General features: G+C 60.3%; 52 protein-coding genes and 1 pseudogene. 2 read left to right on the forward strand and 51 right to left on the reverse strand.

All coding sequences use genetic code 11. The annotated features are described in order from the left end of the window. Positions 1 to 194: pseudogene (locus D8U71_RS27675) on the forward strand (hypothetical protein); the annotation flags it as partial. Positions 195 to 343: 149 nt separating this feature from the next. On the opposite strand, the gene D8U71_RS27680 reads toward D8U71_RS27675, so the two are convergent. Further along, entirely contained in the window at positions 344 to 1,009 is a 666-nt protein-coding gene (locus D8U71_RS27680; protein ID WP_130889172.1) for a hypothetical protein, read from the reverse strand. A 262-nt stretch (positions 1,010 to 1,271) separates the two neighbouring features. On the opposite strand from D8U71_RS27680, the gene D8U71_RS28450 reads away from it, so the two are divergent. Beyond that, positions 1,272 to 2,378: a hypothetical protein gene (locus D8U71_RS28450; protein ID WP_177434950.1), complete on the forward strand. Its 1,107-nt coding sequence runs from the start codon at positions 1,272 to 1,274 to the stop codon at positions 2,376 to 2,378. Between the two features lie 38 nt (positions 2,379 to 2,416). On the opposite strand, the gene flhB is transcribed toward D8U71_RS28450, so the two are convergent. The 50 genes from flhB to flgG form a co-directional block, all read right to left on the reverse strand. Continuing rightward, positions 2,417 to 3,556, reverse strand: a complete 1,140-nt coding sequence (flhB, locus tag D8U71_RS27690) for a flagellar biosynthesis protein FlhB (RefSeq protein ID WP_024012110.1) — start codon at positions 3,554 to 3,556, stop codon at positions 2,417 to 2,419. A gap of 3 nt (positions 3,557 to 3,559) precedes the next feature. Further along, on the reverse strand, positions 3,560 to 4,345 hold the full coding sequence (gene fliR / locus D8U71_RS27695; protein WP_016771066.1) for a flagellar biosynthetic protein FliR: 786 nt from the start codon (positions 4,343 to 4,345) through the stop codon (positions 3,560 to 3,562). A 3-nt stretch (positions 4,346 to 4,348) separates the two neighbouring features. After that, positions 4,349 to 4,618: a flagellar biosynthesis protein FliQ gene (fliQ, locus tag D8U71_RS27700; protein ID WP_016771067.1), complete on the reverse strand. Its 270-nt coding sequence runs from the start codon at positions 4,616 to 4,618 to the stop codon at positions 4,349 to 4,351. Beyond that, a complete protein-coding gene (gene fliP, locus D8U71_RS27705; protein ID WP_071171446.1) occupies positions 4,615 to 5,373 on the reverse strand; it encodes a flagellar type III secretion system pore protein FliP in 759 nt (252 codons plus the stop codon). Before fliP ends, fliQ begins: the two co-directional genes overlap by 4 nt. Next, on the reverse strand, positions 5,373 to 5,825 hold the full coding sequence (fliO, locus tag D8U71_RS27710) for a flagellar biosynthetic protein FliO (protein WP_041479025.1): 453 nt from the start codon (positions 5,823 to 5,825) through the stop codon (positions 5,373 to 5,375). Before fliO ends, fliP begins: the two co-directional genes overlap by 1 nt. Beyond that, entirely contained in the window at positions 5,826 to 6,287 is a 462-nt protein-coding gene (gene fliN, locus D8U71_RS27715; RefSeq protein ID WP_162999812.1) for a flagellar motor switch protein FliN, read from the reverse strand. A 52-nt stretch (positions 6,288 to 6,339) separates the two neighbouring features. Next, entirely contained in the window at positions 6,340 to 7,308 is a 969-nt protein-coding gene (gene fliM, locus D8U71_RS27720) for a flagellar motor switch protein FliM (RefSeq protein ID WP_003222890.1), read from the reverse strand. 9 nt (positions 7,309 to 7,317) lie between these two features. Then, positions 7,318 to 7,821 (reverse strand): flagellar basal body-associated protein FliL, encoded by a 504-nt coding sequence (gene fliL / locus D8U71_RS27725; RefSeq protein ID WP_016771071.1) that lies wholly within the window; start codon positions 7,819 to 7,821, stop codon positions 7,318 to 7,320. Between the two features lie 338 nt (positions 7,822 to 8,159). Further along, positions 8,160 to 9,527 carry a flagellar hook-length control protein FliK gene (locus tag D8U71_RS27730; RefSeq protein ID WP_130889173.1) on the reverse strand — a complete coding sequence of 456 codons (1,368 nt, stop codon included), beginning with the start codon at positions 9,525 to 9,527 and terminating at the stop codon, positions 8,160 to 8,162. Between the two features lie 105 nt (positions 9,528 to 9,632). Continuing rightward, positions 9,633 to 9,980, reverse strand: a complete 348-nt coding sequence (locus D8U71_RS27735) for an Hpt domain-containing protein (RefSeq protein ID WP_123442841.1) — start codon at positions 9,978 to 9,980, stop codon at positions 9,633 to 9,635. Positions 9,981 to 10,010: 30 nt separating this feature from the next. Beyond that, a complete protein-coding gene (locus D8U71_RS27740; protein WP_130889174.1) occupies positions 10,011 to 11,714 on the reverse strand; it encodes a fused response regulator/phosphatase in 1,704 nt (567 codons plus the stop codon). 5 nt (positions 11,715 to 11,719) lie between these two features. Then, positions 11,720 to 12,025: an STAS domain-containing protein gene (locus D8U71_RS27745; protein WP_016771075.1), complete on the reverse strand. Its 306-nt coding sequence runs from the start codon at positions 12,023 to 12,025 to the stop codon at positions 11,720 to 11,722. Between the two features lie 190 nt (positions 12,026 to 12,215). Continuing rightward, complete coding sequence (gene fliJ / locus D8U71_RS27755; protein ID WP_016771076.1) at positions 12,216 to 12,665, reverse strand: flagellar export protein FliJ; 450 nt, start codon at positions 12,663 to 12,665, stop codon at positions 12,216 to 12,218. 6 nt (positions 12,666 to 12,671) lie between these two features. Beyond that, complete coding sequence (gene fliI, locus D8U71_RS27760) at positions 12,672 to 14,030, reverse strand: flagellar protein export ATPase FliI (protein WP_016771077.1); 1,359 nt, start codon at positions 14,028 to 14,030, stop codon at positions 12,672 to 12,674. Continuing rightward, the gene (fliH, locus tag D8U71_RS27765; protein ID WP_125925360.1) at positions 14,020 to 14,826 is read right to left on the reverse strand and encodes a flagellar assembly protein FliH; all 807 of its coding nucleotides are present in this window, start codon (positions 14,824 to 14,826) and stop codon (positions 14,020 to 14,022) included. Before fliH ends, fliI begins: the two co-directional genes overlap by 11 nt. 4 nt (positions 14,827 to 14,830) lie before the next feature. Then, positions 14,831 to 15,850, reverse strand: a complete 1,020-nt coding sequence (fliG, locus tag D8U71_RS27770; RefSeq protein WP_016771079.1) for a flagellar motor switch protein FliG — start codon at positions 15,848 to 15,850, stop codon at positions 14,831 to 14,833. Beyond that, the gene (gene fliF, locus D8U71_RS27775) at positions 15,843 to 17,630 is read right to left on the reverse strand and encodes a flagellar basal-body MS-ring/collar protein FliF (RefSeq protein WP_016771080.1); all 1,788 of its coding nucleotides are present in this window, start codon (positions 17,628 to 17,630) and stop codon (positions 15,843 to 15,845) included. The genes fliG and fliF overlap by 8 nt, the downstream gene beginning before the upstream one ends. Before the next feature lie 14 nt (positions 17,631 to 17,644). Continuing rightward, positions 17,645 to 17,974, reverse strand: coding sequence for a flagellar hook-basal body complex protein FliE (gene fliE / locus D8U71_RS27780; RefSeq protein WP_016771081.1), 330 nt, complete (start codon positions 17,972 to 17,974; stop codon positions 17,645 to 17,647). Between the two features lie 128 nt (positions 17,975 to 18,102). Continuing rightward, positions 18,103 to 19,485 (reverse strand): sigma-54 dependent transcriptional regulator, encoded by a 1,383-nt coding sequence (locus D8U71_RS27785; RefSeq protein ID WP_122880896.1) that lies wholly within the window; start codon positions 19,483 to 19,485, stop codon positions 18,103 to 18,105. Positions 19,486 to 19,490: 5 nt separating this feature from the next. Then, a complete protein-coding gene (locus D8U71_RS27790; RefSeq protein ID WP_130889176.1) occupies positions 19,491 to 20,702 on the reverse strand; it encodes an ATP-binding protein in 1,212 nt (403 codons plus the stop codon). A 111-nt stretch (positions 20,703 to 20,813) separates the two neighbouring features. Then, a complete protein-coding gene (locus tag D8U71_RS27795; RefSeq protein WP_016771084.1) occupies positions 20,814 to 22,289 on the reverse strand; it encodes a sigma-54 dependent transcriptional regulator in 1,476 nt (491 codons plus the stop codon). A 172-nt stretch (positions 22,290 to 22,461) separates the two neighbouring features. Continuing rightward, complete coding sequence (locus D8U71_RS27800; RefSeq protein WP_016771085.1) at positions 22,462 to 22,758, reverse strand: hypothetical protein; 297 nt, start codon at positions 22,756 to 22,758, stop codon at positions 22,462 to 22,464. An 11-nt stretch (positions 22,759 to 22,769) separates the two neighbouring features. Then, positions 22,770 to 23,168, reverse strand: coding sequence for a flagellar export chaperone FliS (gene fliS, locus D8U71_RS27805; protein WP_024012101.1), 399 nt, complete (start codon positions 23,166 to 23,168; stop codon positions 22,770 to 22,772). A 129-nt stretch (positions 23,169 to 23,297) separates the two neighbouring features. Next, a complete protein-coding gene (gene fliD, locus D8U71_RS27810) occupies positions 23,298 to 24,746 on the reverse strand; it encodes a flagellar filament capping protein FliD (RefSeq protein ID WP_130889177.1) in 1,449 nt (482 codons plus the stop codon). Positions 24,747 to 24,828: 82 nt separating this feature from the next. Then, a complete protein-coding gene (locus D8U71_RS27815) occupies positions 24,829 to 25,185 on the reverse strand; it encodes a flagellar protein FlaG (RefSeq protein ID WP_024012099.1) in 357 nt (118 codons plus the stop codon). 73 nt (positions 25,186 to 25,258) lie between these two features. Then, positions 25,259 to 26,110 (reverse strand): flagellin domain-containing protein, encoded by an 852-nt coding sequence (locus tag D8U71_RS27820; RefSeq protein ID WP_073472782.1) that lies wholly within the window; start codon positions 26,108 to 26,110, stop codon positions 25,259 to 25,261. Between the two features lie 242 nt (positions 26,111 to 26,352). After that, on the reverse strand, positions 26,353 to 26,619 hold the full coding sequence (locus tag D8U71_RS27825; RefSeq protein ID WP_122611582.1) for a hypothetical protein: 267 nt from the start codon (positions 26,617 to 26,619) through the stop codon (positions 26,353 to 26,355). Further along, positions 26,616 to 27,905, reverse strand: a complete 1,290-nt coding sequence (locus tag D8U71_RS27830; RefSeq protein WP_125925358.1) for a 6-hydroxymethylpterin diphosphokinase MptE-like protein — start codon at positions 27,903 to 27,905, stop codon at positions 26,616 to 26,618. The genes D8U71_RS27825 and D8U71_RS27830 overlap by 4 nt, the downstream gene beginning before the upstream one ends. A gap of 86 nt (positions 27,906 to 27,991) precedes the next feature. Continuing rightward, positions 27,992 to 28,918 carry a ketoacyl-ACP synthase III gene (locus D8U71_RS27835; protein ID WP_016771093.1) on the reverse strand — a complete coding sequence of 309 codons (927 nt, stop codon included), beginning with the start codon at positions 28,916 to 28,918 and terminating at the stop codon, positions 27,992 to 27,994. A gap of 227 nt (positions 28,919 to 29,145) precedes the next feature. Then, positions 29,146 to 30,198, reverse strand: a complete 1,053-nt coding sequence (pseI, locus tag D8U71_RS27840; RefSeq protein ID WP_130889178.1) for a pseudaminic acid synthase — start codon at positions 30,196 to 30,198, stop codon at positions 29,146 to 29,148. Further along, a complete protein-coding gene (gene pseG, locus D8U71_RS27845; RefSeq protein ID WP_125925357.1) occupies positions 30,191 to 31,696 on the reverse strand; it encodes a UDP-2,4-diacetamido-2,4,6-trideoxy-beta-L-altropyranose hydrolase in 1,506 nt (501 codons plus the stop codon). The genes pseI and pseG overlap by 8 nt, the downstream gene beginning before the upstream one ends. After that, a complete protein-coding gene (gene pseF, locus D8U71_RS27850; protein ID WP_125925356.1) occupies positions 31,693 to 32,388 on the reverse strand; it encodes a pseudaminic acid cytidylyltransferase in 696 nt (231 codons plus the stop codon). The genes pseG and pseF overlap by 4 nt, the downstream gene beginning before the upstream one ends. Then, positions 32,385 to 33,005, reverse strand: a complete 621-nt coding sequence (locus tag D8U71_RS27855; RefSeq protein ID WP_125917834.1) for a pseudaminic acid biosynthesis-associated methylase — start codon at positions 33,003 to 33,005, stop codon at positions 32,385 to 32,387. Before D8U71_RS27855 ends, pseF begins: the two co-directional genes overlap by 4 nt. A gap of 27 nt (positions 33,006 to 33,032) precedes the next feature. Continuing rightward, on the reverse strand, positions 33,033 to 34,193 hold the full coding sequence (pseC, locus tag D8U71_RS27860) for a UDP-4-amino-4,6-dideoxy-N-acetyl-beta-L-altrosamine transaminase (protein ID WP_125925355.1): 1,161 nt from the start codon (positions 34,191 to 34,193) through the stop codon (positions 33,033 to 33,035). Then, positions 34,190 to 35,191 (reverse strand): UDP-N-acetylglucosamine 4,6-dehydratase (inverting), encoded by a 1,002-nt coding sequence (pseB, locus tag D8U71_RS27865; RefSeq protein ID WP_125925354.1) that lies wholly within the window; start codon positions 35,189 to 35,191, stop codon positions 34,190 to 34,192. The genes pseC and pseB overlap by 4 nt, the downstream gene beginning before the upstream one ends. 22 nt (positions 35,192 to 35,213) lie before the next feature. Beyond that, positions 35,214 to 38,129: a TIGR00180 family glycosyltransferase gene (locus D8U71_RS27870; protein ID WP_125925353.1), complete on the reverse strand. Its 2,916-nt coding sequence runs from the start codon at positions 38,127 to 38,129 to the stop codon at positions 35,214 to 35,216. Between the two features lie 54 nt (positions 38,130 to 38,183). Beyond that, a complete protein-coding gene (locus D8U71_RS27875) occupies positions 38,184 to 38,921 on the reverse strand; it encodes a cephalosporin hydroxylase family protein (RefSeq protein WP_125925352.1) in 738 nt (245 codons plus the stop codon). A gap of 17 nt (positions 38,922 to 38,938) precedes the next feature. Then, the gene (locus D8U71_RS27880) at positions 38,939 to 40,009 is read right to left on the reverse strand and encodes a class I SAM-dependent methyltransferase (RefSeq protein ID WP_125925351.1); all 1,071 of its coding nucleotides are present in this window, start codon (positions 40,007 to 40,009) and stop codon (positions 38,939 to 38,941) included. Further along, on the reverse strand, positions 39,999 to 40,871 hold the full coding sequence (locus D8U71_RS27885; protein WP_241664264.1) for an NAD(P)-dependent oxidoreductase: 873 nt from the start codon (positions 40,869 to 40,871) through the stop codon (positions 39,999 to 40,001). The genes D8U71_RS27880 and D8U71_RS27885 overlap by 11 nt, the downstream gene beginning before the upstream one ends. Further along, a complete protein-coding gene (gene rfbC, locus D8U71_RS27890) occupies positions 40,868 to 41,428 on the reverse strand; it encodes a dTDP-4-dehydrorhamnose 3,5-epimerase (protein WP_130889180.1) in 561 nt (186 codons plus the stop codon). The genes D8U71_RS27885 and rfbC overlap by 4 nt, the downstream gene beginning before the upstream one ends. Continuing rightward, positions 41,425 to 42,507, reverse strand: a complete 1,083-nt coding sequence (rfbG, locus tag D8U71_RS27895) for a CDP-glucose 4,6-dehydratase (protein WP_130889181.1) — start codon at positions 42,505 to 42,507, stop codon at positions 41,425 to 41,427. The genes rfbC and rfbG overlap by 4 nt, the downstream gene beginning before the upstream one ends. Further along, positions 42,489 to 43,262, reverse strand: coding sequence for a glucose-1-phosphate cytidylyltransferase (rfbF, locus tag D8U71_RS27900; RefSeq protein WP_039761130.1), 774 nt, complete (start codon positions 43,260 to 43,262; stop codon positions 42,489 to 42,491). The genes rfbG and rfbF overlap by 19 nt, the downstream gene beginning before the upstream one ends. 378 nt (positions 43,263 to 43,640) lie before the next feature. Then, positions 43,641 to 45,575, reverse strand: coding sequence for a calcium-binding protein (locus tag D8U71_RS27905; RefSeq protein ID WP_125925349.1), 1,935 nt, complete (start codon positions 45,573 to 45,575; stop codon positions 43,641 to 43,643). 155 nt (positions 45,576 to 45,730) lie between these two features. After that, complete coding sequence (locus tag D8U71_RS27910; RefSeq protein ID WP_125925348.1) at positions 45,731 to 49,318, reverse strand: glycosyltransferase; 3,588 nt, start codon at positions 49,316 to 49,318, stop codon at positions 45,731 to 45,733. A gap of 109 nt (positions 49,319 to 49,427) precedes the next feature. Next, entirely contained in the window at positions 49,428 to 50,996 is a 1,569-nt protein-coding gene (locus D8U71_RS27915) for a flagellar hook-associated protein 3 (RefSeq protein WP_076566553.1), read from the reverse strand. Between the two features lie 13 nt (positions 50,997 to 51,009). Then, positions 51,010 to 53,055 carry a flagellar hook-associated protein FlgK gene (gene flgK / locus D8U71_RS27920; RefSeq protein ID WP_130889182.1) on the reverse strand — a complete coding sequence of 682 codons (2,046 nt, stop codon included), beginning with the start codon at positions 53,053 to 53,055 and terminating at the stop codon, positions 51,010 to 51,012. Between the two features lie 25 nt (positions 53,056 to 53,080). Beyond that, positions 53,081 to 54,397 carry a flagellar assembly peptidoglycan hydrolase FlgJ gene (flgJ, locus tag D8U71_RS27925; RefSeq protein WP_122602227.1) on the reverse strand — a complete coding sequence of 439 codons (1,317 nt, stop codon included), beginning with the start codon at positions 54,395 to 54,397 and terminating at the stop codon, positions 53,081 to 53,083. Between the two features lie 11 nt (positions 54,398 to 54,408). Then, on the reverse strand, positions 54,409 to 55,497 hold the full coding sequence (locus tag D8U71_RS27930) for a flagellar basal body P-ring protein FlgI (RefSeq protein WP_024012083.1): 1,089 nt from the start codon (positions 55,495 to 55,497) through the stop codon (positions 54,409 to 54,411). Positions 55,498 to 55,524: 27 nt separating this feature from the next. Further along, a complete protein-coding gene (gene flgH, locus D8U71_RS27935) occupies positions 55,525 to 56,220 on the reverse strand; it encodes a flagellar basal body L-ring protein FlgH (protein WP_016771110.1) in 696 nt (231 codons plus the stop codon). Positions 56,221 to 56,271: 51 nt separating this feature from the next. Next, positions 56,272 to 56,868, reverse strand: a 597-nt coding sequence (gene flgG / locus D8U71_RS27940; RefSeq protein ID WP_130889183.1) for a flagellar basal-body rod protein FlgG, incomplete at its 5' end; no start/stop codon positions are given.

The raw sequence follows: 56,868 nt of genomic DNA on the forward strand, positions 1-56,868 counted from the left end.
CCGCCGACACCAAAAACGAAGACCTGCTGGCCAACGCCTGCGAAACCCTCGCCTCAGCGAAAACCATCGCCCAGGAATTCGCCGGACTGGTCAAGCCATCGCAACGCCGGACGCTGATGGGGATTGCGCAACTGATCATGCTCGGGGAATTGGCAGTGAATCGGGTGCTGGATAATCTGGAGTTGCCGCAGTAGCAGAGATTTGTGACAAGCCTTGAATGAGGCGATCTGGATGTTGACGTCTTCGCTGGCAAGTCCGCGAAGGCGACGTCACAGCCAAAACAAGTCTTCAGGCTAAAAAACGCCGCACCGCGCAATCGGGACGGCGTTTTTAATGCCGGTTACTACGCAGTTAATATCTGCTTGGGCGCAATATTGCCGAAGCCCAGTTGCTTGCCATTGACGTAGCGCGTACCCCGCAAAATCTGCTCACCTTCGACCTCAACGAAGTCCTCATCCATGTACATCAACACGACCTTGGTCACTGGCGCAATGATTCCCGGGACCGTCAGATCACTTTGCAGCAGATTGAGCGCCCAATGAAACTGGATGACCGGCAAATCTCCGATTTCGATCTGACCCGTGTCATCCAGGGATCTGAAGTCTCTGCTTGCAGTCACTCGGAGCTTTCGCCCGACCTGCTCAAACTCCGGTTTGCCATAACGCACCTGCCGATGAGGGCCGGTCGCCCATTGATCGTTGTAATAACTGGGCGAGGTAAAGAGTTCGAACAGCGCCTGATTATCGCGGATGTTTCCCGCTGCACTGAACAGGTAGTTGTAGGAATAGTGGTTAGCCAGGCCGTCCAGTTCAGGCCTGATCGCGTTGATCGGGTTGTCGAGATAATCCGGGATATAAGCATTGGCCATCTGTTTGAAATGGGTGAAATCCAAATCCATGTCGAAAGTGACGGTGTAACGGATGGCCCGCTCTTTCGGGTTATGTTCCAGTCGCCCTGACACATATTCCAGGCCCATGCCCTCGAGTTTTCGGTAAATGCGCTCTGCCATGATAGTACTCTCCTGGTTCGGTAAACTTGCGCCCCTATCTCGAGGTCATGGACAGGGGTCCGTCTACTGTAAGAGTTGACAGGTGGACGGCATTTCCAGACCAACGGTCTCTGGACGACGTAGCCAACCAAAAGATATCTGCAAAGCCACCGCTCATCGGAAATACTCGATCACCTGTCAGATCTGACAGTGGCAAGAATTCCTGCTTCCTGCATCAAATGGAGCCTCCCGAGGCAATCACTCGAACGCAGGAGACATCCCCATGAACTCAGTTTCAGCAGTCACCGATCCAGCGGCGCCAAAAGTACTCGAAGCACATGGCTCTGCGGGGGATCAACTTGACTTCGATCATGTCTATTTCGCCCAATACGTCACTGCTCAAGTTCCGCACTTCACCGGCATGGCCCGCGGCCATACGGTTCGCATCACTTGGGAAAACCCTCGGCACACCTACCACTCGCAGGTGATCACCGTGGGAACCCCTGGCACTATCGACATCCGCATTCCACGCATGGAGGTGATCGATAGCATTGGCCACACGGTGAAGGTCTTTTACACGGTGCGTACGGCCCCGGGCACGACCTTGATTCCTTCGCGCTATTTGCTGCTGCACATTCTCCCTCAGCCATTCGATCTCTTGGCACCGACCCTGTCGAGTGATCAGAAAACTGTTAGCGTCAACTACTCAGGCATGACGACTGGCTATACGGTACGTGTGCGCGCTACCGCCAACACGCTATGGGAAAGTGATACGCGACCTGTTCAGGCAGGTGTCACACCAGTCTTTACACTTCCTTCTGACTGGCGAACAAACAATCGCGGCGCCGATGCCCTGATCAATTACACCGTGTACAAATCGGGAAGTGGTGAGCGGTTGATGTTTTCGAAGGTGTTGAGAACGCGAATAGGCGAAGTCACACCTGCTATCAGTGAGAACTTCGATGACATACCCACTCAACTTATAACGGTTGGCCAGCGCATCGCACTTTCGAGCATGACCATTACGTTTCTTTCAGGTAACGGACAAATGGGAATTTCCAACTCGCTAACCTATCCGCCAATCCCCGGGAAGCGCAGCGGGCAACTACTGCATCTTTGCTATCAAGCGTTGACAGCCCCACAGCGTTGCAGAATTGATCTCAAATCAGCCTGTTCAAGAGTCAGGTTTTGGCAAACCTGGACAGACAAAGCAACCACCACCGCTTTTTTTTACAACACTGCGGGTCAACTACTGGGAGAAAGAACATTTACTCGATCGGTTGCTGACGCCCATCTCGTCGAATTCACCTCAAATGGAATAACCAGAATTGAAATACTGTGCAGTACACCCGATTGGATTGGGCTGGATTACTTTTCATTCACCCCCTGAGCTGGGCAATGAGGGGTTTTCATGCAGGCAGCCCCGCATCAAGAATCCCGACGCAAATCCGGCGGAATCGGCAAATCATCCTTCAACGGATCCGGCCGCTTGCCCTTGCCCGCCTGGTGTTGGCGGATCTGGTAGACGTAGGCCAATACCTGCGCCACTGCCAGATACAGCCCGCCGGGAATTTCCTGCTCAAGCTCAGTTGAGTAATAGATCGAGCGCGCCAGCGCAGGCGACTCGAGCAGCATGACGTTGTTGGCCACTGCGATTTCGCGGATTTTCAGGGCGATGAAGTCGCTGCCCTTGGCCAGCAGCACCGGCGCGCCGCCCTTCTCCGAGTCGTATTTGAGCGCGACGGCGTAGTGGGTCGGGTTGGTGATGACCACGTCGGCTTCGGGAATCGCTGCCATCATGCGCCGCTGGGACATTTCGCGCTGGGTCTGGCGAATGCGTTGCTTGACCTCGGGGCGGCCTTCCTGGTCCTTGTGTTCGTCGCGCACTTCCTGCTTGGTCATCTTGAGCTTCTTCATGCTCTCCCAGATCTGCACCGGCACGTCGACGGCGGCGATGATGATCAGACCGCAGGCCAGCCACAGCGTGCTCCAGCCCACCAGCAGGACGCTGTGAATGATCGCCATATCCAGTGGTTCGTGGGCGATGCGCAGCAAATCGTCGACGTCGGCGGACAACACCAACAGCGCCACGCCCAGAGTAATCAGAAACTTCGCCAGGGCTTTGAGCAGTTCGACCACAGCCTTGAACGAGAACATCCGTTTGAGGCCGGCGGCCGGGTTCATCCGGCTGAATTTGGGCGCCAGCGACTTTGCGGCGAACAGCCAGCCACCGAGGGAGATCGGCCCGATGATGGCGGCGAGCAACAGGGTGATCATCACCGGCTGAATCGCCAGCAAGGCGATCAACCCTGACTCCAACAGAAAACGGCCCATGGCGCCCTGATCCATGACCACTTCGCGGGACAGGGTGAAGTTCAGGCGCATCACGTCCATCATTTCTTGCGCAAGCATGCCGCCGAAAATCAGCAGCGCAGAGGCGCCGGCCATCATCACGGCCAGGGTGTTGAGCTCTTTGGAACGGGCGATTTCACCCTTCTCACGGGAGTCCTTTTTGCGTTTCTCCGTGGGGTCTTCCGTTTTGTCCTGACCGCTTTCGCTCTCTGCCATGACTCAGCGCGCCCGTGCGAGTTCGCGTAGCAACTGCAAGGCCTCGCTGGCCAGCGGTTGATACTGGTTGAGAATGTCCGCGAGCCCCACCCAGACGATGAACAGGCCGAGCACCAGGGTCAGCGGAAAACCGATCGAGAAGATGTTCAGTTGCGGCGCGGCGCGGGTCATCACGCCGAACGCGATGTTGACCACCAACAGTGCGGTGACGGCCGGCAACACCAGCAGCAATGCGGCGCCGAGTACCCAGCCGAGTTTGCCGGCCAGTTCCCAGTAATGCGCAACCATCAGACCGCCGCCGACCGGCAGCGTGGTGAAGCTTTCAGTGAGGACTTCGAACACCACCAGATGGCCGTTCATCGACAGGAACAGCAACGTCACCAGCATGGTGAAGAACTGCCCGATCACCGCCACCGAAACACCGTTGGTAGGGTCGATCATCGAGGCGAAGCCCATGCCCATCTGGATCGCGACGATCTGTCCAGCCACGGCAAAGGCCTGGAAGAACAGTTGCAGGGAAAAGCCCAGTACGGCGCCAACCAGAATCTGCTCGCCGATAAGCAGCAGGCCGCTGAGATCCAGCGGGCTGACGGCGGGCATCGGCGGCAGCGCCGGGGTGATGACCACGGTGATCGCCACGGCGAAATACAGACGCACGCGGCGCGGGATCAGGGTGGTGCCAAACACCGGCATGACCATCAGCATCGAGGCGACGCGAAACAGCGGCAACATGAACGACGCCACCCAGGTGCTGATCTGGGTGTCGGTCAGCTGAAGCAGCGACTGCATGGCTTAGCCGATGACCATCGGAATGTTTTTGTACAGCTGGATGATGTATTCCATGAACGTCTGCACGATCCACGGACCGCCGATGATCAGGGTCACCAGCATCACCAGAAGACGCGGCAGGAAGCTCAGGGTCTGTTCGTTGATCTGCGTGGCGGCCTGGAACATCGACACCAGCAGGCCGACCAGCAGGCTCGGCACCACCAGAATGGCGACCATCATGGTGGTCAGCCACAGGGCTTCACGAAAGATATCGACCGCGACTTCCGGCGTCATGGCGAAACACCTCCAAAACTGCTGGCCAGAGTACCGATGATCAGCGCCCAGCCATCGACCAGCACGAACAGCATGATCTTGAACGGCAGCGAGATGATCAGCGGCGAGAGCATCATCATACCCATGGCCATCAGCACGCTCGCGACAACGAGGTCGATGATCAGGAACGGAATGAAGATCATGAAGCCGATCTGGAAGGCGGTTTTAAGCTCGGAGGTCACGAACGCCGGCACCAGAATGGTCAGCGGCGCCTGATCCGGGCTGGCGATGTCGGTGCGCTTGGACAGGCGCATGAACAGCTCCAGATCGCTGGTGCGGGTCTGCGCGAGCATGAAGTCCTTGATCGGCACCTGAGCCTTTTCCACGGCTTGCTGGGCGGTGAGGGTTTCCGCCAGATACGGTTGCAGCGCGTCGTTGTTCACCCGGTCGAACACCGGCGCCATGATGAACAGCGTCAGGAACAGCGCCATGCCGGTGAGGATCTGGTTCGACGGCGTCTGTTGCAGGCCGAGGGCCTGACGCAGGATCGAGAAGACAATGATGATCCGCGTGAAACTGGTCATCAGGATGACCGCTGCAGGAATAAAACTCAGCGCGGTCATGATCAGCAGGATCTGCAGACTGACCGAGTATTCCTGCGCGCCGTCGGCATTGGTGCCCAGCGTGATCGCCGGGATCGACAACGGATCTGCGGCGAACGCCAGCGGCGCGGCCAGCAACAGGAGCAGCGTCAAGACGATGCGGAGCGCACCCATTACTTCGTATCCTTTTGGTCCTTGCCAAGAATCTTCAGCAGATGCTGAGCAAATTCCGGCGTCGCTTTTTCACTGGCGGTGGGGACTTCGACCGGCTCTTTGAGCACGTGCAGCGCGGTGATGGTGCCGGGGCTGAGGCCGAGCAGAATCTGCTCGTTGCCGACCTGCACCAGCATCAAGCGATCACGCGGACCGAGCGCGCGTGAACCGATCAGCTCGATCACCTGGCCCTTGCCTGCCGGCCCCGCCTGTTGCACGCGGCGCAGCAGCCAGGCGAGGAAGAAGATCAAACCCAGCACCAGCAGCAAACCGAACACCAGTTGCGTCAACTGACCGGCCACGCCGCTGTTGACCATTGGCGCGGTGGCGGCAGGCGCGGCATTGGTTGCGCTCGGCTCGGCAGCCAGCACGCTCAAGGGCCATGCCAGCAGCACCCAGAGAAACCTTTTCACTCAGCGCAGCTTCTTGATGCGTTCGCTTGGGCTGATCACGTCGGTCAGGCGGATGCCGAACTTCTCGTTGACCACCACTACTTCGCCGTGGGCGATCAAGGTGCCATTGACCAGCACGTCGAGCGGCTCACCGGCCAGACGATCGAGCTCGATCACCGAACCCTGGTTGAGTTGCAGCAGGTTGCGGATGTTGATGTCGGTGCTGCCGACTTCCATCGAGATCGACACCGGAATGTCGAGGATCACGTCCAGGTTCGGACCGTCGAGGGTCACCGGATCATTGTTCTTCGGCACACTGCCGAACTCTTCCATCGGCAGACGGTTGGAGCTGGAAGTGCCTGCGTCGGCAGCCAGCAGCGCATCGATGTCAGCCTGGCCGGCATCACCGGTTTCTTCCAGGGCCGCAGCCCATTCATCGGCCAGTGCCTGGTCGTCTTGGGCGTTCATATCGTCGTTCATCATGTGTCCTCGGCGGGCAACAATTCGGTTAAATACGGGGGTGAAAAGCGCCGCCTCAGCGACGCTCGATCGGCTCGATCACCTGCAACGCGAGGTTGCCTTTGTGCGAGCCCATCTTGACCTTGAAGGCCGGCACGCCGTTGGCGCGCATGATCATGTCTTCCGGCATCTCGACCGGGATCACATCCCCCGGTTGCATGTGCAGGATGTCGCGCAGCTTCAACTGGCGGCGGGCTACGGTGGCACCGATCGGCACGTCGACATCGAGCACGTCCTGGCGCAGGGCGTTGACCCAGCGCTCGTCCTGATCGTCGAGGTCGGACTGGAAACCGGCGTCGAGCATCTCGCGCACCGGCTCGATCATCGAGTACGGCATGGTCACGTGCAGGTCGCCGCCACCGCCATCGAGTTCGATGTGGAAGGTGGAGACCACAATCGCTTCGCTCGGGCCGACGATGTTGGCCATGGCCGGGTTCACTTCCGAGTTGATGTACTCGAAATTGACTTCCATGATCGCCTGCCAGGCTTCCTTCAGATCGACGAAAGCCTGCTCGAGCACCATGCGCACTACGCGCAGTTCGGTCGGGGTGAACTCACGCCCTTCGATCTTGGCGTGACGGCCGTCACCACCGAAAAAGTTGTCCACCAGCTTGAACACCAGTTTGGCGTCGAGGATGAACAGCGCGGTGCCGCGCAGCGGTTTGATCTTGACCAGGTTGAGGCTGGTCGGCACGTACAGCGAGTGCACGTATTCGCCGAACTTCATCACCTGCACGCCACCGACAGCCACGTCCGCCGAGCGGCGCAGCATGTTGAACATGCTGATGCGGGTGTAGCGGGCAAAGCGCTCGTTGATCATTTCCAGCGTCGGCATGCGTCCACGGACGATGCGATCCTGGCTGGTCAGGTCGTAGCTTTTGACACTGCCGGGTTCGGCAGCATTATCGGTCTGTACCAGACCATCATCGACGCCATGCAGCAGCGCATCGATTTCATCCTGGGACAGCAGATCCTGCACGGCCATGTCGTGTTCCTACTGCAGTACGAAATTAGTGAAAAGCAACTGTTCGATGACCACTTTGCCCAGTTCTTTCTGCGCCACTTCCTGGACGCTGGCGGTGGCCTTCTGGCGCAACATCTCCTGGCCGACCGGGGTCGCCAGTGTGGCGAAATCCTGACCGGAGAAGAGCATCACCAGGTTGTTGCGGATAACCGGCATGTGCACTTTGAGCGCGTCCAGATCGGCCTGATTACGCGCCAGCATGGTGATGCTCACCTGCATGTAGCGCTGACGGCCGTTCTGGTTGTAATTGGCAACGAAGGCCGGCGCCATCGGCTCGAAAATCGCCGCCTGCTTGCCGACCGGCGCTGCTTCAGCGGCCTCGGCAGGCTTGCTTTGCGCGCCGTGCATGAAGAACCAGGTCGCCCCGACGGATGCACCAATGGCCACCAGCAACGCCAGCACGATCACGATGATCAGCTTGAGTTTGCCTTTGGTTGCGGGGTCTTTTACTGCTGCAGCTTCGCTCTTCGCCATGCCAATAATCCGTCACTAATCGGGGGTTTCACAGTCGCACGGCAAGGCAAGAGCAAGTGTTATGCCAGAAGTGTCGGAGGTCGAGAACGACGCTAAAGTCAAAAGCACCCTCACCCCAGCCCTCTCCCGGAGGGAGAGGGGGCCGACCGAGATGTAATGGGGCTGGACATCGACCTGCACAACCGAGGTGATTGCAAGTTCAGGGCGGGAATCAACAGGTCGCCGAATGTCGAACGGATTCAGCGATGCTCGTTCAGGTCGGCGTAGTTCTTCAAGATTCCCCAATCGGTCCCCTCTCCCTCTGGGAGAGGGCTAGGGTGAGGGGGCTCTTGATTTGATCAGGCGTAATAGTCGACCGCGCTGGTGCCGATGACGCTGGTGGTCTGCGCGGCAACTTCCGCCACTGTAGCCGGTGCCAATTCTTCATCCACCGAATCAAGACGCCCACCCGCCGCGCTGGTCCGGCCACTCTGCCCCTGCTGCGCCTGCTCCTGACCTTGCTGCCCCTGCCAGCCACGGTTCTGGTCGGCGACGTTGACGTCGACCTGGCCCATGCCCTGCTGGTTGAACATGTCGCGCAGGCGGTGCATCTGGCTGTCGAGCGCTTCACGCACGCTCGGGTGCGCGCTCATGAAGGTGACCTGGGTCTGCTGATCCGGAACCATGTTCACGCGGATATCCAGGCGCCCCAGCTCCGCCGGCTGCAACTGAATGTCGGCGGCCTTCAGGTTGACGCTGGACAGGTACATGACGCGGTTGACCACTTCTTCGGTCCAGCCGCTCTGGTGCATGGCGATCGGCTGATTCACTGGCAGCGCATTCGCGGTTTTCGGCGTAGCGGCCTGGGTCAGTGCCGCCAGACGGTTGGCGAAGTCGTCGACGCGGGTGTCGCTGGTAGCCGATTTCAGATCCTTCAGACCATCGTCGATCAACCCGCTGAAAGCTTGTTCGCCGCCTTGACTGGTGCTGTCCTTGTCGGCCTGCACGTCGAGCATGCTGGCCATGCCGGCGGCGAAGTTCTGCGCGGCGGTCAACTCGCCATCGGCCTGAGCCTGAGCAGGCGAAGCTTTCGGTTGCGCCTGGCTGGCGGCGGAAATATGCCCGCCCTGCTCCATCGCCATGCGCACGGCCGGCATCGAGTCGAGCGGGTCGGCTGTCGGATCAAATTCGCTGTCGGTGGCCGCCGGATCTTTGACCATGCCCGACACGACCGCCAATGCAGGCGTTTCGGTTTCCGGCTGGGCTGGCGTGGCGACTGCCGGGGCCTGCACCACAGGCGCTGCCACCAACGGCTGAACGACTTGCGCCAAGGCCGGATCAAGCGCCGGATCTACAGGCGCGGCATCGGCCACAGGGGTTTGTACCGTTTCAGTGGTGTCATCGGCAGTGGCAGTCGCGTCGTCGCTCGTCGCCGCTTTGTCGGCAGGCAACGCTTTGCCGCTTTCGGCAACTGCTGGCTCGGGCGCGGCAGACTGGTCTTTGCCAATATCCTTTTTGCCGCTGCTGTCCGCGACCTTGTCGCGTGCCGGCTTGACTGAATTGTCAGCACTCACGGCAGGCTTGGCCGGCGCCTGATCGGCGAACACTCTGGCGAAGCTGGAGGCGTTGTCCCCGGCGTCTGCGGCCATTGCCGACGATTTGGCAGAGGCGGCTTGTGCCTTGGCCTGAGCGGCGGTGTGAAGAAGAATGTTGGGGGTCGCAGGCATGACACGGTCTCCGCTGCACTGGGATCGTAGGTACAGTTGAGCAAGATGACTGCAAGTGCCGGGCCAGTTTGGCCAGACACTTGCGAAAAGCGCCGGGCGGCGACTTCAGTGGATGTGGGCGTGGTGCTTTTCGCTTTCGTACACCGGGCGTACTTCGGCGAATTCGGAATGGATATCGGCCACCAGTTGAGCGAGCGCTTCCGGACTTTTGTTCTTGGCATTCGACTCAAGGTCCTGGCACAACTCGGCCAGTCGAACCGCGCCCATGTTGCTCGCGCTGCCCTTGAAGCTATGGGCTACATCGGATAGCGCTTTAGCGCTGGTGCTGTCCTGCAACTCGTGCAGGCGGCTTTGCGAATCTGCCAGAAAAGTCTCCAGCAATTCCGTATAGCCGTCCTCCATCACCTCGCGCAAAGTATCGAGGACTTCGCGATCTACATGTGTGTCTGTCACTTGCTCACTCCTTGATCAAGAATGGGCGGATTATGCCTCAATCTCCCAGAAAAACTCCACGCTGGCACTACGACCCTGGTCCGACCAACTGGCGTTGCGCCCCAGTTGCCGGACCAGCCCGATGCCGCGTCCCGACAAGCGGGCGTTATCCACGGGCCGCTCCATGACCCGCGCCACATCAAAGCCCTTGCCGCTGTCCTCGACGCGAATGACCAGCCGCCCGCCCTCGCCTTGCGGCTGGACCTGCAGATGCACGCGCACGAAACCGTCTTGCAGCGCCTCCAGCCGCGCCGCGCGCATTTCATAGTAGCGGGCGAAACCTGCCGCATCGCGTTTAAGGCTGGAATCCAGCCCGAGCACGCCGTGCTCCAGGCCATTGGAATACAACTCGGCGAGCACGCTGTACAGCGCCCCGCTCTGCGCGCGCAGGCCATGCACCTCAAGCAGCAACTGCAAGAGGAACGGCAACGGATTGAAGCGCCTGAGCGAGGCGCCGCGAAATTCGAAACTGGCCGACCAGTCCAGCGGGCACGACTGGCCGCTGTCGGAATACACCGGCGCCGCGCCGTGCGTCTGCGCCGACTCAAGCAGACTGACCTCGACCATGCTTACATCATCACGGGCCTGTCCGCGAAAATCGCGCAGTGCCTGTTCGATATCCTCGAACAACCGATCCGGCTCGCGGTTCGCCGCAAAGACCTGCTGCAAGCGCTCGACGCCGAACAACTGGTCATTGGCATCGCAGGTATCGATTACCCCGTCCGATAACAGAAACACCCGATCATCGACGGCCATCGGATACACATCCGTACGGTCATCGAAGGCTTGCGCGCTGAGAATCCCCAGTGGCAAATGCCGCGCCGGCAACGGCACGCGCTCGCCACTGGCCATGCGATGCAAGTAACCGTCGGGCATGCCGCCGTTCCACACCTCCACCGAACGGCTCTGGAAACTCAGACTGAGCAAGGTAGCGCAGCAGAACATGTCCACCGGCAGGATGCGCTTGAGCTTGGCGTTCATCTCGCGCAGGGTTTCGGCCAGGCCGTAGCCTTTGGCGGTCATCCCGTAAAACACTTCGGCCAGCGGCATCGCCCCCACCGCTGCCGGCAAGCCATGCCCGGTGAAATCGCCGAGCATGACGTGCATGTCACCGGCCGGCGTGTACGCCGCGAGCAACAGATCACCATTGAACAGCGCGTAAGGCGATTGCAGGTATCGGATGTTCGGCGCGCTCAGGCAACCGGAATGCGCGACCTTGTCGAACACCGCTTTGGCCACGCGTTGTTCATTGAGCAGATAGTCGTGATGTCTGGCGATCAGATCGCGCTGCTGCAGGACCGTTGCCTGAAGGCGGCGCAAGCGATCCATCGCCTTGATTTTGGCGGCGAGTATCACTTGGTTGTACGGCTTCGCCAGAAAGTCGTCGCCGCCAGCCTCCAGACACCGAGCCAGCGCTTCACTCTCGGTCAGCGAGGTGAGGAAGATGATCGGCACCAATGCTTCACCCGCCAGTGCCTTGATCTGCCGCGCCGCTTCGAAGCCGTCCATCACCGGCATCAGCGCGTCCATCAACACCAGATCGGGCTGCTGCTCTTTGAACGTTTCGACCGCTTCGGCACCATTGGCCGCCGTCAGCACCTGATGGCCCTGACGGCGGACAATGGTCGACAGCAGCAGCCGGTCGGCGGCGCTGTCTTCGGCGATAAGAATGGTCAGCGGCTCTTGCGCCTGCATGGGCGTCAACTGATGTCGAAGAGTTTGTCGAAGTTGGAAATCGCGAGGATTTTCTTCACATCGGAGCTGCTGTTGACGACACGGATATCCGACTCGTCGCCACCGGCATGATCACGCAGCAAAAGCAGCATGCCCAGCGCGGAGCTGTCGAGGTAAGTAGCCTCTTTGAGATCGACCACGATGGATTCGGGTTTGTGTGGGAGCCGCTCGTACGACTCGCGAAATTCCTGATGGCGACCGAAATCGAACCGGCCTTTGACGGCGATGGTGAGCTTTTTCTGGTCTGGAGAGACTTCTGTAACGACTGACATTGACTGGCTTCCTTGTCATTGACGAACCTGTACAAGGTGTAGCACCTGGATAGGGTTGGGGCAAGGCGCAACGGTTGAACAAGTGTGGGAGCGAGCCTGCTCGCGAAGGCGTTCTGGCAGTTGACTACAGGGTTGACTGACACGGCGCTTTCGCGAGCAGGCTCGCTCCCACAGGGTTTGGCAGTGTGGTTTAGAAGGCATCACGCCGTGGCAACCGCTGGGACAGTTCATCCAGCAGCTTCTGCTCGCGCTTGTCTTCCAGGCGCTGCGCCTCGTCGCGATAGCGCTGCACCAGTTTGCGCAAACCCTCGACGCGGGCAAACGCCTGCTGCCATTCCTCACGCGCCTTGTCGAGCTTGTTCTGATGCCAGACCAGGCTCTGCCGTTGCTGGTCGACGGCAGTATCGAGTTGCGCCAGGAAACCCTGAAAACCCAGCAGCCATTGCCCGGTCACGCCGGTGCTGCCGCGCACGATCCACTGCTGCGAGTAATCCAGACGAAAGGCATTGAGGTCGGCCAGTTTGCTTTCGGCAACTTTGACCTGGCCCTGAAAGTAGGCGAGGCGCTGCACGGCGGCTTTCTCGGCCTTTTCGGCCATGTCCACCACCGGTGCCAGGCGCGCGGCGCGGCTGACGGCCATGGCCGGTTACCCGCCCGCCGCAGGGGCGAACAGGGTTTCCAGATAGGCCTGGCTTTCACCCAGATTGATTTTGTCGTTGAGGCCCTGGCGCTGATACCTGACCAACTGCGGTTGCAGGGAAATCGCCAGATCGGTCTCGCGATCGCCACCGGCCACATAGGCACCGACGCTGATCAAATCACGGCTCTGCTGATAGCGCGACCAAAGCTGCTTGAAATACTGCGCGCGCTGCATGTGATCCGGCGAAACCACTGCTGGCATTACCCGGCTGATCGAGGCTTCGATGTCGATCGCCGGATAGTGGCCTTCCTCGGCCAGGCGTCGTGACAGCACGATGTGGCCGTCTAGCACGCCACGCGCCGAGTCGGCAATCGGGTCCTGCTGGTCATCGCCTTCGGACAGTACGGTGTAGAACGCCGTGATCGAGCCACCGCCCTTCTCCGCGTTACCGGCGCGCTCCACCAGTTTCGGCAGTTTGGCGAACACCGAGGGCGGATAACCCTTGGTTGCTGGCGGCTCACCGATGGCCAGAGCGATTTCCCGCTGGGCCTGGGCGAAACGGGTCAGCGAGTCCATCAGCAGCAGAACGTTCTTGCCCTTGTCGCGGAAATACTCGGCGATGCGCGTGCAATACATTGCCGCGCGCATACGCATCAGCGGTGCGTCGTCCGCTGGCGAGGCGACCACTACCGAACGTTTGAGGCCTTCTTCACCGAGAATGTGTTCGATGAATTCTTTAACTTCGCGACCACGCTCACCGATCAGGCCGACGACGATGATGTCGGCCTCGGTGAAGCGGGTCATCATGCCCAACAGCACCGATTTACCGACACCGGTACCGGCGAACAGACCCAGACGCTGGCCACGGCCGACCGTCAGCAAACCGTTGATGCAACGGATGCCGACGTCCAGCGGTACGCTGATCGGATCACGGTTGAGCGGGTTGATTGTCGGGCCGTCCATCGGCACCCAGTCTTCGGCCTTCATGCCGCCCTTGCCGTCCAGCGCGCGGCCGGCGCCGTCGAGGACACGGCCAAGCATGCTCATGCCCATCGGCAAACGGCCGGTATCGGCCAGCGGCACCACGCGGGCGCCCGGGGCGATGCCGGCGACGCTGCCGACTGGCATCAGAAAGACTTTGCTGCCGGAAAAACCCATGACTTCCGCTTCCACCTGGGACGGGTGGTAACTGTCGTCATTGATCACCATGCAGCGGGTGCCCATGGCGGCGCGCAGGCCTTCGGCTTCGAGGGTCAGGCCAACCATGCGCAGCAGCCGACCTTCAAGGATCGGCGCGCCGGCAATCTCGGTGGCCTCGGCATAGGTGCTCAGGCGCTTGGCGAAGCTGGTGCGTTCAAGGCGCATCGCTGGCGTCCGCGCGCGGCTCGTCAGAGTCGACAGCCACTGGGGTGTCTTCGGGAATATCCAGACTCAAGTCCGGCGTTGCCGGATGCAAGGCCTGCTCGTGCAACTGGTCGAACAGCTTGGCCATCACTTGGGTCACGCGCGATTCGACACTGGCGTCGATGCGGCTGTGCTCGGTTTCAACCCGGCAGCCGCCCGGCAACAGCGACTCGTCTTCGACGATGCGCCAGGTTTCTTCGTGGCGTTCGCGCAGGGCTTTGACCTGGGCGAAATCCTGCGGATTGACGTACAGGCGCACGTTTTCCACGCCCAGCGGCAATAGCTTGAGGGCATCGCGCATGACGTGTTCGATCTGCGTCGAATCGATGGCCAGTTCGCGCTTGATCACCTGCTTGGTGATGTGTTGCACGAGGTCAACCAGCGACTTTTCAATCTGGGTGTCTTGCTCGGCGATCGGTTCGAACAGGTTGGCCATCAACAGCTCAAGGCTGGCGATTTTCGCCGCCAGCGCCGTTTCGGCTTCCTGACGCACCTTCAGCGTGGTGCTGTGAAAACCTTCTTTTTCGCCGATGGCGAAGCCCTCGTTGTAAGCCTCCTGACGGATGCTTTCGAGTTCCTCCAGGGTCAGTGGCTGGACTTCTTCCAGCGGCACTTCTTCCATTTCCGGCGGTTCGGGCTCCGGTTCCGGCTCGGGTTCCGGTTTCGGCGGGTCGAAGCTGGGCAGCGCCCAGGATTCGAAACCATGAACATCGCGGGCGCGGATCAGATCCGTCACAGACTCGTCAGGCTTATCCATGGGCTTAGATCATTTCCTCGCCGCCCTTGCCACCGAGCACGATCTCGCCGGCTTCGGCCATACGACGGGCAATGGTGAGGATTTCCTTCTGTGCGGTTTCGACGTCGCTGACGCGCACCGGGCCTTTCGCCTCGAGGTCGTCGCGCAACAGTTCGGCAGCACGCTTGGACATGTTCTTGAAGATCTTTTCCTTGACGCCTTCGTCCGAACCCTTGAGGGCCAGTACCAGCACGTCCGAAGACACTTCGCGCAACAGCGCCTGGATGCCACGGTCGTCGACGTCGGCAAGGTTGTTGAACACGAACATGAGGTCTTCGATCTGACCGGACAGGTCTTCGTCGACTTCGCGGATCGAGTCCATGAGCTGGCCTTCGATCGAGCTGTCGAGGAAGTTCATGATGTCGGCCGCACGCTTGATGCCACCCAGGGTGGTGCGCGAGGCGTTCGAGTTGCCGGAGAACTGTTTCTCGAGAATCTGGTTGAGTTCTTTCAAGGCGGCCGGTTGCACGGTGTTCAACGACGAGACGCGCAGGATGATGTCCAGACGCACTTTATGGTCGAAGTTGCCGAGCACTTCACCGGCCTGATCCGGGTCGAGATACGCGACCACGATTGCCTGGATCTGCGGGTGTTCGTAACGGATCACGTCAGCGACTGCGCGCGGCTCCATCCATTTCAGGCTGTCGAGGCCGCTGGTGTTGCCACCGAGCAGGATGCGGTCGATCAGGCCGTTGGCCTTGTCTTCGCCCAAGGCCTGGGTGAGCATCTTGCGTACGTAGTCGTCGGATCCGACGCCAAGGCTGGTCTGATCGCCGACGATGTCGACGAACTCGCTCATCACCTGCTCGACCTGTTCGCGATGGACGTTGCCCATCTGCGCCATGGCCACGCCGACGCGCTGAACCTCTTTGGGTCCCATGTGGCGCAGCACTTGCGCAGCATCGGTCGAACCCAGGGACAGCAGCAGAATCGCGGCTTTGTCGACCTTGGTCAGTTTGACGGTGGCGGCTCGGTTATCACTCATCTGCGTTAATCCACTCTTTCACGACCTGAGCCACGCGACCCGGGTCTTCAGCTACCAGACTCTTGATTGCATTCAGTTGCGCGTCATAACCCTCGCTCGGGCTCGGCAACAGAATGCTCTGCGGACCACCGAGGCTCACGCGGTCGTTGGCCAGTTCGCCGTCCAGGCCGCCCATGCCACCGAGTTCCACGTCGCTGCCCAGACCGGCCAGCTCCTTGCCTTTGCCACCGCCGGTGATGTTGTTGAGCACCGGACGCAGCACACCAAACACCAGTACGAGGATGAACAGCACACCCAGCACTTGTTTGACGATGTCCCAGAACCATGGCTGGGAGTAGAACGGAATATCGGCAATCACTTCGCCGCGCTCGGCAGAGAACGGCATGTTGATCACGCTGACGCTGTCGCCACGGCTGGCGTCGAAACCGACGGCGTCCTGCACCAGACGGGTGAAGCGCGCCAATTCGTCGGCGCTCCACGGCGCGCGGCTGGTTTCACCGTTGGCCGGGTTGACCTTGACCTGATCGTCGACCACCACCGACACCGACAGGCGATTGAGACGGCCCTGCTGCTGCTTGGTGTGGCTGATCGAACGGTCGAGCTCGAAGTTCTTGGTCGATTGTTGACGCTTGTCCGCCGGGTACGGTGCGAGCATCGGCTGGCCGGTGGCCGGGTCCATGATCTGTTGACCGTTGGCGTCAACCAGTGGCTGACCCGGCTGGATCATCCCGGCCGGTGCGGCGGTGCCACCGGTGGTCTGCGGCGCCGAGGCAGGCGCCGGCGGCTGGTTGCTCAGGGCACCCGGCACACCTTGCGGACCATTGCTGGCGGTGCGTTGTTCGTTGACCGACTGCTCGCTGCGCAACGCCGGTTGGTCCGGGTTGAACTGCTCGGCAGTCGATTCGACGGCACTGAAATCGACGTCAGCGGAGACTTCAGCCTTGTAGCGATCGTTGCCCAGTACCGGTTGCAGAATGTTGTGCACGCGCTGGGTGAGCATGCTTTCCATGCGGCGGCTGTAATCGAACTGCTTGCCGGCCATGGTCATTTCCGAGTTCTCCGCCTGATCGGAAAGCAGGTTGCCCTTCTGATCGACGACGGTGATCTGCGATTTGCTCAACTCGGGCACGGAAGTCGCCACCAGGTTGATGATCGCCACCACCTGACCCGGCTCCAGCGAACGCCCGCTGTACAGCTCGACCAGTACCGAAGCGCTTGGCTTGCGCTCGTCACGGACGAACACCGAACTCTTCGGAATGGCCAGGTGCACGCGGGCACCCTTGACGTTGTTCAGGCTGGAGATGGTCCGCGCCAGTTCGCCTTCGAGGCCGCGACGATAACGGGTCGCTTCCATGAACTGGCTGGTGCCCAGACCCTGTTCCTTGTCGAGGATTTCGAAACCGATGTTGCCGTCGCTGGGAGTGACACCAGCGGCAGCGAGTTTCATCCGCGCACGGGACAGGTCGTCGGCCTTGACCAGCAAGGCGCCGGAATTGGGTTCTACGTTGTAAGGGATGTCAGCGGCGGCCAGGGTTTCCATGACCTGCTTGGCGTCCATGCCGGCAAGGCTGCCGTACAGTGGACGGTAATCCGGCTGCTGCGACCACAGCACCACGGCAAAGCCAATCGCCACGCTCGCAGCCAGACCGACCAACAGGCCGACCTGACGCAGCACGGTCATCTGGGAAAGGTTTTCCAGAAAGGACAGGCCGAACAGCGGCGGTTTGCCGTCGATCGGGGTGGCCTTGGCCGGAACGTTATCAGCGACTGCTTCTGCCATGACTTATTTCGCCCTTAAACCGGCATCTGCATGATGTCTTGGTAAGCCTGGACCAGCTTGTTGCGCACCTGGGTCAGAGCCTGGAACGACACGCTGGCTTTTTGCGACGCAATCATGACGTCGGTCAGGTCGACACCGCTCTTGCCGATCTCGAACGCGTTGGCCAGTTGAGTCGACGCCTGCTGGGTATCGCTGACTTTATTGATCGCCTGACCGAGCATGTCGGAAAAGCTGCTGCCCGCGATTTCAGGGACAGCGGCAGTCGATTTACGCGCAGACATGGCATCCACTTTCATGGCCTGCATGTCCATCATCAACCGATTAAATTCAATACCTTGGCTCATGGTCTACTCTCTTGGGCGGCCCGCAATTTTTTGACACTCACTCGGCGGGTACACAGGTATTAGCAACAAGGGTGCCAGCTAGTGGGCACCCTTCTGAGAAAAGCATCTGGAATGTTTTGCAGCATCAATCAGGTGGCGAACAGATAGCCTTCGACGTCCATCCCGGCGTCGCGCATTTGCGCCAGTTTGTAGCGCAGAGTCCGCGGGCTGATGCCGAGCTTTTCGGCAGCTTCCTTGCGCCGGCCACGCTCAGCGCGCAGGGTGTCGATGATCATCTGAAACTCCCGGCGGCGCAGGTCATCGCCCAGGGCGCCGGAGGAGTCCGCCTCGATTTCCACCTCGCGGATCACCGGTGCCGGGACCGGCAGCGGCGCAAATGTCACCGCACCGCTCAGGCAAAAATCCTGCGGCTGAATCAAACCGCCCTGCTGCAGGATCAGCGCGCGCTGAATGGCGTTGTCCAGTTCACGCACATTGCCCGGCCACGGGTACGCGGTCAGACATGCTTGAGCTTCGGGGGACAGCTTCGCTGCTGCGTGCTTCATTTTATTGACGTGTTTGGCCAGCAACTTTTCCGCCAGCGGCAGGATATCGGCAGTGCGTTCGCGAAGTGGACGCCAGGCCAGAGGGAAAACCGACAAGCGGTAAAACAGGTCTTCGCGAAAACGCCCCGCCGCCACTTCGCCGGCCAGATCACGGTTGGTCGTGGCGACCACGCGAATATCCAGACTGATCGGCTTGCGCGCGCCCACTCGCTCCACTTCACGCTCTTGCAGAACGCGCAGCAACTTGGCTTGCAGGCCCAGGGGCATTTCGGAAATTTCGTCGAGCAGAATGGTGCCGCCGTCCGCCTGCTCGAACTTGCCGGCCTGCGAAGCGATGGCGCCGGTGAACGAACCTTTCTCATGACCGAACAATGTCGCTTCGAGCATGTTGTCGGGGATCGCCGCGCAGTTGATTGCGATAAACGGCTGGCTCGCCCGCCGCGATTGCTGGTGAATGTAGCGCGCCAGCACTTCTTTACCGGTGCCGGACTCGCCGGAGATCAACACAGTCGAGTCACTGCGCGCGACCCGTGCCGCCAATTCAAGCAACTGCGCACTTGCCGGCTCGACGGCGACTGGACCATCCGCTTCGCCAGCGTCAATGCTGCCCAAGGCATGGCGCGCCACCAGATCGAGCAGCGCTTTGGGCTCGAACGGCTTGACCAGATAATCCGCCGCACCCTGGCGCATCGCATCGACCGCACGCTCGACGGCGCCGTGTGCGGTCATCAGCAGCACCGGCAATTGCGGCTGGCGCGCGCGCAGCAACGCGAGCAATTGGTGACCGTCCATGCCCGGCATGTTGACGTCACTGACCACCAGGCTGAAGGCTTGCTGCGCCACGGCCGTCAGCGCTTCTTCGGCGCTGCCGACGGCGTGATAGTCGTGGCCGGCGAGGAGCAGCGTATCGGCCAGCGCTTCGCGCAACGAACGGTCATCCTCGACCAGCAACACCTTGATGCCCATGACGTTTATTCAACTCCCTGTGCAGCGGAAAAAAGTGGCAGGCTGACCTGCGCGCAGGTGCCGCGCCCGACTCGCGAGCGCAGGGTCAATTCTCCCTGATGCGCACGGGCCACCGCTTTGACCACGGTCAGGCCGAGGCCTGTGCCGGTGACTTTGGTAGTAAAAAAAGGCTCGCCGAGGCGCGCCAAAACTGTCGGCTCAATGCCGCTGCCGCTGTCACTGACACACAAGCGCAGGGTGTTGCCTCTGGTGTAGCAATGCACTTTCAGCCGCGCTTCGCCGGCGCTGGCCTGAATGGCGTTTTCAATCAGATTCAGCAGCGCGCCGACCAGTGTGTCGCGGTTGCACAGCAGCTCACCGGCATGGCTGTCGCACTGCCAGCGGATCGGCAGATCCTGCACATGGGTCAGCGCCGCTGCCTGCAGCGATTGCATCAAGGCATTGGGCGAAATGCGGTCGGTCAGCGGTAATTCACCGCGAGCGAACACCAGCATGTCGCGCACTTGATGTTCCAGTTCGTGCAGACGCTCTTTCAGGCGCCCGGCAAAGCGTTGCTGGGTTTCCACCGGCAATTGCTGTTCGGTCAAATGGCTGGCGTAAAGCAAAGCGGCGGACAGCGGCGTGCGAATCTGGTGGGCCAGAGACGCAACCATGCGCCCCAGCGACGACAAACGCTCATGCCGTGCCAGTTGATCCTGAAGATGCCGGGTTTCGGTCAAGTCGTTGAGCAGCACCAACTGCCCCGGCTCGGCATCCAGCGAGCGGGTGGAAATCGACAGACGTCGACCGTTTTTCAAGGAGATTTCGTGACCGTCGTCTTCACGGGGAGCGAAGCAGCGTGCGATCACATGGCGCCAGAGTTCGCCTTCGAGTGGCGAGCCGAGCAGATCGATGGCGGCCGGATTGGCTTCGCGTACCAGACCGTGGCCGTCGATGACGATGACGCCGCCGGGCAGCAGGTCGAGAAGGTTTTGCAGGCGATTGGCCAGGCGTTCTTTTTCCGCCAGTTCCTGCATGCGTTGGGCGCTGACCACGGCCAGCTCACCCTTGAGTTCGGTGACCCGCGCTTCGAGCAGGCTGTAGGAGTCGGTCAGCTGGCTCGACATCTGGCTGAACAGCTGGAAGGCCTGCTCAAGCCCCTGACGACTTGCCTGCTCTACGGACGAGGGTTGCCCCACGATATTGGAGGCAGAAGAGATCTGGGCGGCTTGGGGCATTGGGCTCTCTCGCTTGGCTGACCGTCAGTGAAACGGAACGTTGCGAGGGCTATAGCAATACCCGTGCCTAAAAAAAACCGCTTATAAAATGAAGCGCTTGAAAAACAGGCGTCAATCATCCGCCTGTTCATCTCCTCCAGCCCGGCTCATGCCGTACTTGCGCATCTTCTCGACCAGGGTGGTGCGACGGATGCGCAGACGTTCAGCGGCCCGTGCCACGATGCCATTGGCATCGTCCAGCGCTTGCTGAATCAGGCCTTGCTCCAGACCACCGAGGTAGTCCTTGAGATCGAGGCCTTCCGGCGGCAGCAGTGCACTGGCGCTGAAATCCGGCGTATGGCCGTTGATCGCCACGCGCTCTTCCAGATCGCTGCGCAGGCTGTCGACCATCTGCTCGTCTTCGTCGTCGACGTAGCGGAATTTCTTCGGCAACTCGACCACGCCGATCACCCCGTACGGGTGCATGATCGCCATGCGCTCGACCAGGTTGGCCAGCTCGCGGACGTTGCCCGGCCAGCCGTGACGGCACAGCGACATGATCGCCGCCGAGTTGAAACGGATCGAACCGCGCTTCTCGTGCTCCATGCGCGAGATCAGTTCGTTCATCAGCAGCGGGATGTCTTCGACGCGCTCACGCAGTGGCGCCATCTCGATCGGGAACACGTTCAGGCGATAGTAGAGGTCTTCGCGGAACGAGCCGATCTCGATCATGCTTTCGAGATTCTTGTGCGTTGCGGCAATGATGCGCACGTCGACGCTCTGGGTCTTGTTGCTGCCCACGCGTTCGAAGGTGCGCTCTTGCAATACGCGCAGCAGCTTGACCTGCATCGGCAGCGGCATGTCGCCGATTTCGTCGAGGAACAGCGTACCGCCGTTGGCCAGCTCAAAGCGCCCGGCACGGCTGGTGATCGCGCCAGTGAAAGCGCCCTTCTCGTGGCCGAACAGTTCGCTTTCGAGCAGCTCTGCAGGGATCGCCCCGCAGTTGACCGGCACGAACGGCGCGTCGCGGCGCTTGGAGTGGTAATGCAGGTTGCGCGCGACCACTTCCTTGCCGGTGCCGGACTCGCCGAGGATCAGCACGCTGGCGTCGGTATCGGCCACTTGCTGCATCATCTGCCGCACGTGCTGAATCGCACGGCTGGTGCCGACAAGACTGCGGAAAAGATTGGGTTCGCGATGACGGCCGCGTTCGCGGGCCTGGTCGTACATTTCGCGATAGACCTGGGCGCGGTGCAGCGAATCGAGCAATTTGCTGTAGCTGGGCGGCATTTCCAGGGTCGACAGCACGCGGCGACGCTGGTCTTCAGGCAGGTCAACGGAAGAATTATCGCCCATTAACAAAACCGGAAGGAACTCATCCCAGGTTGCGAGTGTCTTTAGCAAGCCCAAAAGCGCGCCAGGAGCATTGACGGTCCCGATCAGTACGCAAATGACTTCACGACTAGACGACAAAGAGCCGACAGCCTGCTGCCAGTCATGGCTGCCGCAGGGTAAATTTTCTTCGCCAAGAAAATTCAGAATCACCGCCAGGTCGCGGCGGCGGACGCTATCGTCATCGATCAGCAGAATTTTGGTTTCACGCCACATGCAATAGCAACTTCCCTAGTCAACTCAATGCCCGAAAAATAAGGCAAGCGAGACGCTTGCAGGACACCATGTGCCTGTAGACGCCCTAAACCTGATAATAGCCACTAGTTAAGTCAAAAAACCGTGCACAGTCAAATTTATGGCGCACATCTCTGTTTCAACTGACGGTTAATCAACCAAACAGATGGTAAACCTTTGCAGCCTTTTGCGCTTGGGTGATCTGCGACATCTCGTTGGCTATCGCCTGCCGCTCGCCCATTGCTACCTCGAGAAGCTCTTTGTAGACGAATAGCAGCTCCTCAAGGTTGTCGCGCAGTGCTACTTCGTCCAGCGAAGCTTCCGCCATGACGTCTTCCATGCAGGAACGGCAAGCCAGATCCAACTCACCAATGGCTTCCCAGTTTCGTTCGGCCAATGCTCCGACCAACGCTTCACGGGTATCGGCTATTCGCTGCAATACAAGACTCATGGTGCTCTCCTTCAGAACTGCGGAGCCGGCACAGGCGCGATGGCGTCCCAGCCTTCTTTTACCGTTGTCAGCAGACCGGCCACTTCATCGAGGACACGCGGATCACTGCTGATGTTGGCCTCGGCGAGGCGCTTCATCATGTAGATGTACAGGCCATCCAGATCGGCCAGTGCCTCGGCGTTGTTCTCAAGGTCGAGACCTTCACGCAGGCCACTGACAATGCCGATGGCCTTGCTGATCGCCGTGCATTTGGCGGGGATGTCCTTGCGCTCGATCGCGCCCTTGGCCTGAGCAATACGGGCCAGTCCACCTTCCATCAACATTTGCACCAGGCGGTGCGGGCTCGCTTCGGACGTCTGCGCATGGGCGCCGACTTTCTGGTACTGCCGAAGGGCTAACATCGGGTTCATGTTCTACCTCATTGCCACGTTGACTCGTATAACCAGTGTATCGCCAACCGGCCCGAAAACTTTAGATCAAAAGACAAAAACCCGGCGCACGCCGATAAAGCGTAGCCGGGTTTTTGTCGTTACTGACTGTTACTTCGCCGACTGCTGCGCATTCAGCGAGCTGAAGAACGACGTGATGTTGCTCGCCGTTGCCTTCATCTGGCCGACCAGCAAGTCCATGGCGTTGTACTTGGCGGTCAACGTCGTCGTCAGGTTGGCCACGCGCAGATCCAGCGCCGCCTGCTGCTTTTGCAGGCTCGATGTCAGATTAGTCAGGTTGGAACTGCGCTGATCGAGCAGCCCCCCAGTCTTGACGTACGGATCAACCGCCGCAGTCATACGCGCCAACAGACCATTCTTGGCATCGGTGCCGCTGAAGAGCTGCTGAACCTGGCCAGCCATGCCTGGGATTTCCATACGCTTGTTGAACACTGCAGTATCGAGCGTCAGCAAACCGGTTTTGCTATCGGTCAATACGCCCATCTGCGAGAGCACGGACAACTGGCCTGCTCCGCCCGCCCCTGGATCTGTCAACTGAGCACGCACGTCCGCCATCAACGAACGCGGCAGAGCGTCACCAGTGAAGGCTGCGGAAACGGTCAGATTGCCGTCGGCATCCGGCGTTGCCTTGGACAAGGTGTCGATGGTTTTCTTCAGGGTGTTATAGGAATCGATGAACGATTGCAACGATGTCTGGATGCCGGCGGTATTGGTCGCAACCGAAACGGTCGCTGGCGTTGCGACGCCATTGACCAAGGGACTGGCGGCAGTCAGGTTAAGCGTCATGCCGCTGATCGCACCGGTCACGGTATTGGTCTTGCTGGTAACGGCCAGGCCGTCGATGGTCAGACTGGCATCCATCGCCAGCTTACCGACGGCTCCGGACGCACCGGCCGCCGGGCTGCTGCCCATTTCCTGGGTGCCATCGATCTCCAGACCAGCGATCCCGCTGACCTTCAGGTCCATGCCGGCACCCGTCTTGTTCGAGCTGAGCACCAGTCGCGACGAACCGGTGCTGTCGGTCACGATGTTGGCCGAAATACCGTTGCTGGCCTGTGCGGTGTTGATCGCATCGCGCGTGGACTGCAAGGTGGCATTGGCCGGAATCGCGACATTGTAATCAATGCCATTCTGACTGATTTTCAGAGTACCACTCGGAATGGCACTGGCGGCCCCGCCGGCGAAGGCGGCACTGGCGACTTTCGAGCCGGTGGCCAGATTTTTCACAACGACGCTATACGTACCCGGTACGGCGGTTTTATCCGATGTGGCACCGACAACAGTCGGCGTGTCCGAAGTCGCAGTAAAACCGGCAAACGCCGGGCTCGTTGCCTTGTTCAGATCACCCATGGCTTTCTGATACGCAGCCAGTGCACTTTTCAGCGAACCGACACCGGAAATCTTCAGGCTGTTGGTTTTGGTCGCAGTATCGATCTGCGTCTGCTTGGCAGACTTGTCGGCGTTGACCAGCGCGGTCACGATCGCGCCGATGTCCAGGCCGGAACCCAGTCCGGAACCCGGTAGAATTGGACTTGCCATGTGCATCTCCCTTCAGATTGTTGCCATTCTTTTGACCGTTACACGCGTCCTGAGAACGAACAAACACTATTCATGCCATTTATCAGACTTTGGCGTCGAACAATACATGACTTGCATTGGCGAGGCTGTCGGCCAGTTTGAGGGCTTCGGCGGAAGGAATCTGTCGAACGACTTCACCCGTCTCGCTCGCGATCACCTTGACGATGACCTTGCCGGAATGCTCGTCGATCGAGAACTCCAGATTACGCTTGATCGACTGGACGAACTTTTCTATCTCTTGCACCGCCAGTTTCAACTTGGCGCCGTCCGCATCCTGATCCTTGGCAGCGACCGGCGCTTCAGTCTTTTGGACTTTAGGCAGCTCTGACGGTTTGTCAGCAACCGGTGGCACTGGCTTGGGAGCCGGATAAGACACGTTAAGCTTTACGCTCATGTCCATGCCCATCACCTCTTAACGTAAAAAAGCGAGAGAGCACGACAAGCGCACTCCCCCGCTTAAACTCATTCCGAAATTACTGAAGCAGCTTCAGTACAGCGGAAGGCAGTTGGTTGGCTTGAGCCAGTACGGAGGTCGAAGCTTGCTGCAGAGTCTGCTGCTTGGTCAGGTTAGCAGTTTCAGCGGCGAAGTCGGTGTCCTGTACACGACCCTGAGCAGCGGTGGTGTTTTCAGTGATGTTCTGCAGGTTCTGGATGGTGCTGGTCAAACGGTTTTGCGAAGCACCCAGGCTGGCGCGGGTTGCACCGATGTTAGCGATAGCTGCGTCGATTGCAGTGATCGCGCTGTCGATGGCGACGGCAGCGTCAGAAGGGCTGGCGCCAGTCAGTACAACAGTGCCGCTGCCAACCGACAGGCTGACGGCGTCGAACTTGGAGCTCAGTACCAGGTCGATGTGGTTAGCCGAACCGGTGTTTGCGCCCACTTGCAGGGTCACAGTGCCAGCCGAACCGTCCAGCAGGTTTTTGCCGTTCAGGTTGGTCGAAGCCGAGATACGGGTGATCTCGTCGGACATCTGAGCGAATTCAGCGTTGGTAGCGGTCTGGTCAGCAGTGCCGTTGGTACCGTTACGGGCTTTAACAGCCAGTTCACGCATACGCTGCAGGATGTCGGTAGTAGCTTGCAGAGCGCCTTCAGCGGTCTGGGCAACGGAGATACCGTCGTTGGCGTTCTGGATGGCCTGGGTGTTACCGCGGATCTGCGAAGACATACGGTTGGAGATCTGCAGGCCAGCGGCGTCGTCTTTGGCGCTGTTGATTTTCAGGCCGGAAGACAGGCGCTGCATCGAAGTGGACAGAGCGTCGGAAGCGCGGTTCAGGTTTTTCTGAACGTTCAACGATGTGGTGTTGGTGTTTACTGTTAAAGCCATGACGAATTCCTCGTTGGTTGGGTACTGCGGCTTCCGGCCCTGGCAACCGCCGGGTATGGCCTAGAGAACCTTCGTAATAGTTATCGTCGGGATTGCAGGTTGCTTGAGGGCTTTTTGAAAAAATTTTGCCATCACCACGCCACCCCCGAGAAAACAAAGACTTAGCAGCACATCCAGCGCGAAAAAATGACGTCATAAAACCGCCTGTAACGCAAAGCCGCGGGCCAGCGCTGCGCAGCGGCTCAGCGCCCGGCGTTTTCCAGCAATTCAACCAACTCGTATTCCATGTAGTCAGCCAGCCCCAACCAATCCTGGCGTTCCTGACAGTTGAGCATCTGCATCAGCACCTGTGCCCACATCTGCTGAACATCCACCGCGGCAGACGCCAGGCATAGTTGAGCCTGTTCGAATACATCGACCATCGTCAGCGCCGCCTCAACGTCACGCCCAAGGCGAAACAACGCCGCACACTGACGACACTGATCCTGACACTGACCCAGCGCACTCATTGCACGAACTCCGGATTGAAAGCGGTCCCGGCAATCAATGCGCCCGCGCGGCTGCTGTTGAGAAATTCGACCTTTGGATGCGCAGCGATATAACGCTCGAGCACACACAGATAGCCGCGAAAATTCAGCTGAGTGCTGACGCGCTGACCGTGGCCATCGCGCACCCAGTGCCGCGCCTGATTCACCGGTGGTCCGAGATCGCCGTCATTCCAACCGGCGTGAGTCTTGTTCATCGGGAAAGCGAAGTCAGCGCCAAACAGGGTGATACGCTCGGAGCCCATCTTCACCGCAAGATCCACCGCCGGATGAATCACGCTGCCGCCGACGTGCAGCTCGCCGCGTGGATACTGTTCTTTCAGCTCGGCATAGATCGGGCTGACCGAATAGCCGCCATAGCGCTTGCCCTTCCATGCCTTCAATACCTGCGGGTCGCTCATCGGCAGGTACACCAGCGTAATGCCGTCAGACGTATCGAAGGGCAGATGCCGAAAGCCGATGCGCTGATCGATGCTCACCACCAGATCAGGCACGATGCCGTGTTCGCGCAACGGTCGATAAGCGGTATCAACACAGATGAACAACGGCCGCTCGGCACGCTGACGAATCGCCGCCAGCCGCTCGAAATGCTGCTCCAGCGTCGGGCCGGTGGCGATCACGTAGATTTCACGTCCAGCGCAACTGCCGAACAGCTGCGCGACATCGTCATCGCCAAGCAGCACCGGCAGACATTCCTGCAAGCGTTGCTGGATTTCTGGCGACTGCGGATCGAAATCGCGATTGTTGAATGTCAGGTGCACTTCATTGGTCAGCCGGTCGCGGATCTTCGCGTTGAAGTCATCGGCCAGCAGCATCTCGGCCGGCAAGGCAAAGAATGGCGTGAAGAAGTCAGGATGATCACCGGCGTAAAACAGTTCGACCCGAGGATCCTGCAGCCACTGGCGCTGATCGAGCAGTTGCAGTACCAGCGCGAACAGCGCGCCGTTGAGGATGTGCACGTACAGTTTTGCCAGGTCTGCGCGATCGAGCAGCACGCCGGGCAAATCGCCCAGGCCGGTGCCATAGACATGCAGATGCGGTTTTGCCGGCAGGCTTGCCGCCTGAACCTGCGCCTCATGCAGACGATCATGGCGACTGGTCAACTGAATGCCGTCAACGCTCAGCGTCGAGCCCAGCCCTTGCACGAGTTCGGCCTGTACGGACGCGCTGTCTTCAGCCATCAATCGCTCGAACAGCGCCGGCCAGCGCCGTTTCAACACCTCGGCATTGGCTTGGAAAAACTCGCTCATGGCGCCTCGCGCTCCTTCTCGGGCAAAAAAATAGCGTTCAAGGTTAACCTTGAACGCTATTTTTGTATCAGTGGTTTTTCTGCAGTTTACGGACGATAGATGATCGCCGAGCCCCACGACAGACCGACACCAAAACCGCTCAGCGCAACGCGCTGCCAGTCGGAATCAAGCACGTGTTTTTCCAGCAGCAGCGGAATGCTCGACGACACGGTGTTGCCGGTCTCGACCATGTCCTTGATGAACTTCTCCGGTTCGCCTTCAAAGCGTCGCGCCACGGCGTCGACAATCGCCGCGCTGCCCTGGTGAATGCAGAATGCGTCGATGTCATCGGCCTTGAGATTGGAATCGTCGAGCAACTCGTGCAGGTGCGCCGGGACTTTCAGCAGAGCGAAGTTGAAGACCTGACGACCGTTCATGAAGAACACGCCGTTGCTGACTTTCAAGTGCGGTGCGCCGGAACCGTCGGTGCCGAACTTGGCCTTGCCCAGCGCCCAGGTCGGGTTTTCGCCCATCCACGTAGCGGTGGCGGCATCGCCAAACAGCATGGTGGTGTTGCGGTCTTCCGGGTCAACGATTTTCGAATACGGGTCAGCGGTGATCAGCAGGCCGTTCTTCAGGCCGGCGGCTTCCATGAAGCCCTTGATCGCGTAGATGCCGTAGACGTAACCGGAGCAGCCCAAAGAGATATCGAACGCTGCGACATTGGTCGGCAGGCCGAGTTTGTCCTGGACGATTGCTGCTGTGTGCGGCAGGCCTTCTTCGTCACCGTTTTGCGTGACGACAATCAACGCGTCGATCGATTCACGCTTCAGTTCAGGATTGCTGGCGAACAGCGCATTGGCCGCTTCCACGCACAGGTCGGAAGTTTCCTGCTCAGCGTCTTTGCGCGGCAGGAACGCCGAACCGATCTTGCCAAGGATGAACTCTTCATCCTTTTCGAATTTTGCACCTTGTGCGTAATTGTCCACGCCGGCTACAGGAACGTAGCTCGCAATGCTTTTTATGCCAATCATTACGGCTTCCCAATAAAAAACAGCCCAAAACCACCGCTCGCAAGGATTCGAGGGGCGCCGACAAACAGAAAACGGCCGCCACGACGGGCAGCCACGGGAAGCGCAAAGGGCTATCACTGGAACCGCAAAACGGGCCAGGCGCCATCTCCCCGGTCAATACAATACAGTGAAGATGCGCGTTATGACTCGCAGGTCACGCTATTTTGCCGAATCGATGGCAGATTGGCCTATTCGACCAGCGACCAATCCAGCGGCGTACCGCGCTTGATCGCGGTGCGCGCACGGCGTCCGAGGACGGCTTCGGTGTGCTTGGGCGGCAGACCGAGACCGGGACGAATGGCGCGCAGATTGTCGCCAGTAAAGGCTTCACCGGCGGCCATGTCAGCGGTGACATACAGCGAGCGGCGATAGACCAGCGACTTGCACTCGGCCTCGGTCGGACCGTACTGAACACGCCCCATCGCCTGCCAGGCACGCTCGGTTTCGACGACCAGACTGGCCAGCTCCGCAGGCTCCAGGGAGAAACTCGCGTCCACGCCACCGGCCGAACGATCAAGGGTGAAGTGTTTCTCCACCACCGTCGCTCCCAGCGCCACTGCGGCCACCGACACGCCAACGCCCATCGAATGATCTGACAGCCCCACCTCGCAACCAAACAGCTCGCGCAGATGCGGGATCGTGCGCACATTGCTGTTGAGTGGCGTGGCCGGATAGGTGCTGGTGCACTTGAGCAACACCAGATTCTTGCACCCGGCCTCGCGTGCGGCACGCACGGTTTCATCCAGCTCAGCAATACTCGCCATGCCGGTGGAGATGATCAGTGGTTTGCCGGTCGCTGCCACTCGACGGATCAACGGCAGATCGGTGTTTTCAAAACTGGCGATCTTGTACGCCGGCACCTCGAGGCCTTCGAGAAAATCCACCGCGCTGTCATCGAACGGTGTCGAGAACGCGAGCATCCCCAACTCCTTGGCCCGAGCAAAAATCGGCGCGTGCCACTCCCACGGTGTGTGGGCTTTTTCGTAGAGATCGTAGAGCGACGTGCCGGCCCACAGACTGCCCGGATCCTTGATGAAGAATTCACCTTCAGCCAAATCCAGGGTCATGGTTTCGGCGGTGTAGGTTTGCAGCTTCAAGGCATGCGCCCCGGCCTTGGCCGCCGCCTCGACGATTTGCAGAGCGACGTCGAGAGACTGGTTATGGTTGCCGCTCATCTCAGCAATGATGAACGGCGGCGCATCGGCACCGATGGTGTGCTGGCCAATCTTGAAACTAGACATGCGGGTGATCCTTCAAAACACGGCTGAACGCGCAGGTCTCTTGAGTGAACCCGGCGTCGCGGAAGACTTTCAATGAAGACTGATTGGCCGGCATGACCCGGGCAGTGATGCGTGTCAATTGTGGCCAGTGCGCAGCGACAAACGCTTCGCCACGGCTGAGCACCGCCCTGCCCCAACCGAGGCCGAAACGCCCTTCCAGCAGATAGATCGACACTTCGGCTTCGAACCCGCGCAAGTCGTAACGCAGCACCCCGACCGGGCCGTCGTCCGCCTCGGCGATCAACAGCAACCGTTGCGGATTGCGCAGGGTCGCTGTCAGCCAGTTCAGATGCTGAGTCCAATCGATCACACCGGTTTCCAGCGACCAGCGCCGTACCGCTTCAGCATTGCGCCCATCGAACAGCAACTGCGCATCGTCCAGCGTCGCCGGGCGCAGTTTCAGCACCACGCCGGCCAGCGCCGCCGCGACGCGTGCGGCACCGCGCCCGTCGACCAGTTGCCGCGAGCGCTCGGCGAGGCTGCGGCGTAGAAAATGATTGTTCACGACGAAGCCGACCGCATCACGCAACTGCTCGACGCTGACCTGCTCGCGAGCCCCCATGAACACATGCGCACCGGCAGCGGCCATGACTTCGCCGTTGGCCTGCTGATTGTTCGCCACGGCGATGCAGATGGTCGGCAAACCCAGCGCCGCGCGCTCCCAACTGGTGCCACCGCCAGCGCCGATAAACAGGTCGGCCTCAGTCATGCGCTGATGGAAATCACTGACGAAACTGTGCAGGCGCCAGTTCGGTCGCGTCTCGGCCAACGCTTGCATCTGCGTCCACGCCGGGTTGTCGGCGCCAGCGACGAAATCCACCTGCAACTCAGTGAAATCAGCCAGCGCCAGCATCGCATGGTGAGTCTGCCTCGCCGCGTCGAAACCGCCGAAATTCACCAGCACGCGCCGGGCCTTCGGTTTGATCTCGATGGCCTCGCAGTCGAATTCTTCGCGCAACATGGCGTAGCGCGGGCCGAGCAAGGTGCGACAGCCTGGCGGCAGCAGCGGCGCGTAGTTTTCACTCAAGCCAGAGAGGTTCTGATTGAGCAGCAGATCGACGCTGTAGCGCCGCGTGGCAAGATCATCCACGGCGGCGATTCGATGCGCCCAGCGCCGGGCAGCGGTTTGCCAGTGATGATCGAGGCCGTAATGGTCAACGATGATCCAGTCGAACGGTGCCTGCCCGTCCAGCAGCAGGCCTAGTGCATCAATGTCGAACTGCCACGGCAACATCGATTCGATGGCCTGCAGCGGGTCTTCATCACGATAGCGCTCGGGCAGCGCGAAGGTCTCGAAGCCTTCGGCATTCAAGGCTTCCAGTCGATGCCCGGGCAAACGCCGACAGGCGAATGCGACATGACTGCCCTGCCCGCGCAGCACCCGCGCCAAGGTCAGGCAGCGGGCAATGTGGCCGCTGCCAATGGTTGGCGAGGCGTCGGCGCGGATCAGCACCCTCATCGCAGCTCTCCGCCGGCCTTGAGCGCCGCGTAAAGGTATTCGGCGCGCTGCCAGTCTTCGGGGGTGTCGATATCCTGGACCAGATATCGCGGCAGAATCACCGGCAGGCTGGCTGGCGAATACAGCACATCATCGCGCAACCATGCCGCGCTGCGGCCCCAGTAAAACTGCCCGGCATCCTGAAACGCCTCGGGCAAGTCCTGCGAACGAGTATTGCGAAACTCGGGATACAACGCCGTCAAGGCGCCGTCCCCGTCGACTGTCAGTGCACGTTGTACCGGAAACGCGAAATCGCAAACCGAGAATGCAAATGATCGATGCGGATGCTGCTCCAGCAACTCCAAACCCTGACGCAGATAACGTGCCTGCAACAGCGGCGCAGTGGCGTAAATGCAGCAAGCGAAATCGAAGGACGGCAACTGCTGCAGTGCGTGCACGATGACCGCCGCAGTGCCGGTGAAATCATCGGCAAGTTCCGCCGGGCGCATGAACGGTACCTGCGCACCGTGCGCCCTCGCGATGTCGGCAATTTCGGCATCGTCGGTGCTGACCACGACCTGCTCGAACAAACCTGATTCCAGCGCTGTGCGGATCGAGCGGACAATCATCGGCACGCCCACGAACGGCAAGAGATTCTTGCGCGGGATACGCTTGCTGCCGCCACGGGCAGGGATGATTGCGACGTTGCTCAAGGGCGTTTTTCCAACAGGAACCAGGTGATGTCATCGGCCGGAAATTGCCGATCACGGTGATAGACGAAGCCATAGTCGAGCAGTTGCAAATCGGCATAGCGATCAAGCATTTCCCCGGCAAAATCGCGCTTGAACAGCTTGCCGCTGTTACCGCGGTAAGCGATTTCCATCGGTGCCGGATTGTAGTACTCGGCGATCAGAATGTAGCGCTGGCTCAGCTCGTACATCTGCGCATAGGCGCGCGGCAACAGCTCGGGAGCCAGATGGATCAGCACGCCTTTGCTCAGTGTCAGATCGTAGCGGCGCTCGACAGGAAAATCGAACAACGAGCCGTGCCAGATTTGCGCGATGTCCAGCGCCTGCGCCTGCACGCACGCGCTTTCGTTGATCTCGACACCGAACAGTTCGCAACGCGGCAATAACTGACGCAATGCCTGCAAATTGTTGCCGGCGTTGGTACCCAGCTCCAGCAGACTGTCGACGCGACCCGCGCGGCTCAGCGCTTTGGCGAAAAACCCTAGATTGCCCGCCACCAGCGCCTGGCCGACATTGCGCTCAACGTAATGGTTGCCGAACTCACCCTGCCAGAATCTTTCCTGCTCGCTCAGATCGCGCATACACAGTCTCGTCTACCGCCGCAGCGGTCATCGTTCGGTCAGTCGCCGCAGTTGCTCGACTACATGATCCTGCTGCTCATCGCTCAGCAAGGGGTACAGCGGCAAGCTGATGGCTTGAGCGTAATAGCGTTCAGCCTCGGGAAAATCGCCCTCGGCAAACCCCAGACCCTGATAGTAAGGCTGCAAGTGCACGGGAATGTAGTGCAGATTCACGCCAATACCGGCCGCGCGCAAACCTTCGAAAACCTGGCGGTGACTGAGGCTGAAGCGCTCGGTCTGCAAGCGAATCACATACAGGTGCCAGGCAGACTCCGCCTCTTCCTGCGGGCTCGGCAACGTCACCGGCAAATACGCCAGCAAGCGATCATAGCGCGCCGCCAGTTCCCGGCGCCGGGCGACAAACTCATCCAGTTTGCCCAGCTGTGACAGTCCCAGCGCCGCTTGCAGATCGGTGATCCGGTAATTGAAACCCAGCTCAATCTGCTGGTAATACCACGGTCCGTGGCTCGGCTCGGTCATGTGCTCGGGATCGCGGGTCATGCCGTGGCTGCGCAGCCGTCGCAGACGTTCGGCCAGCGCCGGGCGATTGGTCAGGACCATGCCGCCTTCGGCGCTGGTGATGATTTTCACCGGGTGAAAACTGAACACCGTCATCGCCGCGAAGTCGCCACAACCGACTGGACGCCCGGCGTAACTGGCGCCCACCGCGTGCGAGGCGTCTTCGATCACGGTGAAGTTGTAGCGCACGGCGAGATCGGCAATCTTGCGCATATCGCAGCTCTGCCCGGAGAACGCGACGGCGACGAGGACTTTCGGCAGCATGCCGTCGCGTTCGGCCTGTTCCAGCTTCGCTTCAAGGGCAAAGGCGTCGAGGTTCCAGGTCAGCGGATCGATGTCGACGAAATCAACCTCTGCGCCGCAATAGCGCCCGCAGTTGGCCGAAGCCAGAAACGTATTCGGCGAGGTCCACAAGCGATCGCCCGGCCCCAGGTCAGCGGCCAGACAAGCAATGTGCAGCGCCGCCGTGGCATTGCACACCGCCACGGAAAAATCGGCCTGGCAACGCGCGGCCATGGCCTGTTCGAAGCGTTCGATGGTCGGCCCCTGGGTCAGCCAGTCCGATTGCAACACCTCGACCACCGCATCGATGTCTGCCTGATCGAGGCTCTGCCGACCGTAAGGAATCATACCGACAGCTTCGCGTGCAGATCGGCGATCTGCCCCACTGAAAGGAAATGCGGGTTGGTGTCCGAGCGATACTCGAAATCCTCGTCCACGGCACGGCCACGCTCACCGAGTTTATCGACGGCGAAATCGACGTCGACGCTGGTAAAACGAATCGACGGCTGAATCGTGTAATGGTCGTCAAACTCAAGGGTCATGCGCGCATCGTCCAGCGGCACCATCAGTTCGTGCAGCTTCTCACCGGGACGAATGCCGACGTTCTTGTGCGGCAGATGTTCAGCCATGCCGCGCGCCAGATCGACGATGCGGATCGACGGGATCTTCGGTACGAACACTTCGCCGCCGTGCATGCGCGCGAAGCTGTCGAGGACGAACTGCACGCCGTGGTCGAGGGTGATCCAGAACCGCGTCATGCGCTCGTCGGTGATCGGCAATTCTTGCGCGCCTTCAGCAATCAGCTTGCTGAAAAACGGCACTACAGAGCCGCGCGAACCGGCGACGTTGCCGTAGCGCACCACGGCGAAACGGGTCTGCTGCTCGCCAGCAATGTTGTTGGCGGCGACGAACAATTTGTCCGAAAGCAGCTTGGTCGCGCCGTACAGATTGATCGGGCTGGCCGCCTTGTCGGTGGACAGCGCGACGACTTTCTTTACGCCGTTATCGATGGCGGCCGCGATGATGTTTTCCGCGCCGTTGACGTTGGTGCGAATGCATTCGGTCGGGTTGTACTCCGCCGCCGGCACCTGCTTCAACGCGGCGGCATGCACTACGTAATCGATGCCGCGCATCGCCTGACGCAAGCGCTCGGCGTCACGCACGTCGCCGATGAAATAACGCATGCACGGTGCATTGAACGTCTGCTGCATTTCGTATTGCTTGAGCTCGTCGCGGGAGAACACCACCACGCGCTTGGGCTGGTATTGCTCCAGCAAGCGACGGATGAAGTTGCGCCCGAACGAGCCGGTGCCGCCGGAGATGAAAATCGATTGTCCGTTGAACATGTTGTAGTTCCTGTCGGCCTGCTCAGGCGAGCAACTGCGCCCAATTGATCGAGGCGTTTTCGCCCAGAGTGAAACCTTTACCACTCAAGGCCAGGTTGGCGTTGTACGCCGGATCCTGGGCAAAGGCGTCGGGCCATTTTTCACGCAACGCCGCCAATGCTGCTGGCGCCTGTGGCAGCTCGCCGGTGTGCAGCACCTGCACCAGTGGCGTCCACACGGTGAGGTAACCGGCCTGACCGGCCTTCAGGCACAAATCGACATCAGCATAGCCGTCAGCGAAGGTCGCTTCGTCGAGGCCGCCAAGGGCATTGAACAGCTCTTTGCCAACCATCAGGCATACCCTGGAGACGGCCGAATAATTCTGCTCGACAACCAGCCGCTGCATGTAGCCCTCGGCCTTGTGTTGCTCGCCGATGAAAGGCGAACCCACGCCTTCGTTCAGACCAAGAATCAGACCGGCATTGGCGACTTTGCCATCGCGATCGACGAGTTTGGCGCCGACGATGCCGACCTCAGGACGCTGGGCATGGTTGAGCAGCGAATCGATCCAGTTCGGATTGACCACTTCGCTGTCCGCGGCCAGCAGCACCAGGTATTCACCCTGCGCCTGTTCGCTGGCGGCGTTGTACAAAGCGACTTCGCTCAGCGGCTGGTCGGCACGCAACACGTTGACCTTGGCGTGGCGCAGCGTTCCCAGCCAATCGTTGACCGCTGCCGACTGCTTGCCGTTGGCCGCCAGCAGCACTTCGTAGCGGCTGTAACGGGTTTTGAGCAGCACGCCCTCCAAGCAGCGGCGCAGTGCCGGCAAATCATCGATGACCGGCACAATGATCGAAACCAGTGGCTGCTCAGTGTGGCGATAATCGATCTGCCAGGTACCCGGCGCCGCCGAAGTGACTTTGGCCTTGTAGCCGCGATTGCCCAAGTGACGCAGCAACGCCTGACGCTCGTGGGCGTTTTCTTCCAGAGGCGCCTGCTCGGTGATCAGCAGCGGCTCGTCGAGATGCGCAAGACCGTCAAGTCCGCCCTGTTCGATGATGCGCAGCAACAGATCGAATTCCAGCGCCTTGCTGAAGTCGGCCTGATAGCCACCGGCCTCGAGCAGGACTTCACGACGGATCAGCCAATGCCGCGCCATCAGCGACGGCACGCTTTGCAGCAGATCCAGGTTGAAACCGGGGCGGAATACGGCGACCAGTGCGCCGTTTTCCTTGCGCTGGATTTCATCGGTGGCGACCGCACGCACACTCTCGGCACCCATCAGTTCAAGGCTGGCGCGCAACAGGCCGCTAGCGGTGAACTCATCACCGGCCTGAGCCAACATCAACCAGTCGCTTGGCGACTGCTGAGCGCTCTGGTTGAGTTTGTCGACGAGATTGCCGGGCGTGACACGGACAAAGTGCAGGGTGTTCTGCGCAGTGGTCGCTGCCGGTGCTTCACCAGTGGTGAACACGACAATCCTGAACGCTTTGCAGTGCCCCTCGACCAGGCTGTCGAGCGACACCTGCAACTTGTCGATGTCGTTGTCCAGATCAAGCAGGAAGATACCGAACTGCTGACCACCACCTTCGGCAGCCACGTGTTGGCTGATCGAATCGAGCTGCTCGATGGCAGGCGCACGTGCAGCCAGCCAATTCAACAAACGTCCCGATTGCATCTTGTCGAACGTGACCTGATGATCGTCGACCGTCAGCGCCTCGAGGCGGGCGACCCATTCATGCATGGCTTGCGCCGCCGTCTCGTCACCAAGCACGTGCAGCTGCGCGGCCAGACGCTTGGCAACCACCTGGTTGAACGCATTCAGATCATGCGCCTGCCACAACCGGTCGACCACGCTCTCCGGCGTATCGTTATTGCGCGCCTGGAGCAGATGCGCCTGACGCGTCCATGTGCCTTCCAGCCCCTCCAACTGGAGGCGACCCGCCGGCAGGGTGTGCATCATGAATTCAAACTGTTCCAGAAGATCGAAAAACGCCTGGTTGTAGAACGGCATCTCAACGTACTGCAGTGGGCCGAAGCGCCGATCAGGCCGCCGCAATTGCTGATTCCAGGTCGACTCGAAAATCAACTCGGCAGTCAGCGCCCGGCGGACCGCCAGACTCTCGGCCATCGCCGCAAAGCTCTCCAGAACAAATGCCTTGGCCTGCCCTGCATCGAGGTTCTGGATACCGGTCGGCAGCGAGACGAGGAATTCGGCAAACGCCTCTCGTTCGGCGACCGACTTGCCATCAACATAGGTCAGCGAGTGATACACGTCGGTATTGTGTTCGGAAACGCAGTAGTTGATCTCGCGTACCACATAGGGAATCGGCAGGATCCGTGCCTTGGCGCTCGCCAGCAGGAAATACACGTGCCCGATTTCCTGCCATTGGAAATTGGTCCCCGGCGGCAATGACGAGTGCCAGGTTTTCATCAGGTCGGTACGGGTCACCGCGTAGAACGGCGGGATGTACTGACTCATGTAGTCAATGACGCGATCCTGCGCCCGCTCGGACGAATAGTCTTCCTGAACCTTCTTGTCCCGGCGGTAGTAGTTCACGCCATCGGCCTTCGCCAGGTACATCAGGCAATAGCCGTGGCACATGCCATAGTCACGATTGGCCTGAAGAAAGCCGACAGACTCGCAGAGCGAATCGAACACGATGAAATCGTCATCCGCCGCCAGCACCATGTATGGCGTGCTCAGTTGCTCGACGCCATAGGCCAGTTTGGCCTGCATCCCCCAGTAGGCAAATTGCGGTACATGATGATAATCGACGGCGGAGAAATCGCCTTCCGGACGTTCCGGCGTGGAATCCAGCACCATGATTCGGCAGGGCAAGCTGCTGTAATACTTCACCGCACGGCGCAGGAACGCCGGCCGATTGTGAGTAATCAGCACCACCGTCAACAACTCGTTGAGCGGTAGCGTCAGTTCAGAACTGTACTTGCCTTGCATAACTTCTCTCCACAACCGGCGACTCGCCGAAACAACGCTGGGTAATGTTGCGAATTAACGAACGCGGCGCAGATAACCGTCCGGCGCCACGGTGATCAGCAGTTTGTTCTGCATCTGCCGATCGATCTCGAAATCCTTGTTCTCTTCCAGGTATTTCCACACGGCGGTTTTCGGGTTATCGCCATGACCCCACGGGCGATCCGGAAAAAAGTCCGCCGGCATGTCTTCAACCACGGTGTCCATCACCACGCAGTAGCTGCCCACCGAAACCAGCGGCGCGTACAAGCGCAGCTCCTCGAGTACGTGGTCGTGGGTATGGTTGGAATCGAGGACCAGAATCACTTTCTTGCCCTCGGCAATCGCGCGGACTTTCTGCGCGGTCGCCTCATCGATACTCGAACCTTCGATCATCTGGATGCGCTTGGCCATCGGGTGACTTTCGATGGCTTCACGGTTGTGCGGGCGAATGTCGAGGTCGATGCCCAGCACTTCGCCGTGGCCCTGCAGCTCCAACAGCGAGGCGTAATAGATGATCGAACCGCCGTGGGCAATGCCGCATTCAATGACCAGGTCCGGTTTGACCTGCCAGATGATCTCTTGCATGGCCATCATGTCTTGCGGCAACTGGATGATCGGACGGCCCATCCACGAGAAGTGGTAGCTGTATTTATGGCGGGCCGATTCGTTGAAGAAATCCCGGGCCAGTGCTACCACTTTCTGGTCCTCACCCTGGCGCGCGATCTCTTGTTGGCATTCGGCTTCGAAGGCTTTGTGGATGTTGTTTTCGGTCATCTTAATAATCTCAAGGGTCACTGAAACGAAGCGCTGTCGACGGCGTGATAGACGTAGCGTGCGCCAGTCATCCGCTTGATTTCTTCGAGGTAGTTGGAATTCATCACAAACAGATGGGCGCCTGCAGGCAGCGCATCCATGGCCTCTTGCGGCGAGGACACCCGCACGCCACTGAGCGGCAGGTAACGGCCCTGCTTGGCCGGGTTGATGTCGACGACGCGATCTACCGCCACGCCGGCGCGCTGCAAGGCCAATGAATAAATCACGCCCTTGGACGAAGCGCCCCAGATGGCCGAGCCCTGTGCCGGCGCGGATTGAATGATCTGCACGGCGCGATCAAGACTGGCGGTGAAGGTGGTCGACAGCGTCAGCAACGACGGCGTCTCGACCGGCGCCCGTTGCAGCGTCGAGAGATCGGCAACGATGTACAGATATTGGCCACCGAACAGATGCCCGGCCTCGAGCACGGTGCCGAACATTGCGCGCAAGTCGGCGAGACGGAAGTAATTGACGTGCTCATAGAACACGTCGAACCAGGCATTGTGCTCGACGATCCAGTCAAAGCACGGCACTTCGATATAAATCTGCCCGCCCTGATTGGCTGCAGCCATTTGCGCGAGAAACGCCAACGGATCGCTGATGTGCTCCAGCACATGGCGCAACACAATTGCGTCCGCCGCCAACCCCAGCTCGCGGGTGAACGGTGCCTTGATCACGTCAGGATTGTCACCTTCATACGAAGGGTCGATCCCGGTAATGGCGTAACCTTTGCCCCGCAGCATCTCAAGGAAATAACCTTTGCCGCAGCCGACCTCAATCAGGGACTGGCCCTTGAAGTGCCGGGCGAGGATCGCTTCGACGGCATTGAGGTGCGCCTGAAACTGCACCGAGTGCGCCTGTTCGTTCTGATAGTCGGCGTCATAGCTCAGCTTGTCGGCATCGAAGGCCTGGTTGAAGATCAATCCGCTTTGGCTGTCCTGTACCAGAACAATGTCTGCCGCCCCTGAGGCCCGCGCCTCTTCGGCGCTGGCAAACGTGCGGTTCTGCAATACCGGCAGTCCGGTCGCGCGATAAAGCTCATGCAGCATGTTCCTGCCCCTTCAGTTGCGAGATTCGCTGAGCATCACCCCAGAACGCCATTGGCTCATGGGCGGAATAACCGTAATGGCCCAGATTCAACTTGATCGTCGACTGGCGTTCGCGAACACGCTGTTCAACCAGCGCGCGTACGGAAATCGGCTGGCCGCTGCAGCAGTTGGTGACGCCGTCGACATCAGGCCGGCCGATCAGCGAAGCCAATTGCGCGGCCGCCTCGGTAATCTGCAGATAATCACGCAACTGGTCGCCCATCGACATATTGAACTGCGCCTCACCGCCATCGATGGCGCGGTCGAGGCTGGCCAGCAGGCTGTTGCTGTTCTGCCCTTCGCCATAAAGGTAAAACAACCGCGCCCATTGCAGGGTGAACGACTGCTCGCGCTGCAATGCTTCAAGGAACAGGCGCAAGGTGTGCTTGGCCAGACCGTAAGGCGTGCAAGGCTGGGGCAAGACCGACTCGGCCAACCGGCCGCTTTGCAAGCCGTATTCAAAGCAAGTCCCGGTGACCAGCACCTGGCTCACCCCTGCCACGACCGCACGCTTGAGAAACGCGTAATCGGCCGGCAGGTTGCGTTCGAAATGAAACAGCGCCTGATAGTTAGGCAGGCCGCTCCAGGCCAGATGCGCGACGACATCCACGCCATCAACCAAACGCTCGACATCTAGGTCTGGCGCATGCAGATCGGCGGCGACAAATTCCACCTGCGCGAACCACGGCAAACTGCGAGCCGAGTCGTGGGTGCGCGCAACCGCACGCACTTTGAAGCCTTTGGAAAGCAAAGCGCTGACCAAGTGGCGACCGACGAAGCCGGTGACGCCAGTGACCAGCACAGTGGAGGTGGTCGCCGTCAAAGCTCGACTCCCTGAAACTGTTTGTCGAGCAGCGGATGCCTGGAATCCTTGGCTGACAAATTCTTGACGGTCAGCGGCCATGAGATCGCCAGTGCCGGATCAAGGGCCGACAAACCCGCTTCATGCTCCGGTGCGTAATCGGCATCGGTAAGGTACAACACTTCCGATTCATCGGTCAGTGACTGGAAGCCGTGGGCAAAACCGGCAGGAATCAAAAAACTGCGGCCATCATCGGCGCGCAGTTCTTGCGCATGCCACTGCAAATACGTTGGCGATTGCGGCCGCAGGTCGACCGCCACATCCCAGACCGCGCCGCGCACACAAGTGATCAGCTTGGATTCGGCATAGCCGGCTTTCTGAAAATGCAGACCGCGTACGCTACCTTGGCCGACCGTGCGCGAATGATTGATCTGGCGGATCGCAAAAGGACGCCCCTGGACGGTCAGACGACTCTGGCAGAACAGCCGGGCGAACCGCCCGCGCTCATCGCAGAAGACTTTCTGCTGGATGAGGTACAGGCCCTCCAATGGCGTTTTCTGCAAGGTGTAATCGCTCATGAACGCTCTCTGTACAGATTCAATTGGTTCAAGGTAACGGCGCGCATGTCATCGCCGTGTTGCCACGCCAGATGCCAGCCAAGGGTGTGCGTCAGGCATTGTTCCAGCGTCCAGCGCGGCTTCCATCCAAGCACCTGTCGCGCGCGGCTGCTGTCCAGACGCAGAAGACCGGCTTCGTGCAGCTCACTCGGTTCGATGCGCAGACCGCGGGCCTGCGGCCAACGGTTGGCGAGCAGTTCGACCACCTCACCGACGCTGCACATGTCGGCCTCACCGGGACCGAAGTTCCACGCACCGGCGTATTCCGGGCCGTACTCGTAGAGAGCAGCGGCCAGTTGCAGATATCCGGCCAGCGGCTCCAGCGCGTGCTGCCACGGGCGCACCGCTTGCGGGTAACGCAGGGTCACTGGCTCGTCGGCGGTCCAGGCTTTCAGTACGTCGGGAATCAGTCGCTCTGGCGCAAAATCACCACCGCCCAGCACATTGCCGGCGCGTGCGGTAGCCAGGGCCAGGCCGTGTTCGGCATGTTTGTCCACCGGGAAGAACGACGCGGCATAGGACTGCGCGAGCAATTCGCAGCAAGCCTTGCTGCTGCTGTAAGGATCGTGGCCACCGAGGGCTTCGTCTTCGCGGTACGGCCACAGCCACTCCTTGTTGGCGTAGACCTTGTCGGTGGTCACCAGCACGCAGGCGCGCACGCCGCCGACCTGACGAATCGCTTCGAGCAGGTTCAGCGTACCCATGACATTGCTTGAATAGGTGCCGAGCGGATCGCGATAGCCCTCGCGCACCAGAGGCTGGGCCGCCAGATGCAGGACTATTTCCGGCTCGGTCTCGGCGATGATTTCCAGCAAGGCGCCGAGGTCACGCAGATCGCCGCGTTGATCATTGATGCCTTCGTGCACGCGCGCCAGTTCGAACAGGCTCGGCTCGGTCGACGGATCCAGAGAAAAACCGCTGACTTGCGCACCAAGGCTTTGCAGCCACAGGGTCAGCCAACTGCCTTTGAATCCAGTGTGTCCGGTGACCAGGACGCGTTTGCCACGCCAGAAATCCGCACTCAGGCCCATTGCTTCCATGGGGCCTCCCCGCTCTGCCACAGCGCTTCGAGATGGTTCTTGTCACGCAGGGTGTCCATGGGTTGCCAAAAGCCCGAATGCTCGTAGGCATGCAGCTGTTCCAACTCAGCCAGTTGCATCAACGGCTCGGCTTCCCAGCTGGTCGCATCGCCGGCGATGTAAGGCAGCACCTGCGGTGACAGGACGAAAAAACCGCCATTGATCCAGCCGCCGTCACCTCGCGGTTTCTCGGTGAAACCCATGACTTGGTGGCCTGTGCGTTGCAAAGCACCGTAACGACCTGGAGGCTGTACGGCCGTAACGGTCGCGAGCTTGCCGTGCGCTTCATGAAAACGGATCAGAGCGCCGATATCGATATCCGAGACGCCGTCGCCGTAGGTAAAACAAAAGGCTTTCTCGTCCTTGAGATAAGGCGCAGTGCGCAAGAGCCGGCCACCGGTCATGGTTTCTTCGCCGGTGTCGACCAGCGTGACGCTCCACGGCTCGCTGTAATTCTGGTGCACCTCCATGCGGTTCTCGCGCATGTTGAAGGTGACGTCGGAGGTGTGCAGAAAGTAGTTGGCGAAGAAGTCCTTGATCGCATAGCCCTTGTAGCCCAGGCAGATGACGAAGTCGTGGATCCCGTGGGCGGAATACTGCTTCATGATGTGCCAGAGAATTGGCTTGCCGCCGATCTCGATCATCGGCTTGGGCTTGAGGTGCGACTCTTCACTGATGCGCGTGCCGAGACCACCCGCCAAAATTACTGCCTTCATCGTCTCCCCTCTTGTTCTTCACCGGGCTGCGCATGGCTTTGTTGAGCGTAGCGGGCCTTGCGGCGACACCTTTTGCCGTTCCGGGCGCAAGTGCAATGACCGCAAGCGCTCGTTTTATGGCGATTTGAGGGGGACTTGCAGGAAACGCGCCAGCTCAGAGTCGAGGCGGTGGGGAACGGGCTGAGGATTTTGATTGAGGGCCTATCCGTTATTGCGGGTGCTGCCGCTGGCGGTTTCACCCTTACAGCAACAGCAACACCGCAGAAACGGATATTCACCCACCCCCCGAGAGCCTGGTCAGCCCAAAGGCCGCCAAGCCCAAAAACAAAAAAGGGATGAATCCAAAGATCCATCCCTTACTTCAACGATGCGCAAAAACTACCCGAACAGCGCGAACCCGTCACCACCCACCGGCAGCTCATACATCTGACCATCGGCCGTCTGAACATGCTCGATGGTCGCAAACCCCGCATACCAGTCCACCAGCCGCACACCGTTGTCCGGCACGCCACTGCTACCATCATTGGCACTGTGCAGATAAACGTCATCGCCAACACGGGTCACGCTCAACTGACTGGCGTCAGCGATCGTGTTCAGAATCAGCGTGTCGTTGGCATCCAGCCCTTCATCCTTGATGGTCACCAAGGCAGACGTGTCCACCACATAGGTATCATCGCCCTGCTCGCCAAACCCGCTGCCGCCCAGGCCCGACGGGCCGGCGCCGCTGAAGATCAACACGTCGTTGCCCTGCCCACCATAGGCCACGCCTCGCCCGAGGGTAATGTTGTCATTGCCTTCATCGCCACTGACCCAGGTAAACAGACCATCGCGCGCAGCTATGATGACGTCATCGCCCGAGCCACCGAACAAGGTGTCGGACTGCCCGGCTGCATCGAGACCGGACGCCAGACCACCGTAGATATGATCGTTGCCATCGCCACCCTGAATCTGGTCGTCACCACCACCGCCTTCAATGACGTTGTCGCCCCACTCACCTTCCAGAACATCATTGAACTGGCTGCCGCGCAGGCCTTCGATGTCGATGTAGACGTCATGGAAGGCGATACCGCTCTGCGCTCCCCATTTCAGCGAGGCGCTCAAGCCTTCAGCACTGTCGTCATAGCTGACGATGTCGATACCGGCGCCACCTTCAAAGTTATCGGCCCCCGCCCCGCCCAGCAGCACATCATTCCCGGCCCCGGAAACGATCGTGTTGTCCCCGTCATTGCCGTAACCGGTGAAATCGCTGCTGCCGGTATAGGTCAACCGCTCAACGAACGCACTCAGCCTCAACTCGGACAGGCTGGTGTACACATGATCGGTACCACCCATGAAGCTGTCGTCTTCTTCGACAGTCACACCGGTGCTGTTGATCGTATAAACGTCATCACCGATACCGCCAGCCACCTTCACACCACTGGCATTGACGACAAAACGATCGGCGCCTGAGGTACCGATAACCTCTTCCACGTTGAGCAGTGTGTCACCAGCGAGGTTGCTGCCATTGCCGATCACGACATTGGCTACGTCGAAGGCGTAGCGGTAATTCACAGTGTCGTAGCCCTGCGCACCATCGATACTCATCGAGTCCTTGTGACGATAAATCACATCATCGAAGCCCGAGCCCTGAAGCGCCTCGATGCCGGTGAACATATCGCCATAGGCGATGGTCAGGCCGTCGTAGTTGGCGAAGTCTTCGACTCGCACCCCTTCAAGGCTGTCGCTGTAGCTGACGGTGTCGTAACCGTCTCCCCCGAAGAAATGATCGGCACCATCACCACCCCACAGCCAGTCGTTACCGGCACCCGCGATGATCTCGTTGTCGGTGTCGCTGCCGTAAGCCTTGAAATCACCGGTACCCGTGAAGGTCAGCTTCTCGACGAAGCCAGCCATCTTGATGCTGTTGAGGCTGGTGCGCAGTTCGTCATAGCCACCCCAGTCTTCCTCGACGATGGTCACGTCTTCGGCGCTGACGATGTAGACATCGTCACCGCTGCTGCCTTCCAGCGTCACGCCGGCTACCGAACTGCTGAACGTATCGTTGGAAAAGGTGCCGACGATCTTCTCAACGGATATCAGCGTATCGAGCTTGCCGTCGGGGCCGGTGACGGTGGTCGCACCATCGGCCAGTTCGACGTTGATTCCAGAGGGTATTGCGTAGTAAATCGCGGTGTCGAAGCCGTCACCGCCATCAAGCTCATCCGATCCCGTACTTGCCAGCAGGACATCATCCGACTCCAGTCCATAGAGTTGGTCATTGCTGTCGGTGCCCAGCAGGACGTCCGCTTCACTCGTTCCATTCACGACTGTCATCACATCTTCCTTGCGTTGTTGTTGAAACCGGATCCGTCAGTGTGGGCATTGCCTGTCCAGCGCGCATTCCCTCGCCTGATCGACTCGAACAAATCGTTGAGACCTGTAAAAAAGACGACCCGAGAGATCGCCTTTCAATGAAGCCTTGCGACAGATCAATCCGCCAGCCAGCCATACTCCCAATGCCGCAGGTTATCGCCGCGCAGCACGTAGTCGCGCAGCACCACCTCTCGCAATTCATCGCCCATGCGATAGCTGGCATCCGGGTCAGCCAGATGCATACGGATCGCTTGCAGCCATTCATCGGTCGTGTTGGTCTTGACCCGTGTGCACGGCAAGTAGCCGCGATAGGCCTCGGTGTCGGTGCAGACCACCGGGTAGCCGCAGGCGCCGTATTCCAACAGGCGCAGGTTGCTCTTGCAGTCGTTGAAGATGTGGAACTCGAGCGGAGCCAAAGCCAGATCAAGGTTCAGGCTGGCCAGTTTTGCCGGATACACATCCAGTGGAATCACACCGTGAAATTCGTGCATGTACGGCAGCAAGTCATCCGGGCACATGCCGAAGAACACCCAGTCGACTTCGTTGGCCAATTCACGCACCACGTCGGCGATCACGGCCAGATCGCCGTGGTGACTGGTCCCGCCCCCCCAGCCGACACGGGGCTTTTTCGAGGTGCGACGCTGGCTGCGCAGGTGTCCCCACAAGTCCTGAGCCAACATGTTCGGCACCACGCGTATGTCGTGGTGCATGTCCGACAGCGCGTTGGCCAGCGGCGCGGTTGAAACGACCACGCGATCGCACAGGCCGATCGCTCGGCGCACCATTCGCTCCATGTCCGACTTGCCCGGCATGTTGCGGATATGTGCATTGCGATGGGGAACGTCGATGACATAGTCGTCGAGTTCGAAAATCCGTCGGGCATTGAAGAACTTCTTCAGCGGCGGGATCTCATCAATGGCGTGCTCTGAGTAGCGCCCCTGCAGGACAATCACATCGGGCGCCTGCCGCTGGATATCGATGATCGACGGCAAGCCGTAACAGATGCGCCCTTCCACGCGGTTGGCCGCTTCCAGTTCGATCATCGGCTGGCTCATGCGATAGTGACCGATGGCTGAAGCGTTGATCGGAACCGCGAGCACGTTCGGCAGTTGCGCCTTGGAGAACGCGCTCCAGCCAGTACGCAGGCCCGGTTCAAGGCTGAAGTTGCTGGCGCCAACGCCCTGCAACGTCAGGTTGACGTTATAGGCCGGGTCGCGCGCAACCAGTGGCAGCCAGCGTTGATAGAAGGTGTCCTTCTCCTCGGCGTGCTGCGCTTGCTCTTGCTCCGTCGCCGCGATAACCGGCTGCGTACCCACCGCCAGCACGGCGTGCGGGTTCATCACCACCAGATAACCGTCGCGGCCAATGCGTAGGCACAGATCCACGACACTGAGCGTTTGCTTGAAATCCTGCTCATCAAGACCGCCGGCCGCTTCGAATACCGATTTGCGAATCATCAGGCAGTCGCCACCGACCGCGCTCAGATCATGCACAGCTTGCAGTCGGTGCATATACCCGTCCGACTGCATCGGCTGGCCGTAGAACGGCAGTCCCGCCGGCCCATTCAGCCCCAGGATGAGACCGGCGTGCAGCACGCCACCGTCCGGGTTGAACAGCTTGGCGCCCACCACCCCGACTTCAGGGCGTTGTGCATGATTGAGGAGCTCATCGAGCCAGTCGGCCTGGGTGATTACCGCAAAGGCGTTAAGCATCAGCACGTACTCACCGCGCGCCTGGCGCGCGGCGAAGTTGTGCACAGCGGCGGCATCGCCCTTTTGCGCATACCGCAGCACGCGAATCCGGTCGCTGCCCAACTGCGCCATGCCGTCCAGCCACGCCAGCGCTTCGGCGCTTTCGCTGCCGTTGTCGACCAGGAGCAATTCGTACTCGGTGTAGGCGGTTTTCTCCAGCAGCGTTTCGACACAACGCTGCAAGGCGGCAGTCTGGTCCTGAGTGACGATGATCACCGACACCAGAGGGCGCTGCGCGTGACGGTAGTCGACACGATTGAGCAGTCCGTTCTGGCGGATTTCATGAGCAATGCCGAGGCGCTGCAGGTGCGCCTCGAGAATTCGCCGACTTTGCTCCACCACGCCAGGCTCGGTGAGCCATTGCGACAGGTCGAATTTCGACTCTAGCAATACCTCGGCGATATGTCCGACAACCTGCAGGCCATCGCTTTCGACCATCCGCCAGAACATGTCGTGTGGCGCCAGTTCGGCGAACGTTGGCGCAAATCCACCGAGCGCGAGGAAGCGTTCGCGCTGGAATGCCAGCGCTCGGCCGACGTACGGATAACTGCGCATGAGGTCGAGGTTGAAGTCCGGCTTGAACGCCGGTTCCGCCGATTCGCCGTCGCGCACGCTGCCTTCATCACTGTACAGACACGTCAGCGACCGCGAATGCGCGATGCGATCGGCCATCACCAGCAATGCCGGTGCCACCGGGCGATCTCCCGGTTGCAGCAGATAGAACCAGTCGGCGCCTTCGAGTTGCGGCAACAGCGTATTGATCTGCTCCAGACCGTCATCTTGCAACGGCATGTGGAACACGCGATCCTGCAACACTGCTTCGGTACAGGCTACGGACAGTACCAGCACCAGCTCCGGTGGATAGTCCTGTGCAGCGAGCGCTTGCAGGGTGCGCTCGAGACCGTCGCGGCTACCCTGCGCATCGATGACGATCGGCACGATCCTCGGCTGCTGCGGCCAGCCAGCAAGCGTTTCCGGCAACCATTGGCGCTGCGTCTCGGTCAGCACCCGACACGCCAGCCACTGCGCATAGAGCTCGCCGAAACTGAAGCTGTCGACACCCACACCCAGCTCCTGGCGGCTTTGCTTGGTGCCAAGGGTACGGCTCAGCGGCAGTTCTTCCCAAACGCGAGGCGACTCGTCGGCGCTCGTCAGTCGCACGTAGCGAACCCAGCCCTTTGCGGGCGCCGACTCGCCGCTGCGCACTTTGAGCATTTGCGAAAGCCACTCGCGCTCAACCTCGGCAGCATCCTTCATCGGTTGCTGCGCGCTCAGGCGCTCAGGGTAAAGTCGCTCGGCGCTCAGGACATTGTTCGACGTCACCATGTTGCCGCGCCGCAACAGACACACGTACAAGGCAAAATCCAGGGTCGCGACGAAGCATGCACCTGCTTCAGTCAGAGCGGGCAACAATTCGGCGACATCGGCACGCCGGAACAACGCACTGCTGAAGCCGCCGAGGACGTTGACCGGGAATTTTTCGAAAATGCTCAGCACATCGTCGCCTTTGAGCAAGGCGCTCACGGGTGATAGCGAGCTGTTTTCCAAACGGGCCGGCAGAATGATGTCGTTGGCGTCCCACAGCAGCCGCTGAGCGATCACCAGACTGACTTCTTCGCGCTGTAACTCATGGGCTTGCTGTTCGATACAGGCCGAATACAGCAGGTCATCGTCACACAGGAATTTGATGAACTCGCCGCGCGCCTGTTCGAGGCAGGCTTTCAGGTTGCCCACCAGCCCGAGCGTCTGTGGATTGCGAACGTAGCGCACCTGGGCCCCGGTTTGCTCCATCACCAAGCTGACGATGTCCTTGATCTCCTCACCACGACTGTCATCGCACACGACGATGTCGAGATTGCTGTAAGTCTGGCTGACGGCACTGTTCAGCGTGCGCTCGAAAAAGCGCGGATTGAAAGCAGGGATGGCAATGCTGACGAGAGGAAGTGAATTCACGGCGGGCTCACAGGCGGTACGAGCCCGCTCGCAAAAACGAGCCCTTGATACCGCAAAAAATCATTAACAGAGGCACAACGTTGGCGGGCGCTCACGCACCCGCCAATCATCAGATCTTGTTGAACAGACCCAACTGACTGATCTTGCTGAACGCCAGTTGCGCGGCTTGCAGCATGGTCTGTTGCAGCGTCAGGCGGGTCATGACTTCAGCCGGATCGGAATCACGAATCGAACCCTGGGTCGTGCTGTTCGCCGTGGTCAGGCTGTCGTTGGTGATGGTCTGCATGTCCAGCGCCTGGCCGCGGGCACCAATGGTGGTGACTGCGGTGCCGATCTGGTTGGAAGCGGCATCGATGTTGCCGAGGCCCGCCTCCATCGCGCCCTGCAATTTCTGCTTGGCAACCGGATCGCCATCAACTGGCGTGTTCAGCGCGGTGATCATCTGGCCCAGGGTGTCGAGCACGTTCTGGGTCTGGTGATTGTTCGGCTGGATCGAGAACTGATCGCCTGCGGCCGGCGTGTTGCCCAGCGCGAAGGTCACACCGGCAGCGGTGGCGTTACCGCCGGCAACCGTGCCCGAAGAAACCGGCTTGCTGTCGGCGGTCACTGGCGCGGCATACAGATCGAAATCGGTGGCGCTGGTGAACTTGAGCACCGCGCCGCCCTGCGGGAAAGCTGCGGTGTAGGCTGCCTGATCGGTGATGGTCGAACCGGTGATCACGCTGGTCGACGGGTTACCCGGATTACGCGTGGTGGTGAACGAGTCCGGCGAGGCCGACAGCTGGAAGCTGTGCCCTGCGATAACGGCGTCCGGGTTGGTATCGCCGGCCTTCAGGTTGACGTTCAGCTTGAGGTCGACGCCACGGAAGCTGACAGTCTGGTTGGCGCCGCTGCTGTTGCTGATCAGGCCATTCTGGCTGGCTTCGGCGGTCACATCGTTGCCCAGCGCATCGGTAATCTTCAGCTGGGTGCTGCTGACGAAATCGATGGTGTACGGCTGCCCGGCAGTGAACTTGGCATCGTAAGTGGCGGCAGTGCCGACGGTGCCGTTGGACAGCACGACACGGCCGTCATCGACGGCTGGCGCAGTCATCTTGGTGTTGGTGCGGCCGGTGTTGATGGTCTGCTGGAACGCGTCCCAACCGGTGGTGTTGGTGCCCACGGTCATGCCGTCGCCGATGCCCAGATCGATGGTGGTCTGGTCGCCGTTGTAGCTGAACGTGCCGTCAGAATTCTTCGAGTACGGCGCGGTATCGGTTTTCGAACCGGAGAACAGGTAGTTGCCGTTGGCATCCTTGGCGTTCATCAGGCCCAGCACTTGTTGCTGGATCTCGCCCATCTCCGAGGCGTACGCCTGGCGGTCCTTGTCGGTGATCGTGCCGTTGTTCGCGGCCAGCGCAAGTTCCTTGGCCCGCGCCAAAGCCGTGGTGATCGAATCCAGCGTGGACTCCTGCACGTTCAACGCACTTTTGGTGGTGTTGACGTTGGTCTTGTACTGATCGAGCATCGCTGCCTGCTGGCCCAATTGCAGCAAGCGCCCGGCACCGATCGGATCATCGGCGGCGGTGTTGATGCGTTGCAGGCTGCTCGCCTCGCTCGCGGTGGCAACGGCCTTGTTGAAGTTACGCTGATAATCCGAAGCTTGCGTTCCGTAATACTGGGCGGTGGAAATGCGCATGAATTACGACTCCTTAAAGGCTGTTGATCAGCGTGGCGAAAGTTTCCTGCGCAGCTTTGATGATCTGCGAAGACGCTGTGTAGTACTGCTGGTACTTGACCAGGTTGCCGGTTTCTTCGTCCAGGTTGACCCCGGAAAGCGAATCGCGGGCACCCTTGGCGTTCTCCAGAATCGCCGTGGTTGCGGCGCTGTCGGACTTGCCTTGGGCGGTCTTGGTACCGACGTTGGTCACCAGGGTGTTGTAGGCGTCGGTCAGGCTGATGCCCTTGCTCGCCGAACCGGTGTCCACGGTCTGTTTGGTTTGCAATGCGACCAGTGCCTGGGCGTTGCGGTTGTCCGAAGACGCCGCGCCGGTCAGGTTCATGGTGAAGGTCTCGCCGGATTTCGGCGTGCCGCCCACGGTGGTCTGCACGGTGAAGGTCTTCTGCACGTTCGGCGTGACGGTAGTGTCCATCACCGGGTTGCCGCTGGCATCGACGATGCCGACTTTCAAATTCAGCGTGTTCGACTGGCCAGGGACGATGGTGCCGGTGCCGATGGTCGCGCCCTTGGCGTCGACCAGGTTGTACGACTGGCTGCCACCGCTGGCTGCGCCGAAGACCAGTTTCACCGGCGTCGAATTCTTCAGCGCCGCCTGCATGTCAGCCTGGGCGGTCGGGTTGTAGATGTCGATCTTGTCGCTGAGCGTCGGCTGGGTGTAAGTGCCCAGACCGTTGGCGCTGGCGACGCCGGTCAGCGGACCGGCCGCAGCGATTTTCTTCGGATCGGTCAGGACCGTCTGAATGCTCGCCGCCGCGTTGCGGGTCGGCGTGACTTTAAATGAGTCACCCGCGCTCAGCGCGCCGCCATTCAAGGCCAAGGTGAAACCGTCGATCACTGGCGGCGGACTGGTCGTGGTGCTGAATGCGCCCAGATCGGTGCCGTCGGAACGCTTGACGGTGTAATCGGTGGCGCTGGTGAAGGTCACCTGATAGTCGCTGGTGGTCAGCTTGCCGGTGTCCTTGATGGTCACATCGAGGTTGCCCGAACCGGCGCTGTTGCCGTCCTTCGCAATGCTGCGCTGACTGATCAGAGCGGCACTGTTGATGTTGTTGAAAATCGCCGCGCCGAAGTCACCGTTCTTGTCGATGCCCTGGGCTTGCTGGCTGTTGATCTGATCGGCAATCACCAGAGCGACGCGACCGAGCTCGTTGAGCGACGGGTCGAGGACTTCCTTGCGATAGGTCAGCAGACCGCCGATTTCGCCACCGCTGATCACCGAAGTAATGTCGATGGTGCTCGAACCGCGATCCATCTGAATCGACATGCGCGACGGGTCGGTCTTGCTCGCGACCATGCTCAGGCTGTTGGTGGTGTTGCCGATGACCAGCGGCTGGCCGCTGCCGACATAAATGTCGAAGCTGGTGCCGCGCTCGACTACTTGCGCACCGGTCAGTTCGGAGAGCTGACGCACGGCTTCGTTACGGCTGTCGAGCAGGTCGTTCGGCGCTCCGCCACTGGTGGAGATTTCGCCGATCTTCTGGTTGAGATTGGCGATCGCCGTGGCGAGTTTGTTCACCTGGGCGGTCATGTCGCCGAGGCTGCCGTTGATCGTGGTGTTCTGGTCGTTGAGCTGCTTGGCCAGGGTATTGAAGCGGCTGGTCAGCGCCTGCGCGCCGGTCAGCACCGACTGACGCGAAGTGTCATCGGTGGCCGACGTCGATACGCCCTGCATCGAGGTGAAGAATTTCTGCAGCACACCGGTCAGGCCGGTGTTGGTGTCCGACAGCATGGCGTCAAGCGGCGTCGCCTGCTTGAGGAACGCGGCCGATTCGCTGTCCAGCGAAGTCGCGGTGTGCAGCTGCGATTCCAGGTACGAGTTGTACACTCGGCGCACGTCAGCCAGGGTCGTGCCCGTGCCGATGAAAACGCTGCCGTACTGCTGCGAGGACTTGGTGCCCTGCACGGTTTGCTGACGTGAATAACCGGCGGTGTCGACGTTGGCAATGTTGTTGCCTGTCGTAGCCAGAGAGGACTGGCTGGCCGACAGTCCCGACATCCCGATATTGAGCAAACTCATGGTTCAGACCTTATTACCTGGTGCCTTATAAAGGCGTGGTGGAGACACCCGCCGCAGCGTAGTTTTCAAAACTGTTCATCTGCTTGGCAATTTGCGAAATCTTCGTCGCGTAGTTCGGGTCGGTGGCGTAACCGGCCTTCTGCAACTCGCGTACAAACTGTTCTGGGTTATCGGCCGACTTCAGCACTTCTTGATAGCGATTGTTGCTCTGCAGCAACGTCACCAGATCGTGGAAGCTGTCCTTGTACGAGGCGTAGGAACGGAACTCGGCCGTCTCCTTGACCATCGCGCCATTGCGGAACTCGCTGGTGATCGCGCGGGCCGAATCGCCCTTCCAGTTGCTGCTCGCCTTGATGCCGAACAGGTTGTGGCTGCTGCTGCCGTCCTGGGCGCGCATGACCGATTTGCCCCAACCGGTTTCCAGTGCCGCTTGCGCCACCAGATAGCGTGGATCGACGCCGATGCGGTCGGCGGCTTCCTTGGCCATCGGCAGCATGGTGTTGACGAACTCGTCGGCGGAACTGAAGGCCTTCTTCGCCGGTGCCAGCGGAATCTGCGCCATGGCGCGGCCGTAGACCTGCATCTGCCCGCCAGCGGCTTTCTGCTCTTCGGCACGGGCCAGCCAGTCGCCGTTGTACAAAGCGCCGGAGCCTGTGACGGCGGTAGTCGCAGCCCGTTGCGGCAAGGCGTTGGTCGCTGCGGCCGCAGTGCTGGCAGTGGCCACGCTCGGCGCCGACGGCACCAGACCAGCGAGCAAGCGATCGGCCAGTTTCGGCGGCAATGCCAGACGCCGCTGGTTGATCAGCGCCATGTCGTTGCGATGGGAAATATCGGTGTTGTTCGGCGCATGCACCGAGCGCGATGCCCACAACGGACGCTCGCCGTTGACGCGGGACAGCGGACCGGTGGCGACGGTGCCGGCGGCAATCGGCGTCGGCACGGCGGCGGCCTTGGCCAGCGCTTCCTGCTGCTTGGCGGCGGACGCGGCGGCAGCCTCGCCCGGCGCCATCGGTTTGTTCTTCGACATCTGCCGGATCAGCACATCGGCCAGGCCGATACCACCGCCCTCGCGGGACATGGAAACCGCCAGCTGCTGGTCGTACATTTCCTGATACTGCTTGGCCGCCGGCGTGTTCAGCGGGTTGTCCTGACCAAGCGCTTCGGTGGCCGAGCGCATCGACTTGAGCATTTCGCCGAGGAACAGCGACTCGAATTCCTGCGCAACCTTGCGCATGTTCTCGTCGCTGTTCTTGTCGCCGACCTTCAGCTGGTTCAGACGATTGAGGTCGGAGTAGGAACCCGAATCGCTGCTGCTGACCAGACCGCTTTTGCGCATATCCATGGTGGCCGGCCTCAGATCACGATCAGGTCGGCTTGCAATGCGCCGGCCTGCTTCAAAGCTTCAAGAATCGCCATCAAGTCACCCGGTGCTGCGCCGACCTGGTTTACCGCACGGACGATCTCGTCGAGGGTGGTGCCCGGGCCAAACTTGAACATCGGTTTGGCTTCCTGTTCGGCATTCACCCGCGAGCGCGGTACGACGGCGGTCTGGCCGTTGGACAGCGGGCCTGGCTGGCTGACAATCGGGTCTTCGGTGATGGTCACGGTCAGGCTGCCGTGGGTCACGGCGGCTGGCGACACTTTCACGTTCTGGCCGATGACGATGGTGCCGGTACGCGAGTTGATGATGACTTTTGCCACCGCCTGACCCGGATCGATTTCGAGGTTTTCCAGGATCGACAGGTAGTCGACGCGCTGGCTCGGATCCAGCGGCGCAGTCACGCGCACCGAACCGCCGTCGATGGCTTGGGCGACGCCAGGGCCGAGCATGTCGTTGACCTTGTCGACGATGCGCTTGGCGGTGGTGAAGTCGGAACGGTTGAGGTTCAGCGTCAGGCTGTTGCCCTGGTTGAAACCGCTCGGCACCGCACGTTCCACCGACGCACCGCCAGGGATGCGACCGGCCGACGGAACGTTGACGGTGATCTTCGAACCATCACGGCCTTCAGCGTCGAAACCGCCGACCACGAGGTTGCCCTGAGCGATCGCATAGACGTTGCCGTCGATACCCTTGAGCGGCGTCAGCAGCAAGGTGCCGCCGCGCAGGCTCTTGGAGTTACCGATCGAAGACACGGTGATGTCGACCTGCTGACCAGGTTTGGCAAACGCTGGCAGATCGGCACTCACCGACACCGCCGCGACGTTCTTCAACTGCACGTTGCCCGACCCCGGCGGCACCTTGATGCCGAACTGCGAGAGCATGTTGTTGAAGGTCTGCAGGGTGAACGGGGTCTGCGTCGTCTGGTCACCGGTGCCGTTAAGCCCGACCACCAGGCCGTAACCGATCAACTGGTTGGAGCGCACGCCGGAAATGCTGGCGATGTCTTTCAGCCGCTCGGCGTGGGCGGTGAACGCCGCAGACATCAACAACGCGGCCACCATAAGGCTTTTCAGATTCAACGTAGCCACCTAGAAAGGGAACAGCGGGCTGAGGAAGAAACGGTCGAACCAGCCTGGCTGACTCGTATCGGCAAACGCGCCGGTACCCGAGTAGGTGATGCGCGCATCGGCGACACGGGTCGACGACACGGTGTTGTCGGTCGCGATGTCGTCGGCGCGGACCATGCCGGCGATGCGCACCAGTTCGTCACCGGTGTTGAGCGTCAGCCACTTCTCGCCACGCACGGCGATGATGCCGTTGGGCAGCACGTCGGCCACGGTCACGGTGATCGAACCGGTCAGGCTGTTGCTCTGCCCGGACTTGGCGTCGCCCTTGGTCGAACGGTCGGCGCTGTAGCCAGCGTTCAGGCTCAAGTCGCCACCGCCAATCGGGTTGTTGGTGGTCAGGCTGGAGCCGAACAACGAGGTCAGGCCGATCGAGTTATCGCTGTTCTTGTCCATCTGCGAGTTAGCGTTCTTGCTTGCCTGGGTGCGCTCGTTCAGGGTGATGGTGATGATGTCACCGACCCGGAACGCCTTGCGGTCGCTGTACAGGTTCTGCTCGAAGCCGGCCTGATAGATCGAGCCATTGTTGGCAGCCGCCGGCAACGGTGTGCGCGGCAACACCGGGGCGTAGTAAGGGTCATTGGGCTTGGGCGTCGGGGCGACGCAGCCCGCGAGCGAGACGACCCCACTCAATGCCAGAACAGATACAAAGCGCTTCATGACCCTACCTCACGGTGTTGCTGGCGACCTCAGGCCGCCCCAAAGACTGGATTACAGATTCTGCGTTACGAACGAGAGCATCTGGTCGGCGGTGGAGATCACCTTGGAGTTCATCTCGTAGGCGCGTTGAGTGGTGATCATGTTGACCATCTCTTCAACGGTGCTGACGTTCGAGGTTTCCAGGGTGTTCTGCAGCGTGGTACCGAAACCGTTCAGGCCCGGGGTGCCGACCTGCGGCGCGCCGGAAGCAGCGGTTTCCAGGAACAGGTTGTTGCCCACGGCTTGCAGGCCGGCCGGGTTGATGAAGTCGGCGGTCTGCAGGTTGCCGATCACTTGCGAGGCCGGGTTGCCGGCGATGGTGATCGACACGGTGCCGTCACGGCCGACGGTGAAGGTCTGCGCATCGTTCGGGATGATGATCGCCGGCTCCAGGGCGAAACCGCTGGCGTTGACGATCTGGCCATTGGAGTCGAGGTGGAAAGTACCGTCACGGGTGTAGGACGTGGTGCCGTCCGGCTGCAGGATCTGGAAGAAACCGCGACCGTCGATGGCCATGTCCAGCGGCTGCTCAGTGGTTTGCAGGCTGCCGGCGGTGAAGTTTTTCTGGGTGCCGACAATGCGCACACCGGTACCCACTTGCAGACCCGA

The sequence above is a fragment of the Pseudomonas sp. Sample_21 genome, from assembly GCF_004307525.1.
GTDB classification, from domain to species: domain Bacteria; phylum Pseudomonadota; class Gammaproteobacteria; order Pseudomonadales; family Pseudomonadaceae; genus Aquipseudomonas; species Aquipseudomonas atacamensis.

What these genes read in the sequence shown, in the direction of transcription:
- fliD (WP_130889177.1), bottom strand. Translation starts at nt 24,746, where the DNA reads ATGGCAAGTCCAATTCTACCGGGTTCCGGACTGGGTTCCGGCCTGGAC.
- D8U71_RS27880 (WP_125925351.1), bottom strand. Translation starts at nt 40,009, where the DNA reads ATGCTGCATGAGCTTTATCGCGCGACCGGACTGCCGGTATTGCAGAAC.
- flgK (WP_130889182.1), bottom strand. Translation starts at nt 53,055, where the DNA reads ATGAGTTTGCTCAATATCGGGATGTCGGGACTGTCGGCCAGCCAGTCC.
- fliE (WP_016771081.1), bottom strand. Translation starts at nt 17,974, where the DNA reads ATGAGCCAAGGTATTGAATTTAATCGGTTGATGATGGACATGCAGGCC.
- fliM (WP_003222890.1), bottom strand. Translation starts at nt 7,308, where the DNA reads ATGGCCGTGCAGGATCTGCTGTCCCAGGATGAAATCGATGCGCTGCTG.
- fliN (WP_162999812.1), bottom strand. Translation starts at nt 6,287, where the DNA reads ATGATGAACGACGATATGAACGCCCAAGACGACCAGGCACTGGCCGAT.
- fliR (WP_016771066.1), bottom strand. Translation starts at nt 4,345, where the DNA reads ATGCAGTCGCTGCTTCAGCTGACCGACACCCAGATCAGCACCTGGGTG.
- D8U71_RS27870 (WP_125925353.1), bottom strand. Translation starts at nt 38,129, where the DNA reads ATGCAAGGCAAGTACAGTTCTGAACTGACGCTACCGCTCAACGAGTTG.
- fliP (WP_071171446.1), bottom strand. Translation starts at nt 5,373, where the DNA reads ATGGGTGCGCTCCGCATCGTCTTGACGCTGCTCCTGTTGCTGGCCGCG.
- D8U71_RS27820 (WP_073472782.1), bottom strand. Translation starts at nt 26,110, where the DNA reads ATGGCTTTAACAGTAAACACCAACACCACATCGTTGAACGTTCAGAAA.
- fliF (WP_016771080.1), bottom strand. Translation starts at nt 17,630, where the DNA reads ATGGCAGAAGCAGTCGCTGATAACGTTCCGGCCAAGGCCACCCCGATC.
- rfbC (WP_130889180.1), bottom strand. Translation starts at nt 41,428, where the DNA reads ATGAGCGATTACACCTTGCAGAAAACGCCATTGGAGGGCCTGTACCTC.
- pseG (WP_125925357.1), bottom strand. Translation starts at nt 31,696, where the DNA reads ATGAGGGTGCTGATCCGCGCCGACGCCTCGCCAACCATTGGCAGCGGC.
- D8U71_RS27855 (WP_125917834.1), bottom strand. Translation starts at nt 33,005, where the DNA reads ATGCGCGATCTGAGCGAGCAGGAAAGATTCTGGCAGGGTGAGTTCGGC.
- fliS (WP_024012101.1), bottom strand. Translation starts at nt 23,168, where the DNA reads ATGAACCCGATGTTAGCCCTTCGGCAGTACCAGAAAGTCGGCGCCCAT.
- D8U71_RS27905 (WP_125925349.1), bottom strand. Translation starts at nt 45,575, where the DNA reads ATGACAGTCGTGAATGGAACGAGTGAAGCGGACGTCCTGCTGGGCACC.
- D8U71_RS27875 (WP_125925352.1), bottom strand. Translation starts at nt 38,921, where the DNA reads ATGACCGAAAACAACATCCACAAAGCCTTCGAAGCCGAATGCCAACAA.
- D8U71_RS27835 (WP_016771093.1), bottom strand. Translation starts at nt 28,918, where the DNA reads ATGATTGGCATAAAAAGCATTGCGAGCTACGTTCCTGTAGCCGGCGTG.
- D8U71_RS27680 (WP_130889172.1), bottom strand. Translation starts at nt 1,009, where the DNA reads ATGGCAGAGCGCATTTACCGAAAACTCGAGGGCATGGGCCTGGAATAT.
- fliJ (WP_016771076.1), bottom strand. Translation starts at nt 12,665, where the DNA reads ATGGCCGTCAGCCGCGCCGCGCGCCTGGCACCGGTGGTGGACATGGCC.
- pseI (WP_130889178.1), bottom strand. Translation starts at nt 30,198, where the DNA reads ATGTCTAGTTTCAAGATTGGCCAGCACACCATCGGTGCCGATGCGCCG.
- pseC (WP_125925355.1), bottom strand. Translation starts at nt 34,193, where the DNA reads ATGATTCCTTACGGTCGGCAGAGCCTCGATCAGGCAGACATCGATGCG.
- D8U71_RS27825 (WP_122611582.1), bottom strand. Translation starts at nt 26,619, where the DNA reads ATGAGTGCGCTGGGTCAGTGTCAGGATCAGTGTCGTCAGTGTGCGGCG.
- rfbF (WP_039761130.1), bottom strand. Translation starts at nt 43,262, where the DNA reads ATGAAGGCAGTAATTTTGGCGGGTGGTCTCGGCACGCGCATCAGTGAA.
- D8U71_RS27815 (WP_024012099.1), bottom strand. Translation starts at nt 25,185, where the DNA reads ATGGACATGAGCGTAAAGCTTAACGTGTCTTATCCGGCTCCCAAGCCA.
- fliG (WP_016771079.1), bottom strand. Translation starts at nt 15,850, where the DNA reads ATGAGTGATAACCGAGCCGCCACCGTCAAACTGACCAAGGTCGACAAA.
- D8U71_RS27915 (WP_076566553.1), bottom strand. Translation starts at nt 50,996, where the DNA reads ATGCGCATTTCCACCGCCCAGTATTACGGAACGCAAGCTTCGGATTAT.
- D8U71_RS27730 (WP_130889173.1), bottom strand. Translation starts at nt 9,527, where the DNA reads ATGCCTGCGACCCCCAACATTCTTCTTCACACCGCCGCTCAGGCCAAG.
- pseB (WP_125925354.1), bottom strand. Translation starts at nt 35,191, where the DNA reads ATGTTCAACGGACAATCGATTTTCATCTCCGGCGGCACCGGCTCGTTC.
- rfbG (WP_130889181.1), bottom strand. Translation starts at nt 42,507, where the DNA reads ATGGAAGCAATGGGCCTGAGTGCGGATTTCTGGCGTGGCAAACGCGTC.
- D8U71_RS27795 (WP_016771084.1), bottom strand. Translation starts at nt 22,289, where the DNA reads ATGTGGCGTGAAACCAAAATTCTGCTGATCGATGACGATAGCGTCCGC.
- flgH (WP_016771110.1), bottom strand. Translation starts at nt 56,220, where the DNA reads ATGAAGCGCTTTGTATCTGTTCTGGCATTGAGTGGGGTCGTCTCGCTC.
- fliI (WP_016771077.1), bottom strand. Translation starts at nt 14,030, where the DNA reads ATGCGCCTTGAACGCACCAGCTTCGCCAAGCGCCTGAGCACCTATGCC.
- D8U71_RS27930 (WP_024012083.1), bottom strand. Translation starts at nt 55,497, where the DNA reads ATGGTGGCCGCGTTGTTGATGTCTGCGGCGTTCACCGCCCACGCCGAG.
- D8U71_RS27740 (WP_130889174.1), bottom strand. Translation starts at nt 11,714, where the DNA reads ATGCAGGCGCAAGAGCCGCTGACCATTCTTATCGCCGAAGACAGCGCC.
- flhB (WP_024012110.1), bottom strand. Translation starts at nt 3,556, where the DNA reads ATGGCAGAGAGCGAAAGCGGTCAGGACAAAACGGAAGACCCCACGGAG.
- D8U71_RS28450 (WP_177434950.1), top strand. Translation starts at nt 1,272, where the DNA reads ATGAACTCAGTTTCAGCAGTCACCGATCCAGCGGCGCCAAAAGTACTC.
- flgJ (WP_122602227.1), bottom strand. Translation starts at nt 54,397, where the DNA reads ATGGATATGCGCAAAAGCGGTCTGGTCAGCAGCAGCGATTCGGGTTCC.
- D8U71_RS27745 (WP_016771075.1), bottom strand. Translation starts at nt 12,025, where the DNA reads ATGTCAGTCGTTACAGAAGTCTCTCCAGACCAGAAAAAGCTCACCATC.
- fliL (WP_016771071.1), bottom strand. Translation starts at nt 7,821, where the DNA reads ATGGCGAAGAGCGAAGCTGCAGCAGTAAAAGACCCCGCAACCAAAGGC.
- D8U71_RS27800 (WP_016771085.1), bottom strand. Translation starts at nt 22,758, where the DNA reads ATGAGTCTTGTATTGCAGCGAATAGCCGATACCCGTGAAGCGTTGGTC.
- fliH (WP_125925360.1), bottom strand. Translation starts at nt 14,826, where the DNA reads ATGGATAAGCCTGACGAGTCTGTGACGGATCTGATCCGCGCCCGCGAT.
- D8U71_RS27790 (WP_130889176.1), bottom strand. Translation starts at nt 20,702, where the DNA reads ATGCCCCAAGCCGCCCAGATCTCTTCTGCCTCCAATATCGTGGGGCAA.
- fliQ (WP_016771067.1), bottom strand. Translation starts at nt 4,618, where the DNA reads ATGACGCCGGAAGTCGCGGTCGATATCTTTCGTGAAGCCCTGTGGCTG.
- D8U71_RS27785 (WP_122880896.1), bottom strand. Translation starts at nt 19,485, where the DNA reads ATGGGCATCAAGGTGTTGCTGGTCGAGGATGACCGTTCGTTGCGCGAA.
- D8U71_RS27830 (WP_125925358.1), bottom strand. Translation starts at nt 27,905, where the DNA reads ATGAGCGAGTTTTTCCAAGCCAATGCCGAGGTGTTGAAACGGCGCTGG.